At 41.0% G+C, this 54,968-nt stretch carries 66 protein-coding genes, 1 pseudogene and 1 other annotated feature (1 of these 68 running past the window's edge); of the genes and pseudogenes, 50 read left to right on the top strand and 17 right to left on the bottom strand.

Going from position 1 to position 54,968, the window contains the following annotated elements; all coding sequences use genetic code 11:
- The 8 genes in view from ACTWQL_RS20435 to ACTWQL_RS20400 are tightly spaced (at most 46 nt apart) and all read left to right on the top strand, a layout consistent with a single transcriptional unit that may run on beyond the window.
- On the top strand, positions 1-157 hold the 3' end of the coding sequence (locus ACTWQL_RS20435) for an ABC transporter permease (protein ID WP_443144252.1). 716 nt of this gene lie to the left of the window's left edge; 157 of the gene's 873 nt are visible here — the last part of the coding sequence; the start codon falls outside the window, past its left edge; the stop codon is at positions 155-157.
- Between the two features lie 3 nt (positions 158-160).
- Positions 161-1,123, top strand: a complete 963-nt coding sequence (locus ACTWQL_RS20430; protein ID WP_443144251.1) for an ABC transporter ATP-binding protein — start codon at positions 161-163, stop codon at positions 1,121-1,123.
- Positions 1,120-2,130, top strand: coding sequence for an ABC transporter ATP-binding protein (locus tag ACTWQL_RS20425; protein ID WP_443144250.1), 1,011 nt, complete (start codon positions 1,120-1,122; stop codon positions 2,128-2,130). Before ACTWQL_RS20430 ends, ACTWQL_RS20425 begins: the two co-directional genes overlap by 4 nt.
- Positions 2,131-3,306, top strand: a complete 1,176-nt coding sequence (locus ACTWQL_RS20420; RefSeq protein ID WP_443144249.1) for a M20 family metallopeptidase — start codon at positions 2,131-2,133, stop codon at positions 3,304-3,306.
- A 46-nt stretch (positions 3,307-3,352) separates the two neighbouring features.
- Positions 3,353-4,180: a creatininase family protein gene (locus ACTWQL_RS20415; RefSeq protein WP_443144248.1), complete on the top strand. Its 828-nt coding sequence runs from the start codon at positions 3,353-3,355 to the stop codon at positions 4,178-4,180.
- Between the two features lie 17 nt (positions 4,181-4,197).
- Positions 4,198-5,145: a heme-dependent oxidative N-demethylase family protein gene (locus tag ACTWQL_RS20410; protein ID WP_443144247.1), complete on the top strand. Its 948-nt coding sequence runs from the start codon at positions 4,198-4,200 to the stop codon at positions 5,143-5,145.
- A complete protein-coding gene (locus ACTWQL_RS20405; protein ID WP_443144246.1) occupies positions 5,142-5,570 on the top strand; it encodes a hypothetical protein in 429 nt (142 codons plus the stop codon). Before ACTWQL_RS20410 ends, ACTWQL_RS20405 begins: the two co-directional genes overlap by 4 nt.
- 20 nt (positions 5,571-5,590) lie before the next feature.
- Positions 5,591-6,532 carry a PDR/VanB family oxidoreductase gene (locus ACTWQL_RS20400; RefSeq protein ID WP_443144245.1) on the top strand — a complete coding sequence of 314 codons (942 nt, stop codon included), beginning with the start codon at positions 5,591-5,593 and terminating at the stop codon, positions 6,530-6,532.
- A gap of 21 nt (positions 6,533-6,553) precedes the next feature.
- Here the strand turns inward: ACTWQL_RS20400 and ligD (ACTWQL_RS20395) are convergent, their stop codons facing one another.
- The 4 genes from ligD (ACTWQL_RS20395) to ACTWQL_RS20380 form a co-directional block, all read right to left on the bottom strand.
- Entirely contained in the window at positions 6,554-7,477 is a 924-nt protein-coding gene (gene ligD / locus ACTWQL_RS20395) for a non-homologous end-joining DNA ligase (RefSeq protein ID WP_443144244.1), read from the bottom strand.
- Positions 7,444-8,403 (bottom strand): non-homologous end-joining DNA ligase, encoded by a 960-nt coding sequence (ligD, locus tag ACTWQL_RS20390; protein WP_443144243.1) that lies wholly within the window; start codon positions 8,401-8,403, stop codon positions 7,444-7,446. Before ligD (ACTWQL_RS20390) ends, ligD (ACTWQL_RS20395) begins: the two co-directional genes overlap by 34 nt.
- A complete protein-coding gene (gene ku / locus ACTWQL_RS20385; protein WP_443144242.1) occupies positions 8,403-9,218 on the bottom strand; it encodes a non-homologous end joining protein Ku in 816 nt (271 codons plus the stop codon). Before ku ends, ligD (ACTWQL_RS20390) begins: the two co-directional genes overlap by 1 nt.
- Before the next feature lie 106 nt (positions 9,219-9,324).
- On the bottom strand, positions 9,325-10,212 hold the full coding sequence (locus ACTWQL_RS20380) for an SDR family oxidoreductase (protein ID WP_443144241.1): 888 nt from the start codon (positions 10,210-10,212) through the stop codon (positions 9,325-9,327).
- A 203-nt stretch (positions 10,213-10,415) separates the two neighbouring features.
- Here ACTWQL_RS20380 and ACTWQL_RS20375 point away from each other — a divergent pair, with 203 nt between their 5' ends.
- From ACTWQL_RS20375 to ACTWQL_RS20360, 4 genes are all read left to right on the top strand, one after another.
- The gene (locus ACTWQL_RS20375; RefSeq protein WP_443144240.1) at positions 10,416-11,603 is read left to right on the top strand and encodes a histidine kinase N-terminal domain-containing protein; all 1,188 of its coding nucleotides are present in this window, start codon (positions 10,416-10,418) and stop codon (positions 11,601-11,603) included.
- Positions 11,566-12,834 (top strand): carboxylate--amine ligase, encoded by a 1,269-nt coding sequence (locus ACTWQL_RS20370; RefSeq protein ID WP_443144239.1) that lies wholly within the window; start codon positions 11,566-11,568, stop codon positions 12,832-12,834. The genes ACTWQL_RS20375 and ACTWQL_RS20370 overlap by 38 nt, the downstream gene beginning before the upstream one ends.
- 361 nt (positions 12,835-13,195) lie before the next feature.
- Positions 13,196-13,411 (top strand): hypothetical protein, encoded by a 216-nt coding sequence (locus tag ACTWQL_RS20365; RefSeq protein ID WP_443144238.1) that lies wholly within the window; start codon positions 13,196-13,198, stop codon positions 13,409-13,411.
- Positions 13,412-13,591: 180 nt separating this feature from the next.
- Positions 13,592-14,080: a sigma-70 family RNA polymerase sigma factor gene (locus ACTWQL_RS20360; protein ID WP_443144237.1), complete on the top strand. Its 489-nt coding sequence runs from the start codon at positions 13,592-13,594 to the stop codon at positions 14,078-14,080.
- A 48-nt stretch (positions 14,081-14,128) separates the two neighbouring features.
- On the opposite strand, the gene ACTWQL_RS20355 is transcribed toward ACTWQL_RS20360, so the two are convergent.
- Together ACTWQL_RS20355 and ACTWQL_RS20350 are read right to left on the bottom strand one after the other, a co-directional pair.
- Positions 14,129-14,260, bottom strand: coding sequence for a DUF3941 domain-containing protein (locus ACTWQL_RS20355; RefSeq protein WP_443144236.1), 132 nt, complete (start codon positions 14,258-14,260; stop codon positions 14,129-14,131).
- Positions 14,261-14,320: 60 nt separating this feature from the next.
- Entirely contained in the window at positions 14,321-15,190 is an 870-nt protein-coding gene (locus ACTWQL_RS20350) for a DegV family protein (protein WP_443144235.1), read from the bottom strand.
- Between the two features lie 368 nt (positions 15,191-15,558).
- On the opposite strand from ACTWQL_RS20350, the gene ACTWQL_RS20345 reads away from it, so the two are divergent.
- Positions 15,559-16,401, top strand: coding sequence for a YitT family protein (locus ACTWQL_RS20345; RefSeq protein WP_443144234.1), 843 nt, complete (start codon positions 15,559-15,561; stop codon positions 16,399-16,401).
- A 44-nt stretch (positions 16,402-16,445) separates the two neighbouring features.
- On the opposite strand, the gene ACTWQL_RS20340 is transcribed toward ACTWQL_RS20345, so the two are convergent.
- Positions 16,446-16,706, bottom strand: a complete 261-nt coding sequence (locus ACTWQL_RS20340) for a NifU N-terminal domain-containing protein (RefSeq protein WP_443144233.1) — start codon at positions 16,704-16,706, stop codon at positions 16,446-16,448.
- A gap of 52 nt (positions 16,707-16,758) precedes the next feature.
- A complete protein-coding gene (locus ACTWQL_RS20335) occupies positions 16,759-17,211 on the bottom strand; it encodes a GNAT family N-acetyltransferase (RefSeq protein WP_443144232.1) in 453 nt (150 codons plus the stop codon).
- Between the two features lie 221 nt (positions 17,212-17,432).
- Here ACTWQL_RS20335 and ACTWQL_RS20330 point away from each other — a divergent pair, with 221 nt between their 5' ends.
- The 3 genes from ACTWQL_RS20330 (at position 17,433) to ACTWQL_RS20320 (ending at position 19,278) form a co-directional block, all read left to right on the top strand.
- Positions 17,433-18,107 (top strand): hypothetical protein, encoded by a 675-nt coding sequence (locus ACTWQL_RS20330; protein ID WP_443144231.1) that lies wholly within the window; start codon positions 17,433-17,435, stop codon positions 18,105-18,107.
- A 20-nt stretch (positions 18,108-18,127) separates the two neighbouring features.
- Positions 18,128-18,697, top strand: a complete 570-nt coding sequence (locus ACTWQL_RS20325) for an SGNH/GDSL hydrolase family protein (RefSeq protein WP_443144230.1) — start codon at positions 18,128-18,130, stop codon at positions 18,695-18,697.
- A gap of 344 nt (positions 18,698-19,041) precedes the next feature.
- Positions 19,042-19,278, top strand: coding sequence for a hypothetical protein (locus ACTWQL_RS20320; RefSeq protein WP_443144229.1), 237 nt, complete (start codon positions 19,042-19,044; stop codon positions 19,276-19,278).
- Positions 19,279-19,434: 156 nt separating this feature from the next.
- Here the strand turns inward: ACTWQL_RS20320 and ACTWQL_RS20315 are convergent, their stop codons facing one another.
- Complete coding sequence (locus tag ACTWQL_RS20315; protein ID WP_443144228.1) at positions 19,435-19,587, bottom strand: hypothetical protein; 153 nt, start codon at positions 19,585-19,587, stop codon at positions 19,435-19,437.
- A 45-nt stretch (positions 19,588-19,632) separates the two neighbouring features.
- Positions 19,633-20,454 carry a Cof-type HAD-IIB family hydrolase gene (locus ACTWQL_RS20310; RefSeq protein WP_443144227.1) on the bottom strand — a complete coding sequence of 274 codons (822 nt, stop codon included), beginning with the start codon at positions 20,452-20,454 and terminating at the stop codon, positions 19,633-19,635.
- Positions 20,455-20,639: 185 nt separating this feature from the next.
- Here ACTWQL_RS20310 and ACTWQL_RS20305 point away from each other — a divergent pair, with 185 nt between their 5' ends.
- From ACTWQL_RS20305 to moaD, 11 genes are all read left to right on the top strand, one after another.
- Positions 20,640-22,127, top strand: coding sequence for a Na+/H+ antiporter NhaC family protein (locus ACTWQL_RS20305; protein ID WP_443144226.1), 1,488 nt, complete (start codon positions 20,640-20,642; stop codon positions 22,125-22,127).
- Positions 22,128-22,455: 328 nt separating this feature from the next.
- Positions 22,456-22,728 (top strand): hypothetical protein, encoded by a 273-nt coding sequence (locus ACTWQL_RS20300; RefSeq protein ID WP_443144225.1) that lies wholly within the window; start codon positions 22,456-22,458, stop codon positions 22,726-22,728.
- Between the two features lie 218 nt (positions 22,729-22,946).
- The gene (locus tag ACTWQL_RS20295) at positions 22,947-23,714 is read left to right on the top strand and encodes an alpha/beta fold hydrolase (protein ID WP_443144224.1); all 768 of its coding nucleotides are present in this window, start codon (positions 22,947-22,949) and stop codon (positions 23,712-23,714) included.
- A gap of 236 nt (positions 23,715-23,950) precedes the next feature.
- A complete protein-coding gene (locus tag ACTWQL_RS20290) occupies positions 23,951-24,169 on the top strand; it encodes a DUF1659 domain-containing protein (protein ID WP_443144223.1) in 219 nt (72 codons plus the stop codon).
- Between the two features lie 34 nt (positions 24,170-24,203).
- Positions 24,204-24,422 carry a DUF2922 domain-containing protein gene (locus tag ACTWQL_RS20285; protein WP_443144222.1) on the top strand — a complete coding sequence of 73 codons (219 nt, stop codon included), beginning with the start codon at positions 24,204-24,206 and terminating at the stop codon, positions 24,420-24,422.
- Positions 24,423-24,590: 168 nt separating this feature from the next.
- The gene (locus tag ACTWQL_RS20280) at positions 24,591-24,728 is read left to right on the top strand and encodes a YvrJ family protein (RefSeq protein ID WP_261132526.1); all 138 of its coding nucleotides are present in this window, start codon (positions 24,591-24,593) and stop codon (positions 24,726-24,728) included.
- A 72-nt stretch (positions 24,729-24,800) separates the two neighbouring features.
- Positions 24,801-25,112 (top strand): metal-sulfur cluster assembly factor, encoded by a 312-nt coding sequence (locus ACTWQL_RS20275; RefSeq protein WP_443144221.1) that lies wholly within the window; start codon positions 24,801-24,803, stop codon positions 25,110-25,112.
- Positions 25,113-25,674: 562 nt separating this feature from the next.
- Complete coding sequence (locus ACTWQL_RS20270) at positions 25,675-26,943, top strand: molybdopterin molybdotransferase MoeA (protein ID WP_443144220.1); 1,269 nt, start codon at positions 25,675-25,677, stop codon at positions 26,941-26,943.
- A complete protein-coding gene (mobB, locus tag ACTWQL_RS20265; protein WP_443144219.1) occupies positions 26,931-27,464 on the top strand; it encodes a molybdopterin-guanine dinucleotide biosynthesis protein B in 534 nt (177 codons plus the stop codon). The genes ACTWQL_RS20270 and mobB overlap by 13 nt, the downstream gene beginning before the upstream one ends.
- A gap of 4 nt (positions 27,465-27,468) precedes the next feature.
- Positions 27,469-27,939: a molybdenum cofactor biosynthesis protein MoaE gene (locus ACTWQL_RS20260; protein ID WP_443144218.1), complete on the top strand. Its 471-nt coding sequence runs from the start codon at positions 27,469-27,471 to the stop codon at positions 27,937-27,939.
- Positions 27,932-28,168, top strand: a complete 237-nt coding sequence (gene moaD / locus ACTWQL_RS20255) for a molybdopterin converting factor subunit 1 (protein WP_443144217.1) — start codon at positions 27,932-27,934, stop codon at positions 28,166-28,168. The genes ACTWQL_RS20260 and moaD overlap by 8 nt, the downstream gene beginning before the upstream one ends.
- Positions 28,169-28,229: 61 nt before the next feature.
- On the opposite strand, the gene ACTWQL_RS20250 is transcribed toward moaD, so the two are convergent.
- Entirely contained in the window at positions 28,230-28,388 is a 159-nt protein-coding gene (locus ACTWQL_RS20250) for a hypothetical protein (RefSeq protein WP_443144216.1), read from the bottom strand.
- A 51-nt stretch (positions 28,389-28,439) separates the two neighbouring features.
- On the opposite strand from ACTWQL_RS20250, the gene ACTWQL_RS20245 reads away from it, so the two are divergent.
- Positions 28,440-29,561, top strand: coding sequence for an SLAC1 family transporter (locus ACTWQL_RS20245; protein ID WP_443144215.1), 1,122 nt, complete (start codon positions 28,440-28,442; stop codon positions 29,559-29,561).
- 21 nt (positions 29,562-29,582) lie between these two features.
- Here the strand turns inward: ACTWQL_RS20245 and ACTWQL_RS20240 are convergent, their stop codons facing one another.
- Entirely contained in the window at positions 29,583-30,395 is an 813-nt protein-coding gene (locus ACTWQL_RS20240; RefSeq protein WP_443144214.1) for an undecaprenyl-diphosphate phosphatase, read from the bottom strand.
- Positions 30,396-30,565: 170 nt separating this feature from the next.
- On the opposite strand from ACTWQL_RS20240, the gene ACTWQL_RS20235 reads away from it, so the two are divergent.
- From ACTWQL_RS20235 to ACTWQL_RS20215, 5 genes and pseudogenes are all read left to right on the top strand, one after another.
- Positions 30,566-30,865 (top strand): hypothetical protein, encoded by a 300-nt coding sequence (locus tag ACTWQL_RS20235; protein WP_261132539.1) that lies wholly within the window; start codon positions 30,566-30,568, stop codon positions 30,863-30,865.
- A gap of 285 nt (positions 30,866-31,150) precedes the next feature.
- The gene (locus ACTWQL_RS20230; protein ID WP_221563806.1) at positions 31,151-31,330 is read left to right on the top strand and encodes a YjzC family protein; all 180 of its coding nucleotides are present in this window, start codon (positions 31,151-31,153) and stop codon (positions 31,328-31,330) included.
- A gap of 156 nt (positions 31,331-31,486) precedes the next feature.
- Positions 31,487-32,299: pseudogene (locus ACTWQL_RS20225) on the top strand (basic amino acid ABC transporter substrate-binding protein).
- 182 nt (positions 32,300-32,481) lie between these two features.
- Positions 32,482-33,138, top strand: a complete 657-nt coding sequence (locus ACTWQL_RS20220) for an amino acid ABC transporter permease (protein WP_443144213.1) — start codon at positions 32,482-32,484, stop codon at positions 33,136-33,138.
- Positions 33,135-33,857, top strand: coding sequence for an amino acid ABC transporter ATP-binding protein (locus ACTWQL_RS20215; protein WP_443144212.1), 723 nt, complete (start codon positions 33,135-33,137; stop codon positions 33,855-33,857). Before ACTWQL_RS20220 ends, ACTWQL_RS20215 begins: the two co-directional genes overlap by 4 nt.
- Positions 33,858-34,131: 274 nt before the next feature.
- On the opposite strand, the gene ACTWQL_RS20210 is transcribed toward ACTWQL_RS20215, so the two are convergent.
- Entirely contained in the window at positions 34,132-34,311 is a 180-nt protein-coding gene (locus tag ACTWQL_RS20210; RefSeq protein ID WP_261132547.1) for a YjzD family protein, read from the bottom strand.
- Positions 34,312-34,593: 282 nt separating this feature from the next.
- Between ACTWQL_RS20210 and ACTWQL_RS20205 the strand changes: the two genes are divergently transcribed.
- The 9 genes from ACTWQL_RS20205 to ACTWQL_RS20165 all read left to right on the top strand — a co-directional run bounded on the left by ACTWQL_RS20205 (position 34,594) and on the right by ACTWQL_RS20165 (position 42,363).
- Entirely contained in the window at positions 34,594-35,337 is a 744-nt protein-coding gene (locus tag ACTWQL_RS20205) for a hypothetical protein (protein WP_443144211.1), read from the top strand.
- Positions 35,338-35,644: 307 nt separating this feature from the next.
- Positions 35,645-36,343 carry an NAD-dependent epimerase/dehydratase family protein gene (locus tag ACTWQL_RS20200; protein ID WP_443144210.1) on the top strand — a complete coding sequence of 233 codons (699 nt, stop codon included), beginning with the start codon at positions 35,645-35,647 and terminating at the stop codon, positions 36,341-36,343.
- Positions 36,344-36,477: 134 nt separating this feature from the next.
- Positions 36,478-37,431 (top strand): BMP family ABC transporter substrate-binding protein, encoded by a 954-nt coding sequence (locus ACTWQL_RS20195; protein WP_443144209.1) that lies wholly within the window; start codon positions 36,478-36,480, stop codon positions 37,429-37,431.
- Between the two features lie 21 nt (positions 37,432-37,452).
- Positions 37,453-37,644, top strand: a complete 192-nt coding sequence (locus ACTWQL_RS20190) for a ComZ family protein (protein ID WP_443144208.1) — start codon at positions 37,453-37,455, stop codon at positions 37,642-37,644.
- A 396-nt stretch (positions 37,645-38,040) separates the two neighbouring features.
- A complete protein-coding gene (locus ACTWQL_RS20185; protein WP_261132554.1) occupies positions 38,041-38,976 on the top strand; it encodes a beta-ketoacyl-ACP synthase III in 936 nt (311 codons plus the stop codon).
- Between the two features lie 24 nt (positions 38,977-39,000).
- On the top strand, positions 39,001-40,239 hold the full coding sequence (fabF, locus tag ACTWQL_RS20180; protein WP_443144207.1) for a beta-ketoacyl-ACP synthase II: 1,239 nt from the start codon (positions 39,001-39,003) through the stop codon (positions 40,237-40,239).
- Between the two features lie 279 nt (positions 40,240-40,518).
- Positions 40,519-40,743 carry a hypothetical protein gene (locus ACTWQL_RS20175; protein ID WP_314728285.1) on the top strand — a complete coding sequence of 75 codons (225 nt, stop codon included), beginning with the start codon at positions 40,519-40,521 and terminating at the stop codon, positions 40,741-40,743.
- A 111-nt stretch (positions 40,744-40,854) separates the two neighbouring features.
- Entirely contained in the window at positions 40,855-41,616 is a 762-nt protein-coding gene (locus ACTWQL_RS20170) for a YjbA family protein (RefSeq protein ID WP_443144206.1), read from the top strand.
- An 81-nt stretch (positions 41,617-41,697) separates the two neighbouring features.
- Positions 41,698-42,363, top strand: coding sequence for a type 1 glutamine amidotransferase domain-containing protein (locus ACTWQL_RS20165; protein WP_443144205.1), 666 nt, complete (start codon positions 41,698-41,700; stop codon positions 42,361-42,363).
- A 567-nt stretch (positions 42,364-42,930) separates the two neighbouring features.
- Here ACTWQL_RS20165 and trpS read toward each other — a convergent pair.
- Entirely contained in the window at positions 42,931-43,926 is a 996-nt protein-coding gene (gene trpS, locus ACTWQL_RS20160; protein ID WP_443144204.1) for a tryptophan--tRNA ligase, read from the bottom strand.
- Between the two features lie 56 nt (positions 43,927-43,982).
- Positions 43,983-44,233, bottom strand: a binding site (T-box leader).
- Positions 44,234-44,280: 47 nt separating this feature from the next.
- Positions 44,281-44,643, bottom strand: coding sequence for a DUF3899 domain-containing protein (locus ACTWQL_RS20155; RefSeq protein WP_443144203.1), 363 nt, complete (start codon positions 44,641-44,643; stop codon positions 44,281-44,283).
- Between the two features lie 422 nt (positions 44,644-45,065).
- Between ACTWQL_RS20155 and ACTWQL_RS20150 the strand changes: the two genes are divergently transcribed.
- From ACTWQL_RS20150 to ACTWQL_RS20120, 7 genes are all read left to right on the top strand, one after another.
- On the top strand, positions 45,066-46,736 hold the full coding sequence (locus tag ACTWQL_RS20150; protein ID WP_443144202.1) for a peptide ABC transporter substrate-binding protein: 1,671 nt from the start codon (positions 45,066-45,068) through the stop codon (positions 46,734-46,736).
- A gap of 160 nt (positions 46,737-46,896) precedes the next feature.
- Positions 46,897-47,826 carry an oligopeptide ABC transporter permease gene (opp3b, locus tag ACTWQL_RS20145; RefSeq protein WP_443144201.1) on the top strand — a complete coding sequence of 310 codons (930 nt, stop codon included), beginning with the start codon at positions 46,897-46,899 and terminating at the stop codon, positions 47,824-47,826.
- Positions 47,826-48,842 carry an oligopeptide ABC transporter permease gene (opp3C, locus tag ACTWQL_RS20140; RefSeq protein ID WP_443144200.1) on the top strand — a complete coding sequence of 339 codons (1,017 nt, stop codon included), beginning with the start codon at positions 47,826-47,828 and terminating at the stop codon, positions 48,840-48,842. The genes opp3b and opp3C overlap by 1 nt, the downstream gene beginning before the upstream one ends.
- Before the next feature lie 19 nt (positions 48,843-48,861).
- On the top strand, positions 48,862-49,881 hold the full coding sequence (locus tag ACTWQL_RS20135; RefSeq protein ID WP_443144199.1) for an ABC transporter ATP-binding protein: 1,020 nt from the start codon (positions 48,862-48,864) through the stop codon (positions 49,879-49,881).
- Complete coding sequence (locus tag ACTWQL_RS20130; protein ID WP_443144198.1) at positions 49,881-50,867, top strand: ABC transporter ATP-binding protein; 987 nt, start codon at positions 49,881-49,883, stop codon at positions 50,865-50,867. The genes ACTWQL_RS20135 and ACTWQL_RS20130 overlap by 1 nt, the downstream gene beginning before the upstream one ends.
- 285 nt (positions 50,868-51,152) lie before the next feature.
- Entirely contained in the window at positions 51,153-52,007 is an 855-nt protein-coding gene (locus ACTWQL_RS20125) for a DegV family protein (RefSeq protein WP_443144197.1), read from the top strand.
- A gap of 112 nt (positions 52,008-52,119) precedes the next feature.
- Positions 52,120-52,545: a hypothetical protein gene (locus tag ACTWQL_RS20120; RefSeq protein ID WP_443144196.1), complete on the top strand. Its 426-nt coding sequence runs from the start codon at positions 52,120-52,122 to the stop codon at positions 52,543-52,545.
- 4 nt (positions 52,546-52,549) lie between these two features.
- Here the strand turns inward: ACTWQL_RS20120 and ACTWQL_RS20115 are convergent, their stop codons facing one another.
- Positions 52,550-53,086, bottom strand: coding sequence for an HD domain-containing protein (locus tag ACTWQL_RS20115; protein ID WP_443144195.1), 537 nt, complete (start codon positions 53,084-53,086; stop codon positions 52,550-52,552).
- Between the two features lie 305 nt (positions 53,087-53,391).
- Here ACTWQL_RS20115 and ACTWQL_RS20110 point away from each other — a divergent pair, with 305 nt between their 5' ends.
- The gene (locus ACTWQL_RS20110) at positions 53,392-54,582 is read left to right on the top strand and encodes a putative glycoside hydrolase (protein ID WP_443144194.1); all 1,191 of its coding nucleotides are present in this window, start codon (positions 53,392-53,394) and stop codon (positions 54,580-54,582) included.
- A 146-nt stretch (positions 54,583-54,728) separates the two neighbouring features.
- Here ACTWQL_RS20110 and ACTWQL_RS20105 read toward each other — a convergent pair whose 3' ends face one another.
- Positions 54,729-54,932 carry a hypothetical protein gene (locus ACTWQL_RS20105; protein WP_443144193.1) on the bottom strand — a complete coding sequence of 68 codons (204 nt, stop codon included), beginning with the start codon at positions 54,930-54,932 and terminating at the stop codon, positions 54,729-54,731.
- Positions 54,933-54,968 lie beyond the last annotated feature (36 nt).

The following is a 54,968-nucleotide window of genomic DNA, read 5'->3' as shown; positions in this document are numbered from 1 at the left end:
GATGCTCCACTATGCTTTCGAATCCGGAGCTGCAAGTCTAGGTGCGTACTGGTACCTTATTCCGCCTGGTCTATGCGTAGTCTTGACCGTCCTTGGATTTACATTCATTGGATATGCCTTTGATGAAATATTCAACCCTAAACTACAGAGGAGATAAAAGATGTGTCTATTAAAAGTAAGAGACCTCACAACACAATTCAATACTAGTAAAGGTGTAGTCAAAGCTGTTGACGGTATAAGTTTCGAATTGGAGGAAGGAGAGGCAATCGGTCTGGTCGGAGAATCAGGGTGTGGCAAAACGACGACTGCTCTTTCCATTACCCGATTATTACCTGAAAGTGGTAGGGTCACTCATGGGTCTGTCACGTTAAATGGAAAGAATCTATTGGACCTGAATGAAAAACAAATAAGAAGACATCGATGGAACGATATTGCAATTGCTTTCCAAGGTGCGATGAATGCCCTGAATCCAGTGATGAAGATCGGTGATCAAATAATTGAATCTATCATCTATCATCATGGGAAGTCATATGCTAATGCGAGAAAAAGAGCAATGGAATTATTTGAATTGGTGGAGATCGACCCAAAGAGAATCGATCAATATCCTCATGAATTCAGCGGTGGCATGAAACAAAGGGCAATGATCGCAATGTCCCTTGCATGTGATCCGAAAGTTCTTATTGGAGATGAGCCTACAACAGCCTTAGATGTAATGGTTCAAGCGCAGATACTCGATTTATTGGAACGATTGAGAGAGGAATTTAAAATGTCTATGATTTTGATTACACATGATTTATCAGTAATGGCTGATACATGTGATAAAGCGGCCGTCATGTATGCAGGCAAAATCGTTGAGATTGGAAGCGTTGAACAAATCATCTCGAAAAGTACACATCCTTACACCAAAAAACTTGTCAGTTCTTTCCCTAACATCAACGGAAAAAGGGAACTGCCTGAATCGATTCCAGGAGCACCGCCAGATCTTATCGACCCTCCGACTGGATGTTATTTCCATGAACGATGTGAGTTTGCTACCGACCAATGTAAAACCGACCCTCCTCTATTGGAAGAGGTGGGGGCAGGACACTTTGCAGCCTGTCATAGAAAGGAAGAATTAGCATGAATGAGGTTCTGCAGGTGAAAGATCTCAAAGTAAAATTCGATGTCCATAGAAGCTGGTTCAAAGAATTGATGAGTAAGGAACCCAATTATGTAAAAGCTGTGGATGGGGTGGATTTAGACATCCACAATGGTGAAATACTATCGCTGGTTGGTGAAAGCGGCAGTGGCAAAACCACTACCGGGAAAGCGATACTTCAACTCCTGGATAATGTAGAGGGTGAGATCGAATTTGATGGCATCTCATTGCCTACGAAAGATAAATCAATATTGAAGAAATTCCGTCAAAATGCTCAGATGATTTATCAGGATCCGTATCAATCCTTAAATCCTAAAGATCGTGTGATTGATATTGTAGCAGAGCCTTTGATCGTCAATAAGATGCTGAAATCTGAAAAAGAGAAGAAAGAAAAAGTGGTAAACGCCCTTAACTGGGCAGGATTAAAACCACCAGAAAATTTTTTGCTGAAATATCCACATGAGCTGAGCGGTGGTCAAAGACAGCGAGTAGCTATTGCTGCAACTTTGATTTTAAACCCAAAACTGATCATTGCTGATGAACCTGTTTCCATGTTGGATGTGTCCGTCCGTTCTGACATTTTGAAACTATTGATTCGTTTAAGGGACCAAAGAGATATCTCCTATCTATTCATCACACACGATTTATCACTCGCGTGGTTGATTTCTGACAGGATCGCAATCATGTATCTTGGTAAAATCGTAGAGATTGGAAGTGTAGATAAAATAATTCGATCGAGTTTACATCCTTATACTAAAGCGTTGATCAATGTAATGCCCCGGTTGGAAGTGAAAACGAAAAGGGAGAAAAGACTTACTCTAAAGGGGGAAACACCAGACCCTGCCAATGTACCGACAGGTTGCCGGTTCCATCCTCGATGCCCCTTTGCTCAAGATAAATGCAAGAAATCAGAACCTGAAATCAGAGACTTTGGAGAAGGACATTCAGCTGCATGTCATTTTGTTGAGGAATTACAAGAGGAGGTGAGTTAGATGATCACTATTGAAGACATTCAAAGTGTCATCAAAAATGAAAGGGAACAATTGATAAACTTAAGTAAATCAATTCAACGGAATCCTGAGTTGGGTGGAAATGAATACTTTGCCTCTAAGCTGTTATGTGATTATTTAGAAATACATGATTTTGAGGTACAACGAGGTGTCGGTGAATTTGATACTGCTTTCATAGCTACGTATAAAAAAGGCAATGGCGGTTTTCATGCTGCATTTTGTGCAGAATACGATGCTTTACCGGATATAGGGCACGCGTGTGGACACAATTTGATCGGGGTGGCAAGTGTCGCTGCAGGAATCGCCTTGTCGAAAATAGATGCCGATTTTCCATTTACAGTGTCAGTCATAGGAACACATGATGAAGAAGGAATTGGGGGAAAGGTAGACCTAATCAATGAAGGAGTTTTCGAGAATGTTGATATGGCAATGATGTTCCACCCTGGCTATGACACCATCATTGACGTAAAGTCTTTAGCTTTCAAGAGTTTTGATTTTATTTTTAATGGAAAGAATGCACATGCTGCTTCTGAACCATGGCAAGGACGAAATGCTTTAGATGGAGTCCTCTTGACATTCAATGCGGTCAATTGTTTAAGACAGCATGTAAAACCGGATGTACGAATACACGGAATCATCAAAGAAGGTGGAAAGGTCACAAATGTAATACCTGACAGAGCTGTAGCTGAATTCTGCATTCGTTCTGAAGACAACATATACTTGAGTGAATTGATTGAAAGAGTGATAGATTGTGCCAAAGGTGCGGCTATAAGCAGTGGAACTGAATTGGAAATAAAAGAGGTTGGTCATCCTTACGATGCGATGGTGAGTAATCAAGTTTTGGTGGAATTATATAAGGAGTCCTTACAAGAAGCGGATTTTATCAATCGTTCTAAACATAAAGAAGGAATGGGGTCCATAGATATGGGAAACGTGAGCAGAGTAGTCCCTGCCATTCATCCTGTTCTGTCACTGACTGATCAGCTTATACCAGGTCATACGAAAGAATTTGCAGATTTGTGTAATAGTGAAGTTGCTTATGACACGATGTTATTAGCTGGAGAGACTATGGCTTATACGACATTACGAGTACTCCAGGATCCATCTTTACAGAAAAAAGTAATTGCTGAATTTGAACATTCTCTTATTAAAGGATAATCGTAAAAAAGAGGGAAACCAAACATACATATGGAAGGTTGATATAATGAACACGAACAAATATCGATTTGGTGAAATGACTTGGCCAGAAATAAAAGAAGTTGTCAAAGAAGAACGAATTGCTGTTGTACCTGTAGCAATGATTGAAGAGCATGGGCATCATCTGCCTGTGGATACAGATCTTTTGCTAGCAAACGAAATTTGTGAACGGGCAGGAAGGAAAATCCCTGAGGATATGGTCGTGGTACCTGCAATCAACCACGGTTATGCACCTCATCAAATGGATTTCCCAGGAGTTATCTCCATAAGCGGCGACACATTCATCCGGTATGTGGTTGATGTATGTAATAGCCTTGCCCACCAAGGCTTCAAGAAAATACTTTTATTCAATGGACACGGGAGCAACGTTTCGTTATTAAAGGTTGCAGCACGACAGACGATCTTGGATTATCCTGAAGTCCAATGCGCATCGATCTCACACTGGGACCTTGATCCTGTCGTTAAGACAGCAGAAGAAATACGTGATTCTGAAAGCCCAGGTGGAATCAATCATGCCTGTGAACTCGAAACTTCTATGTACCTTTCTATACATGAGGACTTGGTCCAGATGGATAAGGCTGTCAGAGATATTGATAAATATAAAATGTCGAAATACTTTTGGTTGGATCTTGTAGGCAAAGGCGAAGGCCGTCCAGTCGTGATGGTCCCATACTGGAGTTCCATTTCTGAGACCGGGACTTTAGGTGATCCGACCGTTTCTACAAAAGAAAAAGGCGATAAATTGATGGATGCGGCTGTTGAAGGACTTATTGAATTCATTAAACTATTTAGAGAACGCGAAGATACTCCACCGCGAGTGAATCATCATTATTAAAATGTAGGTGAAGACAGGTGGCACAATTAAAAGATTTCCCATTTCCGTTCACCAATGACCAATATGCATACTCGAATAATTCTGTACAGTTGGACCCGGCGAAAACCGTGACCATCACGGATGATTATAAAAAAGAAATCGGGCTGAAAAGGAAGCTATTGCATGAAAACAATGAGCGATGCTTTCGCTCACTTCCGATTTCACTAGAATCACAATGGGAGGTGATGGTGCTCATTTTCAGTGAGCTTGCCTCTTATTCGCCCGATCAGTTCACCTTTAAAAAAAGAGGGAATGACTGCTTGTTCCAAAATCACCTTTTGGAAGAAGAAGAATCATTCATTTTCCGTGACTCGTCATCGATTGATTTTGAACCGCTGGACGTAGCAGGAAGACATGTCCAAGAAGACTTGATTATCATGGGCGATCGACATGATGGACTCTTTTTGGAAGCAGGTCAATTGTGTTTTCCGTCGAATTGGTCACTCACATTTGTCCATGGAATGGAGTTCAAATCAATTCACACGCCAGTACCTGGAATCCAAAAGGACGGATTCATCAATAAGGTGGAAAGGTTCATTTCGAAGATCGCTCCCGGGGCGGCCTGGGAAAGAAAGAACTGGTCGATCACAGTCACAAACAAGCTTGATACGCCTTTAGAGACATATTCAGAGTGGGGAAAGCACCGGAAGGAAGTAACAGCTGAGAATGCTGGTGAGTTGATTCACCTGCGAGTTGAAGTCCAGAGACTGCTCAGGCTGCCTATGAATCATGATGTGCTTTTTACGATCCATACGTACTTGTTGCCCCTCGAAAAATTGATCCAAAACGAAGATTGGCTCAAAATCTTTTACAGCAACATCAAGACACTTCCTGAAGATATCGCGGAATACAAAGGTATTTTGAATTATCGTGAAGAGTTGCTCCGTTTTCTTGAGGCCCATTTAGGAAAAGAGCGAATGCCATGATGAAGCAGATTTTGATTTTAACCGAAAAACAATACATCCGAGAGGCGGAAGCCAAACAACAGGAATACCAGGAGGGCCACAACAACACTGAAATAAAGGTTCTAAACGAGATAGATGATGACGAGACAATTGGACAGATGCTTGAAAATTGCCCGCTCGGTACTTTTTTGGTCATCTTAACAGATGAAGAAACTGCGGACCTGGTCCGTCAAGCTGCCTATTCAGAAGGATTCTCTCAATCGGATGTGTTGATTGAACCATTGAATCAAGACAAAGTCAGGGTTTTCTGTTCCAAGTGTCATGAAATCAACATGGTGAACAATCTTGAAGATTCCTTTGAATGTAAAAAGTGTGGTCAGTTCCTTCAACCTTCAGATCACTATTCAACGTACCATCGTTCTTATCTAGGTTATCCGGTACTGTAACATGAAAAAGGATGGAAAAGATGAAGCAAACAATGCCATTGACTGTAGAAAAAATTGAAAAGGAAACAGACACCATTACGACGTTCACTTTAACATCGGAGGAGCTCTTGCTGCCCCAATTCGGAGCAGGTTCGCATATTACAGTTCACTTGCCAATGGGAAGGCGACAATACTCGCTTGTAAACAACCCACTGGAGATGAAGAATGAATATGTAATCGCTGTAAAAAAAATCAGTGATCAACATGGGGGCTCTGGCTATTTGCATGAATGTATAAGAGAGGGAGACAAATTGACCGTTTCCACCCCGGATAACTTCTTTCCGCTACAGACAGAAGCAAAGCACCATGTCTTCTTTGCTGGCGGGATAGGTATCACCCCGTTCATGTCAATGATGGCGTACCTGAAGGAAATTGGGCACACCTTTGAGCTTCATTATGCTGCACGGAGTGAAAGGGAATGTGCATTCTATCGTCATATCCAACTTCATTATCAAGATGAAGTATCCTGTTACTTCATGGATCGAGAAGAGAAAACAAAAAGACTGCAACAGGTAATGCAAAACAGAACTATGGGAACGCATATGTACATATGCGGACCACAACCTTTCATGAACATGCTGGTCGATTATGCCCAAGAACTTGGCTATCCAGATAAATTCATCCATGAAGAGCGGTTCCAACCTGCCTCTGTGATTGAAAACCCGCAGCCTTTTTCTGTAACCGTCACCAAGTCGGAAAAGACCTTTCAGGTAAAGAGCGGTCAAACCTTATTGGATGCTCTCCATGAACATAGAATCGACGTCCCTTTTAATTGCCGGATGGGTGTTTGTGGTACGTGTGAAGTGGGAGTGGAAGCAGGGGAAATCCTCCATTGTGAATCGTTTCTGACTGAAGAAGAAAAGAAAGATAAAATGCTTACCTGTGTTTCGAGGGGAATCGACCATATCAAACTCGACCTCTAAGAAAGAAGGTTCAACTGTTATTCATCCGTTTTTCTGCTTCAATAGCCCCTTTAAAATTCGTTCAAACGGTTGTTTTTTCCGTACGGCATCCATTTTCATGAACGGGCATTCCTGATTCTCAAGCCGTTCGAGAACAGCGTCCATTGTAAATTTAAGTGGCGTCAATTGTTGATCGACTTCATTCCATTCGAGAGGGGTCGCTACCAGACCTTCATCATTTCCTCTTAATGAGTAGGGGGCAATAATCGTCTTGCCTTCAGCGTGCTGCAGAAAATCGATATAACACCTGGAGCCACGTTTATTTTTCATCCGTTCGATCGTAAATGAATCCGGAGATTGATCGACCAGATATTCAGCGACGAATTGGGTGAATATTCTTGTATCCTTGTATGTAAACTGGTTTTCTTGCAACGGAATGTATATTTGCAAACCTTTGTTTCCTGACGTTTTCACAAATGAATGCAGTTCAAGTCGATCAAGAATGGTTTTGATTTGCAAGGCAGCTTCGATTGCCAAAGAAAAATGATCCCTTGAAGGCGGATCAAGGTCGAATACGATTTCTGTGGGGCAGACGGAAGTCACTTTATTGAATGGAATGTGGAATTCAAGTGCAAGTTGATTTCCCAACCAGATCAGCGTTGAAAGGTCATTGCAGACGATATACCGGATATCGTCCTGTTGGAACGTCTCTATAAATGATGGTGCATAATCCGGACAGTTCTTTTGATAAAAAAAATCATCGAACATACCATGGGGGTAGCGTTTGACTGTCAGACAGCGATTCTTCAGAAATGGAAGCATCACGCTTTTGATTTCAATCAAATACTGAAGATAAGTTTGTTTGTTGATCTCCATTGTTGGATAAAGGATCTTATCGAGGCTGGTGACTTGGATCGTGTTTCCTTCAATGTTCAATTGTCCATCTGATTTTGAAGAGCTTGCCATGTGCAATCCTCCCAGTGGATGTCGAGTCTGAATTGTATGAATCGAGGCTGTCTCAATTGATTTTCGTGTATCTCAAGGAATGCCAGCTCCACACAAATACGAGGTGCTATTTCAATAAGGGATCCTGTTTTTTTGATTTGGTTGTTTTTGACGATCTGGATCAGTGCTTCTCTTTCTTTTCCTTCTAGCCCATGTGAGAAGACGCCGCATGGTATCAATTCGGAACCGTCAAGGACAGCAACGTGGGCATATCCATTTTTCTCGTCAAACCCGCTGATGATGAAAAACCCCCGAAACAGACGTTTAACCTTCAACCACTCTTTCGTGCGTTTGCCTGGAAGCCATAGACTTTTAAGCCGTTTTGCAACGACACCTTCTCCATGATGTTTTTGCACGTCCTCGAATAAAGCTTCGCCGTCCAGCGTATGAGATATCCATTGGATACTGCTCGCACATTCTTTCGATACTTTAGGATAGTCGTGCGACTCCATCCATTGTTGAAGAAGTTCTTTACGTTGTTTGTAGGAAGAACCCATAAGAGAGCTTCCGCTTTGGATCAGTAAATCGAATACTAATAGAGTGGCAGGGAGTTGAAATTGTTGCTGCTGGATTTTCAGCTCATTTTTCAGTCTTCCTCGCTTTTGGATTGATGAAAAGGAAGCTTTTATATCAGATTCTAATATACAGAGCTCTCCGTCAAGCAGCAGAGGGAGTTCATCGTTGGAGGTTTCCCGGATTCGCTCCGCTTCTGATATGATTTCTGGAAAATTCTCTTTCAATGATTTCAAGTTCCGGCTGTAAAAATCGATATGTGTGTGATCGATATAGAGAAGACTTCGAAAGCCGTCATATTTGATTTCATAAAACCAATCCTCTCCTTCAGGAAGTCGAGAGGAGAGGGTTGGCAGCATAGGTCTGTGACGCATCATTCACTGCTCGCTTTTTTCTTGCGAGTCGTTTTCTTTTTCTTCTTCGGTTTTGTATCATCAATACTTGCTTGCAAGGCATCCATAAGATCAACGACATTCGCTTTCGGTCTTTCTTTCGACACTTTGATTTGCTCACCCTTGATTTTACTTTCAATGGCACCCATCAATTCTTCACGGTAATCATCATGGTATTTTTCTGGATCGAATTCGGCTGTCAATTGATCGATCAATTGGATCGCCATGTCTAATTCTTTCTGGTTCAAATCAACGTCTTCTGGAATTTCAGGTACTAAATCGATGCTGCGGACTTCATCTGGATAGTGGATCGTTTCAAGCACCAAACCTTTATCATAAACCCGCACAACAGCTAAGTGTTGTTTGGAGCGGATCATCACTTTGGCTATGGCAATCTTTCCGGAGTCATCCATTGCTTTTTTCAGCAGGCTATAAGGCTTTGAGCCATTTTCCCCGGGCCCGATGAAGTAAGAGCGGTCGAAATAAATCGGATCCACTTCTGAAAGATGTACGAAGTCTACGATTTCAATCGATTTTGTCTGTTCTTTCGTAAGAGCTTCCAACTCTTCTTTTTCAAGCTCAACGAATTTATTTGGTTCATATTCATAGGCTTTGATGATTTCATTTTGTTCTAGTGACTTCTCACAGACTGGACATGTTTTATCATACTTGATTGGATTATGGCACTCTTTATGGAGCTGCCTCATCTTTATATCCTTGTTTTCTGTAGCAGCAAATAGTTTGATTGGGATTGTGACAAGTCCGAAACTGATGGAGCCTTTCCACATTGTGTGCATATTGAGAAATTCCTTTCGTCCTTTTATACATAATGTGGACGAAGAGTGCCACATCCATAAATGCCACTTTTTGACAATCTAAACTTGCGGACTGTTTCGATTTGGATCAACCGTTCAGTACGACGCCTCCGTTGACATGGATCATTTGGCCTGAAATATAGGAAGAGTCCTCACTTGCCAGGAAGACGAAGCTCGGTGCGACTTCATCTGGTTGTCCAGGTCTTCCCATCGGTGTGTTTTTCCCGAATTCACCGACATGTTCAGCGTCAAAGGTCGAAGGGATCAACGGTGTCCAAATCGGACCTGGAGCAACACCATTGACACGTATACCTTTGGAAACAAGGGATTCTGATAAAGACCGGGTGAATGCGACGATTGCTCCCTTGGTAGCAGAATAATCAATCAAATGGTCATTCCCTTTATACGCAACTACAGATGCAGTATTGATGATGGAGCTACCTTCTTTCAAATGGGGGAGAGCTGCCTTTACCATATAAAAGCAGGAGAAGATGTTCGTTCTGAATGTGCGTTCAAGTTGTTCCTGAGAGATTTCTTCTATGCCATTTCTAGGATGTTGTTCAGCTGCATTATTGACCAATACATCCAAAGAGCCCAATTCAGAGATCACTTGAGAAACAACATTCTGGCAGAAAGATTCCTCACCAATGTCTCCAGGGATCAGAAGACACTTTTGTCCTTCTTCTTCTACTTCCTTCTTCGTATCATTGGCATCTTCATGTTCATTCAGGTAAACGATCGCTACATCCGCGCCTTCTTTTGCGAATAAAATCGCTGTGGATTTTCCGATTCCGCTGTCTCCGCCTGTAATGATCGCCGTCTTTCCTTTTAGTTTACCGCTGCCTTTATAATACGTATCTTCCGTTTGAGGAGTGGGGACCATTTCTTTCTCTGTACCAGGCTGTTTGTTCTGGTGCTGTGGTGGCTGTCCTGTCGGTTTTTCTTGGTGGGGTGAATGATAGATACCGTTATACATGATACAAAACTCCCTTCATAGATCGAATTCCTATTAAAGCCTTTTTCTACTATTACCTCATTGAAAAAAAGTTAATCGTGTTTATCCGATTGCTAAGAAAAAATCGTTATTTGGAAGCATATACCTTTAGGACTTTACGTTAGTAGAGAAGGAAAAGTCTGTTATAATGGCATTAATAGTGCAATTGAGGGAGATTAGAAAAAATGAAATTGAAGCATGAGCTGAATGAGAATGAAAAACAAGAAATAATTGAATTATTCCATTCGTATCATGAAACGATTCTGTCTGAATGGCTGAAGGCTGCCTCGATTTCAGAGGACGACCCATTCCGCCATGAAATCACGATCAATGGCGGGCACACGATCCGTTTGGTGGTGGCTTATATTGAAGACCCGGAGACTCCACTGGTTCAAGAATTGACCAAAAAGATTGCAAATGAACGGGTGAAAGCGAAAGTCGGTATTGGAGAATTCATCTCGAATATCAATCTCGGACGTTCGATCATCTATCGCGTTCTAAAAATGACCAATGTATCTAAGGAAGCACAATTGAAATATCTATTAGTAGTGAATGACTTCTTCGACTTATATATGTATCATGCCTTAACAGAGTATACCAGGGTGAAAGATTCGATCATCCAAAATAAAAGCCGCTTCATACAAGAAATGCATAGCGACCGTTTATCGATTTTAGGACAGGTTGCTGCAAGCTTTGCCCATGAATTCCGTAATCCTTTGACGTCGATAAAGGGTTTCATTCAAATGATCGAAAATCTATCTGATCACCCAGAGACTTCAACCTATTTCGATATCATCAATCACGAAATGGAAAGCTTGCAGGAGAAAATCACCCAATTTCTTTATCTTTCTAAAATGAAGGGACTTGATGATCAATCAGATCTGTTTTCTATGGATCGTGTCGTAAAAGGGATGCTCGAATTCCTCTATCCTCGATTCCTGGATGAGAATATCAATGTGCATCACGAGCTTTTGCATGATGTCAATGTCTATGGAGTAGAGGGGCAGATCAAACAGGTCCTCCTCAATATTCTTAATAATGCAGTTGAGGAATTGTCGGAAGTAGATGGGGACAGAAATATACATGTAAGGTTGAGTGAAGAAGATGAAAATATCCATCTTACCATCTCCAATAATGGGACTATGATTCCCGAACATTTATTAGAAGATATATTCGAGCCATTCATATCCACAAAGCAACTTGGCACAGGATTAGGATTATCTGTTTGTAAACAAATAGTGGAGAAGCATAAAGGAACGATCAATGTCATTTCGACAGAAACAGAGACCTCGTTTTTCCTTAGCTTCCCAAAAGCATTTGAGAAAGGAGCTGCGTATGACGATCAACAAGACGATACATTACAACGCAACTGAATTGAAACAGGCAATCGAATCGGATGAAATGATACAACGAAAACGTCCTGTTTTGATCTGTAATGCCCATATAACAGGTTTGGCTGTTGCAAGAGGTTTAGGCCGAGAAGGCATTCCAGTGATAGCCCTAGATCGGGAAAATCAGGGTCTTGCTTTCGCGTCGAAATATGTAACCTTACGTGGGGTCTGTCCGAACCCGGTAATTGCGGAAAAAGCGTTCATCCAGTACTTGCTGGATATTGGACCCGCATTCACTGAAAAGTGTGTATTGATCCCTTCGATGGATGAATGGGCCTTATCATTAGCGAAGTATGCTGAAGAGTTAGCGGAGTATTACATATGGCCTTTTTCAAACTATGCTACCATCGAACAAATTCTCGATAAATCACGGCTGTATGAACGCGCAGCAGAATTGGATGTGCCGGTACCAGGCTATGAATTGATCACTGATGAGAATCATCGTAAAGTACCGGATCGTCTTTCTTTCCCGATGGTCTTGAAACCGATTAATAAACGAGCGTTTTATGATGAATTTCAAGAAGGGTTATTTGTAATCGAAAACCTAAGTGACTATGATGCAAAAATGAAAGCCGCCAAAGAAGCCGGTCTTGACTTGATTGCACAGGAGTTTGTCGATGTCGGAAGGGACGGTTATGTGACGGTTGTAGTATATATGGATGGGGATCAGACAGTCAGAGGGGCTCTGGCTGGACAACGGTTGGAAATCTATCCACCGAAAGCTGGCACCACATGTCTCGTTGAATCGATCGAAGCCCCTGAATTGACAGCTCGTGCGGTAGCGGTTTTAGAAGCATTTTCGTATGAAGGAATTGCCGAATGTGAATTTATTTATGATCAGAATGATGGCGAATTCAAGCTTTTGGATATCAACACGAGGCCTTGGAAATGGATCGGTTTACCGATCAATGCTGGAATTAATTTACCGTACCTCCTTTATTCATATGTGAATGGACATCCGCAGTCCAATATTGAAGCAGAGATCGGGAAGAAATGGGTCTATCTTAAAGACTATCAGAAATTGAAAGAGGACAATCAAGGGCTAATCGAAGGAGATGTCCTGACAAAAGAAGAGTGGATGGACATCATCCTTCAACGCTTTGATGAAAGTAAATTGATCACTACTGCAGTAGAATCACTTGATGATCCTGAACCGACTTATCAACAATTACAAAATTCTTTTGCTAAACGGTCCTATTACTGCCCGTGTTAAACAGAAAAGCGGAAAACTTCAGTTCATAAGACTAATTTGAAGCCAGTCAAGCGACTGGCTTTTTTCAATTGATCAAAAGAAAAGGCTGTATTCGCAAACTTAGTTGCTCTTGCACTTAAAGAAAGTATAAAATACTTTCTTCAGTATAAGGGCAACTAAGGCTCGACCTACAAAATGGCTTGGTCTTGCCAAGTTTTCTTTAAAAGTCGTTGATTTCCGCTCCAGGATGCTCGCTTTCCGCGGGGCGTGCGGTAAGCCCAATCGTCGCCTTGCGACCTCAGAAGTCTCCTTATCAAGGAAGCATTTGTGCTCTTGCGTCTACAAGAAAGTCCTGTCGAAGCGAGCTTCCTCGTCGCATGCCTTGCGAGGAGATTATTCAGGTAGTAGGCACGCTGATCCCGCAGGCAAGGAAAGCTTCGGCAGCGTTACATCGCACGAAGAAAATGCGATTTTCATTTTCGAGGAGTCTCGCACCTTGCTCTCCAATCAACCTGCACAAGGTGATTTTTTAAAAATGACTCAAAAGCAACAATCTTTTAGAAAAGAGCCAAAGAAAAAGAAAGTAAACCTTTATTAGGAATATCCCATCAAAGCCTACGTAGTAAGTACCATAATACTCCTCATTATTCAGTATTAGACTCCTAATCCTGCTGAGAAATGCACAATTCTCGTAAATGCTTAAGATCTTCCGCTTTTGTAAGATCGAAATGACCGCGGAAAACTAGAAGAAAGCATGCTTTCAAGAATGGAGTTCGTCTTGAAAAAACCATTTGAAAAACTGCTTGCAAATTTTGACCCTTTAATCAAAACAATGATCAGAAGGTATTCCTATAGCCTGGAATTCGATGAATCCTATCAGATCGGCAGGATTGCGCTTTGGGAGGCATATGAACGTTTTGATCCAGACAAGGGGGCGTTCCCTGCTTATGCTCAACGTTACATTTCTGGCAGATTCCTGCAAATTATTAATAAGAAATGTGTGATCATGACCCATGCAGAAGATCACATTTTAGAAGAAAATAATTCGTTTGTTGTTCCTTTTCTAGATGACCTTATCGTAAATGACTATTTACAAAATCTATCTGAGCGGGAACGACTTTATGTCAACGAAATTATTTTGAAACAGGGAAGTATGAAAGAATTAGCGTGTTTAGAAGGAGTGTCTTATGAGACTGTCCGCTCTTGGCGGAAGAATGCTTTGGATAAATTAAGGATAAAAGGAATAGCCATGAACAAAGATAAGTAAAACATATAAAGGCTGCCCTTTTGGAGGCAGCCTCTTAAATACTTTTAATTATAAATGATCCGTTTTCTTTGAATATTGTCGTGTACCTTTGTTGATATTCGATTGTTCCATTTTATTTTTCAGTTCTTGCTGTGCTTGGTTATCGCGCTTTTTCTTATCGTTGTCTCTCGTGTTGGACATGGCTGGATCCTCCTCCTTATGGACGTCGTTATCCCTTAGGCTTGACGTTTAATAGAGGAATTATTCGAAATCAGGTGCACCATTCAAGAAGAACACAGCCAACGTGCCAGGTCCAGCATGCGCTCCAACCGCACAACCGATTGTATTCACCATGACGTTTTTTGGGTTGAAAGTGGATTCGATCAATTCTTTCAATTCATTTGCGCGGGACAGATCGTCAGCATGCGATATTGCAACTGTCTGATTTTCCATTTCATTACTGCGTTCGCCAATCAACTCAATCAGACGTGAAAGAACTTTCTTGCTTCCTCTTACTTTTTCGAGTGGAAACAGCTTTCCATCTTCCATGTGCAAAATCGGTTTGATTTTGAGAAGGCCTCCTACAAATCCTGCTGTTTTGGAAACACGTCCCCCTCGAACCAAATATTCTAAATCATCCACAGTAAAAATGTGTTCGATTTTGTCGATTAGGGTATGTGTGTAAGTAACAAGGGCGTCTAAATCATCAGAGCCTTGTTGGATAGCTTGAGCTACATAAAAGGCAATCAATCCATATCCAAGCGAAGCACTCTTTGAATCGATGATCGTTATGTTGGTCTTCACGCCGTCATCATGTAATTGATCTCGAACGAGACAGGCGGTTTGATATGTACCGGATAACTCAGAGGACAATGTAATATAAATAGCAGGTTGTCCACTTTCAGCAAGCTTTTCAAATAATGATTTCATACGGTCAGGCGGTACTTGAGAGGTCTTTGGAGCAGCTCCGTCTCTCATGAGTGAATAAAGTCTTGAAGGCTGGATGGATTCCTTGTCGTAGTATTCTTCCTCATTAACATGGACCACTAAGGGAAGAACATGGATCTTTTGCTCATCAAGCACATGTTGTGGCAGATCACAACCCGTATCAACAATCAATTGTATAGTCATTTTTACACCTCGCATAATCGTTGCGTTTAGGACTTTTATCTAAGTGTAGCCTTGACAAAGGTAAAAAGCAATGGAATATTGCTTTTTATAAAAATGTCATTCTTTAAGGCTTTTTTCTAAAAGATTGTTGCTTTTGATCCTTTTAAATAAATCACCTTGTGCAAGTTGATTGGAGAGCAAGGTGCGAGACTCCTACGGGCTCACCGCACGCCCCGCGGAAAGTGAGCATCCTGGAGCGGAAATCAACGACTTTCAAGAGCGACAAAGTTTTGCGCGAAAACAGCTTTCTTTAAAAAATCCGTTGACAATTTGAACAGTGATCTGATAAAAATAGAACGTTCTACTAGGAAATGAAGGAAGGGATTCATATGTCGTTGGTAACCGAAATCAAAAAAATCTTAATCATTTTATTAGGTGCTGTTCTCGGCGCAGTTTCACTTAACTATTTCTTAATACCAGCTAACGTCTATGCAAGCGGGTTCACAGGAATTGCCCAGTTGCTCGCAAGTGTATTACAGCAAACACCTATACCAGCCTCAACCGGTATCATCTTATTCATACTGAATATTCCTGTCGCAATCTTAGGTTGGTTGAAAGTCGGAAAATCATTCACGATCTATAGTATCATCAGTGTGGCAGCAACTACATTTTTTCTTGAAATCATTCCTATAAAAGTTATCTCCGAAGATATATTATTGAATGCTGTCTTCGGTGGTGTGCTTGCTGCAATCGGTATCGGTTTTACGTTGAAATGGGGTGCTTCCACCGGTGGGATGGATATCGTAGCGATGGTTCTTTCACGTATGAAAGACCGGCCAATCGGGATCTATTTCTTCACCCTTAATTCAGCGATCATCTTCACAGCAGGCCTATTATACGGCTGGGAAAAAGCATTATATACATTGGTGACACTATATGTAACTTCACGAGTTATTGATGTCATCCATACACGACATGAAAAGTTGACAGCAATGATCATCACGAAAAAAGGGAAAGAAATCCAGCAGGCGATCCATCAAAAAATGGTACGAGGAATTACCAAAATTCCTGCAAAAGGTGGGTTTACCGATGAAGACAAAGAGCTCCTGATCATCGTCGTAACCCGTTATGAATTATATGATCTCGAACATGCGATCAAGGAAGTCGATCCGCAAGCATTCACGAACATCGTTAATACTACTGGAATCTTCGGGTTCTTTAGACAAGACTAAATAGCAAAGGGGATGATCGCCATTCGATCATCCCCGAATTTGTTTTAATATGATGTTTGGAATACTTCCTGTACTTTAGGTACGATCAGATCCCAGTCCCCATCAGGCGTCTTGTTCACTGTAATGAAGTCCTGAAATCCGAAAATGGATTCTACACCTTCAATATCGAGTAGTGCTGATGCGACTTCATCCTCAGGGGCATCTCCTTTACGATAGGAAAGTCTTCCGTCAAATAAAGGTTGATTTGCTGAAAATTTAAGTGCGTTCGGATTTGGTGTTGGATCGATTGTAAATTCAACTGCCATTGTAAATTGCTCCCTTCATTAGTTAATTCGATTGTATCAAAATTATTCCGTCCTAAAAAGAAAACCCATACCGTTTCGATACAACTTCATAAAAACCGAGAGAATGATAAATATGTTTTGTTACGGCATTATTGATGCCTGTTTCAAGTTCAATCGACTTGATGCCGTTTCTTTCAGCCCAATAGACGACATGAAGCAGTAATTTCCGGGCAATTCCTTTATTCCGTTGATCTTCATGAACATAAAGTTCATTGAGCCACATGTAATGTCCGCCCTTCGCAAGGCTTACGCCAATGTTGAAAAAGGCGACACCGACAATTTCATCCTCAACCTCTGCAACTACGATATAAGCAGTGTCCTTGCTTTCGAGTGCAAGATGGATGCCTGTCAAAATTTGATCATACGTTCCTGAATTTTCGTGATTGATCCGTTGTTTCGTTAATAGGTGTGCAATACTTTGTCTTGTACTATGAGAAACTTCTCGATCTACTTCGTAAATTTTCATGATGCAACCCTCCTATGACCCACTTTCCTAATTCAAGGTCAAAGACTTAATTCCTGCTTAATAAGCGCAATAAACCTAACTTTTAATTTTTACCTAAAAAAGGAAACCTTTTCCCGGGTTCATGCGTCTATATAGAAGGGTACAATATTCTGGCATGTACGGAAAGAGAAATATTCGTTCGAATATATATATAAAACACAGAGGCGTAGAGGAGAGAGGCAATGGGTAACCGATCTGTCCTTTTCTGGAGTGGGGGTAAAGATTGTTTGATGGCTCTGGAACAGGTGCTTGAATCTGAAACATCCAGCGTTGCATACCTTCTTACGACATATGATGAAATGACAAATAGAGTCCCTTTTCATGGCATTCATATAGATTTAATAAAAGCGCAGGCAAGTTCCCTTCGAATTCCGCTAGTCACAGTGCCTTTACCGCATAAACCTTCAAATATTGAATATCAAAATATTTTACATAGTCATTTAGATTCTTTACTACAACAAGGAGTAGACTCTGTTATTTTTGGAGACATATTTCTCGAAGATCTACGAACATATCGAGAATCTCTTATACAAGAGAACAAGCTGAATGCTGTATTTCCATTATGGGGAAAATCCACAAATATCTTATCATCTCATCTCGTTTCAAAAGGTTACAAGGCTGTCATTTGCGGAATAGATACTGAATTGGTGAGTGAGAAGTCACTTGGTCAGGATTATGATGAAAATTTCCTCAACCAACTTTCCGATCATGTCGATCCTTGCGGTGAGAATGGAGAGTTCCATACTTTCATTTATGATGGCCGGTTATTTGAAAAAAAGATCGATTATGTTGCCAGACCAAAAACAAATAGCCTGTATGGAAAGTACAAGTCTATTGAATTGGACACCACTACATGATACAAAAGGAGGTTAGGAACATGCCGACATTGGTTTGCTTTGGAGACAGCCATACTGCTAAGGAGGAAAGCTTGGAAGGGTATGAGCGTTTGACACCACGTTTGAGAAACAATCTTACGAACTGGACAATCGTCAATTCAGGAATTTCAGGGGAGACAACTAGAGCAGCTCTTGCACGGTTGCAAGATGATGTATTACGTCATTCTCCTGATATTGTGACAATCTTATTTGGTTCGAACGATGCAAGTGAACATCGACGGATCAACCTCCCAGAGTACGAACGGAATTTAGAAATTATGATTGATCGGATTACGGCAGAGAAAACAATCATTATAAGCCCGCCGCCGATCATCGAGTTCTATCAAAAGAAGCGCAGCAATGAGGAACTGCAGAAGTATGCAGAAGCAGCAAAGAAAATCGCTGCGAAACGCGGATGTCACTTCATCGATTTATGGTCGTACTTTTCAAAAAATAAGTTGTATGAAAAGATGCTCGAGAAAGATGGATTGCATTTCAATGAAAGGGCATATCTCTTTCTTTCTGAACTAGTATTGGATGAGGTGAAGAACATTTATGCGAAAGCGGTTTGAAAGGGTGAAAAGGACTGAGTGGACCATCAGGAGATGTTTCTGGTGATTCTAAGCAGTTCTTTTTTAACGCTGTTTTCGCAAACTTTGTTGCTCTTGCACTTAAAGAAAGTATAAAATACTTTCTTCAGTATAAGGGCAACTAAGGCTCGACCTACAAAAGGCTTGGTCTCGCCAAGTTTTCTTTAAAAGTCGTTGATTTCCGCTCCAGGATGCTCGCTTTCCGCGGGGCGTGCGGTGAGCCCACTCGGCGCCTAGCGACCTCAGGAGTATCCTTTTCAAGGAAGCATTTGTTCTCCTGCGTCTACAAGAAACTCCTGTCGAAGCGAGCTTCCTCGTCGCATGCCTTGCGGGAGATTATTCAGGTAGTAGGCACGCTGATCCCGCAGGACAAGGAAAGCTTCGGAAGCGTTACATCGCACGAAGAAAATGCGATTTTCATTTTCGAGGAGTCTCGCACCTTGCTCTCCAATCAACTTGCACAAGGTGAGTTTTTTAAAATGACTCAAAAGCAACAATCTTTTGGAAAAGAGCCTTTTTTAAGGCTGTTTTTGCATAGATTTTTGAACCGTTTAGTCACGTAGGTCACAGGATAGGAGGGAGCTGATAAAAGGTGATAGATGTACACATCTTCTTTTTTCTTTAATAGTCGACCTTGAAATTATCCTCCTGACTCCTTTGGATTAAAAAATGACCGCAAAAGGCATTGATTCAAGAAGCCCTTTGGGTCATTAGCAGCGTTACTCTCCGCCAGTTGATAAATTTTCGGATCGTTTCTTTTGTTTTGTACGATCTTCGTCAGACATGGTTGTATTGATTTCGTGTGCATCGTTGCCCTGAACTCTTTCAGCGCCTTGTTCAATCGCACGTTTCGAACGGTTTTTCTTGCTCATGATTAAGAACCCCCTTTACCATCTAGTATCCCGCAAATGGACGTTCTATACACGTTCCTTCAATGAAAGTAAATCCTCCAAGAAATAGGCGATCCCGTCTTCTTCATTCGTTTTGGTAACTCCGTTAGCAATATTTTTCAGTTCCGGAATCGCATTTCCCATCGCAATCCCATGTCCTGCATATTCAATCATTTCTAAATCATTATCTTCGTCACCAAATGCGATGACCCTTTCTTGGGGAACGTTCATCGATTCAGCCACCTGTTTCAATCCAACTGCTTTATTCAAGCCGGCTTTGACAACCTCTATGATGTTCCAGGGTGCTCCCCACACTCTGTGATCGATGACTTCTGCATGTTTTGCCTTCAATAGTTCTCTCAATTCCTTAACATGGTGGTCTTGCGGACGGACCAATAAGGAAGTTGGGTTATGCGGCAGCGCGTGAATCAAGTGTCCGACGTTCAAGTTTGCTTTTTCAATTAAAAATGAATTAATGATGAATTCGTCTTCCCGGTGCAAATAAACATCATCAAGCACCTCTGCAATCACATTTTTTACATCAAACTCCAGGCAAGTTTCAACGATCTCCTTGGCAACATCTATCTCCATCGGTGAATGGAACCGTCCCCATTCTGGGCTTTTCGGATGGTGGATAAACGCGCCATTGAAGTTAATAATAGGAGTGGATAATCCAAGTTCATGGTAATATTGTTCACTTCCACGGAACGGTCTTCCGGTTGATATGACGACATGATTTCCGTTATCCATAGCTTGCTGTAAGATGCTCTTCGTATGTACTGATACAGTTTTATCATCTTTCAATAAAGTTCCGTCTAGATCGACGGCAATCAAATAGGGTTGTGACATCCCTATGCCCCCTTTATTTATATCATGGCTAGTTTCATCCCAGCCACTTGGATACGTAACGTACGTCCCATTTTACCGAGTCATGTGGAAAAAGTCCAATAATTGTAAGTCTTTGTATGCCTGTCGAACAAAGACGAAATATGATATGATAATTCAGCACGTTTTTATGAAATGGAGGAAAGTCTATGGGAAATGAACATCATTCAAGCGAAGTGAAAGAGGCGATTGGGAAGAAAGATATCGGACGCCTTCATTTTCGTGGGGGAGTCTTTGCAGCAACTATTCCTCTCGTGTTTTTCATTGTTTGGGCCATTACATTAAGTGTTCTAGAATTAGTTACCGAAGAGGCACTTGTCCTTGGAATGGTTTTAGGGATTTTGATCGGCTTATTTTTTTGTAAATCAAAATGGTCCGATTATGCACAATCCCTTTTTGCAGGTATGGCTCAACCGATAGGAGTCATTGCTGTCATAGCCTGGTTTTGGGCAGGAATGTTCGCGAAACTGCTTTCTGCAGGAGGATTAGTGGATGGATTGATCTGGTTTGGTTTTCAGACTGGACTTGAAGGCGGATTTTTTGTCGGCCTGACCTTCCTGTTAGCGGCTTTATTCTCTACTGCGGTTGGAACAGGTTATGGAACAGTCGCGACTTTTGGGATATTGATGTACCCTGCAGGTCTTGTCCTAGGAGCAGACCCAGTCGTATTATTAGCGGCCATATTAAGTGGGGCTGTTTTTGGGGATAATTTAGCACCGGTTTCTGATACGACGATCGTTTCAGCTACGACACAGGAGGCAGATGTACCTGGAGTGGTTCGATCACGTTTCAAATACTCTATTGCGGCGGCGATTCCATCATTGATATTATTTGTTATTTTCGGGGGCGGCGGAAGTATCAACAATCAAAACGCTCTCACCCAACTTGAACAACAGGTGACGCCAGCTGGATTATGGCTGATTTTGCCTTTCGTTCTTGTCCTATACTTAGCTTTGAGCGGACATCATTTATTGACCTCCTTAACATGGGGAATCGTATCATCAGTTGTTGTCATTTTTCTGACAGGCACTCCTTTGTCCGAAGTCATTTCAATCCATAAGGAAAATGGAACCCCTGTAGTCGAGGGAGCGTTGATGAGTGGTATCGGCGGATACTTCAATATGGCAATCTTGATCTTATTCATTCTCTCAGCAGCACATTTACTTGAAGTAGCAGGTACGATGGAAGCAATACGGAATTTCTTCCTGAAACTCATCAAGAGCGTCGTCCGCAGAGCGGAGCTATCCATTTTTGCAATTGTTGCGTCTTTGAATGTATTCATCACAATCAATACAGCAGCAGAAATTGCAGCAGCACCCTTTGTAAGAAAGCTTGGTAAAGAGTTCAATATCCACCCTTATCGACGTGCGAATTTCCTTGATACGATCTCGTCCTCATTAGGTTATATTTTCCCTTGGAGCGGCGGTGTGCTTCTCGCCTGGGCAACGATAAAGGGAGCGGCAAAAGACTATGATTTCTTGACGGTCGTAGAGCCGACAGACGTTTTCCCGTATGTCTTCCAGGGCTGGGGATTATTGATCGTCATGTTAATTGCAGCATTTACCGGTTGGGGTCTACGCTATACAGGTAAAAATGGTGAAGAAATTCATCCGAAGAATTATAAACATGAGTCTTAAATGTGTAAAAGGACTGTCAGTAGGGCAGTCCTTTTTTATTTGGCTCTTTTCTAAAAGATTGTTGCTTTTGAGTTAACGACTTTTAAAGAAAACTTGGCGAGACCAAGCCTTTTGTAGGTCGAGCCTTAGTTGCCCTTATACTGAAGAAAGTATTTTATACTTTCTTTAAGTGCAAGAGCAACAAAGTTTGGAAAACAGCCTTTTATTTAAAGAAAGCTTACTTTCTTCAATAGTGTACGATGACGATTCGATAGGAAGATGTTGGGTGTTTAATGTTATAGAGAAAGGGTAATTATGATATTAAACTACTTGAGGAGGTTGACTTGAAATGAAATTCACACCGAAAAAAGCAATCGTGTCAGGTGTCGCAGCAAGTGTAGCAGGTGCAGCTACCTATTATCTAAGAGATCGCTCAAACCGAATCAAGGTAAAAGAGACTCTTACTGACTTCACGACTAAGATTAAAGATCGTGCAGGGAAGTTCAACAATTCTAATGTACCTGTTGAGAAAGCTGGAGAGCCAAGCGACGTTGAAGACAGCAAGATGGTTGCTGAAGGCGCTCAAACAAGTGTTGATTATTATAACAAAACCCAACAATAAAATAGTTCAAAAAAAGCATTCGCTGCTTGCGAGTGCTTTTTTTCCTTGAGAAAGCAAAAATACTTTCTTCAGTATAAGCGCAACTATAGCTCAATCTTCTAAAGCTTGGCTATACCAAGTTTTCTTTATGCTCACACAGATGGTTGAGGTCCTTTCGTTCCACTCAAAGCTTATACTTTGTTAAAATAATGACAATCAATCTTTGGAATAGGTGACTAATGATAAAAATCAGTACAGAATACATACAAAACATACCAATACTGAATGTAGCTGAAGAAGATACTTTTTCAGATCCACTGCCTACCCTTGTTTTTTTCCATGGTTTTACGAGTTCGAAGGAACAGAATCTGTCCTATGCCTATCTGCTAGCCAAAAATGGGATTCGTGTCCTTTTACCAGATCTTCCGTTGCACGGTGAACGCTCTGACCCGATTTCAGTAGAAGGACGGCAATGGAGATTTTGGGATATTGTCGTGCAAGGGATTGCTGAATTAAAGGTAGTTGCAGACCATTATGTGACAAACGGCCAGACTGACTCTGGTCGGATTGGAGTCGCAGGCACCTCCATGGGAAGCATTACGATGTTCGGTGCACTTACGCAATATGACTGGATTAGAACCGCTGTTTCTTTAATGGGGACCCCTAGTTATGAGCAATTCGCCAAACTGATGATCCATTCGATCCAAAAAGAGGGCAGGCAGTTACCGTTATCTACATCTGAACTAGAATCGAAAGTACAGAGCTTAAAGCCTTATGATTTATCCTTGAATCCTCGTTTGTTAGGGGATAGATCTCTGTTGATCTGGCATGGGGAAGCAGATAATGTTGTCCCGTATCAACTGACGAAACAATTTTATGAAAGCCTAGTGGAAGCAGGACTATTTCGAGAAAACCAGGTTGAGATGGTGACTGATCCAATTGCTGGCCACAAAGTAACGCGTGATGCCTGTCATAAAGCTGTGGAGTGGGTAATAGAAACGTTATAGACCATGAAGGGGGTCCTAATCAGGGCTTCTTTTTTTGTTGAAATTGATAAGATGCTCGTTTTTCCCATGAAGATGCACGATTCCAACCTGAAGTTGCTCAATTATCCCCTAATGATGTCTGATCACCCACAAAATTCCACTCAACCTCCTTATCTTAAGCCCTCGAAAAAAATTTAATTCCGTCTCCCCCTTTTTGCGATGAACTTTGTATTTATAGGGTGAAAGGGGGTGAGGGAATGGCAACAGCAATCCTGAATGACACAAGATTGACGATCACGTTTGATGCTGGGATCGATCTTGAAGGGAAGCCGGTTTACAAACGTAAAAGTTTCAATAACGTAAAGAGCAGTGCAACACATGACCAGCTCTTTGCCATTGTTGAGGCACTGGCACCACTGCAACAGTATCCAATCAACGATGTCGAACGTACAAACTCATTTGACCTTAGTGCTTAAAGCGTCTAACTAAATTAGGAAAGGAGGAATCTTGATGGCAAAGCAAATTGAATTGTTATTTGAAAATCAGGAAGGTAAAACAGTTCGTCTATCTCTTGATGAACCAGTTGAACCAGTGGATACAATCGCGTTGGAAGCAGCTATGGATCAGATTTTGGCAGAAAATGCATTCGTATCTTCTGGTGGGGATCTTGTCGCTAAGAAAGGTGCACGTATTGTAGAACGTAACGTGACAGATATTCCATTATCATAAGTAGGATTTTAAGGATCGGCTTCGTGCAAGTCGGTCCTTTTTTACACTTAAAAAAAGAAAAGCACTTTCTTCAGTAATAAGAGCAACTTAAGCTCAGTTACTATTTTGTGAAGAGCAACACTTTTGATAAACTAAGCCAGGTTTTTAGAAAAGAAAGGATGTGACGAGATGGAACAATGGGTTACGGTGATGAGTGATTTTGGATTCCCTGTTGTTGTGACACTCTACTTGCTGCACAGGATCGAATCGAAACTCGAATCATTGAACCAATCCATCAACAATCTTCCTAATCAATTAAGAAGCTGATGCGGAACATTTTATGTCCTGCTTCCAATAGGTTATACTATAATCAGAAACTCGAAATGGAAGGGGTTCATTATGGCTAACGAAGAAATTAATGAAAAGTTGATGGAAGCACTTGAAGAAGTAGAAGATCCTGAATTGGGTGTAGATATCGTTAATTTAGGGCTTGTATATGATGTCGAGCTAGATGAAGAAGGCATGGCAAAAGTGACCATGACTTTGACTGCTATGGGTTGTCCATTGGCAGGAACGATTGCTAACGATGTACGCAATGCATTGATCGATTTTCCTGAGGTTAAGGAAGTTGACGTTAATATTGTGTGGAATCCACCATGGACAAAAGACAAAATGTCAAGATACGCAAAAATCGCTCTCGGCATCCAATAAAAGACTCACCATAATCAAAACGATGGATTGATTCGAAATGAAGTAGCTTTCAAAGCAACAGTACATGCCTTATGTTGTAATAAGCTGCTTCTCGGGTCGATCCTTTTTTAGATTTAAGGCTGTTTTCGCAAACTTTGTTGCTCTTGAGCTCCAGGATGCTCGCTTTCCGCGGGTCGTGCGGTGAGCCCACTCATTGCCTTGCGACCTCAGGAGTTTCCTTTTCAAGGAAGCATTTGTGCTCCTGGGTCTACAAGAAAGTCCTGTCGAAGCGAGCTTCCTCGTCGCATGCCTTGCGAGGAGATTATTCAGGTAGTAGGCACGCTGATCCCGCATGAGTCTCGCACCGCTCTCCAATCCACTTGCACAAGGTGAGTTTTTAAAAATGAAAAATCTTTTAGAAAAGAGCCATATTTAAAGATCATTTTTAATCCTCTTCAAAACAAGCGCAAATAACGCTAAAGCTACACCAAAAGCTTGGGTTTTGCCAGGCTTACTAAATTGAGTGAAACTGTCAGGAGTCTTTGCTAAAATGAAAGTGGAATGTTAAAAGGCGGTGACGAGTATGGTAGTTGAACGCAGGAAACCGATTCAGATTGGAGAAGGGGTTAAACGGGTCCTTGAGTATCCGCTTCGATTACAATCTGAAGTATTGAATATAGAAAATGCGGCAGATCGAGTTTTAGCAGAACCGATTATCGCAGATCATGATGTTCCCCCATTCAATCGTTCTCCATATGATGGTTTTGCATTAATAGCGGAGGATACAGAACAAGCTTCGACTGAAACGCCTGTCCATCTTGAGGTCATTGAAGAAATCGGTGCGGGTCAGGTTGCAGAGTCCCACCTACAATCTGGACAAGCGATCCGCATCATGACCGGGGCAGCGATTCCAGAGGGTGCAGATGCTGTTGCCATGTTCGAAGTTGTCAAAGAAATTCAAAAAGCTAGGAAGACAATGATTGAGGTCGGCAGAAGATTTTCGCCTGGACAAAATATTGCGAGACAAGGCGAAGATACGGAAAAAGGGACGGTACTCATAAAAAGGGGGACAACGATCACACCAGGCGTGACTGCTTTGTTAGCTACTTTCGGGTACAAAACCGTCGATGTCTTCCGGAAACCGAAAATCGGCATTTATGCAACCGGTACAGAGCTTTTGGACATTGATGAACCGTTACAACCAGGGAAGATCCGTAATTCCAATGCCTACATGATTGCTTCCCAAATCCGAAAAATGGGCGGGGAACCGCTATATCTAGGGAAATTAGATGATGATTTTGATGCGTGCTTTGATGCGGTTTCATCTGCATTGCATGATGTTGACGCTCTCGTCACAACAGGTGGTGTCTCAGTCGGAGATTATGACTATTTACCGGCGATATACGAAAAACTTGGCGCAACTACGCTTTTTAATAAAATAGCTATGCGGCCCGGAAGTGTAACCACTGTGGCCGAATATGAAGGGAAGCTGCTTTTCGGTTTATCAGGGAATCCTTCTGCATGTTTTGTCGGTGGTGAGCTTTTTGTAAGACCGTTCATAAAGCAAGCTGCCGAGAGTACACCATTCCTAGCAAAAATGGGAGCACTTCTGGCAAAGGATTTTCCAAAGCCGAATCCTTTCACAAGATTGGTCAGGGGAAAAATTGATTATGCACCAGAAGGGATCCGCGTCGCCCCCACAGGTCTTGATAAATCGAGCTCGGTTACATCGATTGCTGAAGCGGATGTTTTCATTGTGCTCCCGGGTGGAACGAGAGGCTTTCAAACAGGGGATGAAGTGGATGTCCTGTTATTCAACCATGAAAGTGACCTGAATCCATGGAAAGTGTAAATAACCCGATTCCTGTTATTCAAATAACGGGTTATAAAAAAAGTGGGAAAACGAGCTTCATCAAAAAAATCGTCAGGGAGTTATCAGAAGAGGGTTACCGTATAGGCGTCATCAAACATCATGGACATGGGGGAGCGCCTGACACAACCGAACCTGAACACACAGATACAGCCCAATTTCAGAATGAAGGCGCCTACATGACCACAGTAGAAGGGGAAGGGGTCCTCCATCTGAAGGTGAATGAAAGAGGAGGCACCATCCCACTCGAAAAAATTGTATCGATGTATCAGCAAATGCCCTTGGATCTTATCCTGGTAGAAGGATACAAAAAGGCTCCTTATAAAAAATTCCTCATATCAAGAAATGAACAAGAGCTGGAGTCATTACTCGAGGTTTGTGAAAATGTCATTGGAGTTGTTGGCTGTAAACCGAAGGAAAGCTCTAGGCTCTTCAGCTTGGATTTCAATCAAGCTGAAGAATTCACGAAGTATTTAAGAGAAGAGTTTTTAAAATGGAGGTGAATTCATGTCTAAACACTTTTACCTTACAAAAGAACCGGTCGACGTAAATGAAGTCGTTGAAAAGGTGGTCCACCCTCATGCCGGGGCGATCAATACGTTTATCGGCACTGTACGGGAGTTGACGAATGAGAAGCGGACACTTTTCCTTGAATACGATGCTTATATTCCGATGGCTGAAAAGAAATTAGAGCAAATCGGTTCAGAAATCAATTCTCGTTGGAATGAAGCGCGTGTAGCAATTGTCCATCGGATCGGCCGGTTGGATATTTCAGATATTGCTGTCGTCATTGCGGTTTCGACTCCGCATCGGGCAGATTCCTATGAAGCGAGCCGCTATGCGATTGAACGAATCAAAGAGATCGTCCCGATTTGGAAAAAAGAACATTGGGAAGATGGCGAAAAGTGGATCGGTGATCAGCTGGAAAAGACGGAATACCCTTCAGGAAAACCAGGAAAGGAGCATCTTAATGATTAATGTATTATTGTTTGCCGGACTACAGGAAAAAGTCGGAAAAAGCGAGCTTTCTGTTGAGAAACAGGAAGTGACGGTCGATCAACTAATAGCCCATATTCGTGAAACGGAGCCTAAACTGGACCTTTCGAATGTGATGGTTGCAGTCAATGAAGAATTTGTAAACAATCCCGGCCAAGTCATCCGTGAAGGTGATACAGTCGCGTTATTACCGCCAGTTAGCGGTGGTTAAGTAGATTTCTTTTTCGACACTTGAAGAAAGTATTATAATACTTTCTTCAGTATAAGTGTAACTATTGACTCGGCCTGCGCCTAAGGCTTGGCTTTGCCAAGTTTTCTTTATCACATTCAAAACAGCATACGCCTGTTTCTGTTTTGATTCCATTGAAAAAGCCATCCATACAGTAAATCGGCTTGTTGCAAATCTCGCACTTTCCGATATATTCTTTCATATCCATCCTCCTTAAAAAAAACACATAAATAGTCTTGAGGTTTAGTTGACAATGTTTATACAAACAATGCCAGTCATTCTATCATTCTTAGTTTATATTTTCTTTTATCTTGATACAAACCCGAATTTGGTTTATCTATTTATCATCACAAGCTATTTTACAGGGGCTTTACTTGTTTCTTCATTTATACGGAAAGAAGATCCCAGTAAAGGAGCTCTGATCATGGGCTTAGGTATCGTATCATTAGGGCCGGTTCATACCGTCAATCTGATTCAAGAACCTGAAGTCGTTCCATTTTTATTGATTGGTTTATGGCTTCAAATCTCGATTAGTTATATCAAGAACTTCAACAAATGGAGCTTTCAAGATGCCAATCATGCTTTCTTGCATGGAACATGGGTAGCCGCTACATCAGTAGTAGGGGTTTCTGTACTCTTTTATTATCCGCATGAGCCCTTTGTGTCCAAATTGATCGCTGTCTTGGCTGCTTTTCTCTGGGTAGGATATGCAGTACTATCAATTTACACATTCCGAAAGATCATTTTTTCTAAAATGGATTTAGAAAAGGTACATGGTGGCATTTTGTTAACAGTTGTAGCAACACAATCCGTCGTGATCGTGATGGAATGGACATTTGATCTATTGAAGACGGTAGAGCTAATCTTGATAAGTATAGGTATCCTATTTTATTTGGGCAGCATTGGGGTCCTGATTATTCGATATGCTAGGAAGACATGGACAATTGTTGATGATTGGAAAAATACGAATTGTATAGTGCATGGGGCTTTATCAATCACAGGAGTAGCCTGGCTGAATAGTGGTGCTTCCGGTAGCTCTATAGGATTCTATTGGCTTTTTGTTTTCATTGTTTTTCTTATTGTTGAGTGGATGGAATTGTACCGGGCAAGTGAGCGGATAAAACTCTTAGGTATCCGTCAAGGTATTTATGTGTATCATCCATCTCAATGGGCAAGAATTTTCACATTCGGTATGTTTTATTACTTTACAACAATATGTAAGCCTCTGATCCATATCAATGATGGGTATTTAAGTGTTGTTGATGCCAGTCTCCTCATACTGGGACCTGTTATCATCTTCTTGACGATCATCCAACTATTGATCATGGGATATCCAATACTAATGAAGGCAACAGAAAAAGCGCCGGGCAATTAAGCTCAGCGCTTTTTTATTCAACTACATGAATAAAATCACCAATGGTCCGACGATGAAACAATAGATGGCAAAGTATTTCAGATTCCCTCTAGCCATGATCCCTATCAACCACTTCAATGAAATGTATGAGGCGATAAATGAAATCAGAAAGGCTACAAGGTACGGTATCAATAATTGATCAAGCAGCGGGTCGTTCTTTATATCACCAAAACTTAAGATCATTGTTCCGACACTTACCGGGATGTATAGCAGAAATGAATACCGCAGTGCTGTTTCTTGTTTCATGCCACGTCCCATTGCGGCCACAATCGTTGCCCCAGAACGGCTGATTCCCGGAATTAGTGCTACCGCCTGGGCAAGGCCGACAATCAGTGCGTCCTTAATCGATAGGTCTTGATCATATTTACGCCCACGAAGGTTTCGGATCAACCATAGCGCAATACCGGTGACGATTAAGGATGCTCCGACAACCTTAATGTCCTTCAAATTCGCAGAAATGAAATCCTCCGCTACTATACCAATGACTGCAGCAGGAATCGTTCCGATGATCAGATAGACAATGAACATGAAGTCTGCTCGATATTTTCGATCTCTCGTCATCGTAAAATTCAAGCCGTTCGTCGTAAGCCTAACAAGATCCTCTCGATAGATCACTAGAACAGCAAGTAACGATGCGAAATTCATGAAGACTTCAAAACTGAATCCCTCGATATGTATATCCAGGATTTTTTCAGCAAAGACAAGATGTCCACTGGATGATATGGGGATGGGTTCAGTAATTCCTTGTACAAATCCAAAAAAAGCATATTTCAAAAGTAGAAAAAATTGATCCATTTAACGTTCCTCCGAATAATATATCTCTGTTTCTTTTCAAAAGCACATGTAGTCATTAAACAATAAATGAGTTAACTAGTAAAGAGATAATTCGTGACATTTATCATTAACCTGTCCTTACACATTTTTAACTCTGTGTGAATATCATAAAAATGTGAGGGGGGAAGATCGTGCCTTATCGTAAATATATGAAAGCTTTAAACAAGCATAACCAAATGATGCAAAAACAATGTAAGAAGCATATAAATCAGTATGTACAGTGTCATATGATGGATGGGAAAGTGTATGAGGGGTATGTCGAAAAGGTTGATAAACAGAATATATACTTAATCATAGAAGTCAAATACAAGAAAAAACCTGGTATGAGTCAACCTAGACAATATTTAGGATTTCCTGAGCCGGGGTTAGGGTTTGAACGGATCATCTTGCCTCTGCATTTCCTGACGGCTGTGTCTTTGGTTCCATATTAAGAGTTGAAAGTCACCACGACAAGGTGGCTTTTTTTGTGTTCTGTAAAAAGTGTAAGTGTGGATTGACAAGGGAAATTCACGACATTCCTGCGGGAATAGCAAGCCAAGCGAGACCCCCAGCGAATTAAGGAATTTCGACTAAAGCCATCACGTGTTGTAATTAACGCCTATGCGAGCAGAGGGAATGCTTCTAAGAATTCTCATCGGAAAGTGCATTACGAGAAATTCATCTCGATTAATTTTTAATGAGGAGGTTATCCTACTGATAAAAAGGAGGGATTTAGAATGGGACAGAATCATCAGTTCAATCCTGGGCAGAAAGCACCAAACAATGGCGTTTACGTTGAGATAGGAGAGACGGGGAGCATGGTGAATAACCCGAAAGAAATCAAACTGCATGCAGGCGACGCATTTCCGGAAACAAGTAATCATAACCGGAAGTGGACATATAAACGAAAGCCGTGATCTAATCAAGTTATCAAATATGAATACTTGTTCAATTTTTTTGTTGAAATTAACGGACTTTAATACTAGAATTAAATTATTAAAAATTTAGAAAATTATAAAAAGGAGAGAGTAGAAAGTCGGTCGTAATTATTTAAACATTTGGGGGAGGCAACAATGAAGATTATTAAAGGTCCGTTTCTATTTATGCTTATCGGTTTACTTACCATATTGGCTGCATGTGGAGGCAGTGGGGAAAGTTCAGGTGACAAAAATAAGGAATTAGAAGTTGTCACAGACGCAGCTTATGCACCTTTTGAATATATGAAAGGTGATAAGATTGTTGGTTTTGATATTGATTTCATGGATGCCGTGATGGAAGAAACAGGCTATACGCCGAAATATAAAAATATCGGCTGGGATCCGCTATTTGTAGAGATTCAGGGAGAAAAGGCTGATATTGCAATTTCCGCCATCACTATCAATGATGATCGTAAATAGACCTATGATTTTTCAACACCGTATTTTGAATCAAGAAATATGATTTTAATACCTGAAGATAGCGATATCCAAGGTGCTGAAGATTTGAAAGGGAAAAAAGTAGCTGTTCAAAATGGTACGACTGGACAAGCTGCTGTGGAAAAAATTCTTGGTTCAAATCACAAAGATATCAAAAAGTTCGATAATAATACACTTGCGATCATGGAGTTGGTTCAGGGAGGAGTCGACGCGGTAGTAGCGGATAACAGTGTCGTACTAGAATATGCGAAAAACAATCCTGATAAAAAGCTGAAGACAATCAGTGATGAAGACAATTTCGAATCAGAATTTTATGGACTCATGTTCCCGAAAGGAAGCGACTTGAAAGCGGATTTCGATAAAGCTGTTAAAGAAGTCATCGAGAATGGAACATATGCAGAAATCTATAAAGAGTGGTTCGGTGATGAACCAGATCTTGAAGCATTGAAACAGCAGATGGAAAACGAATAAATCAAGTAAAGGGGCTGACCAGGTGTTGGAGTGATCTGACACATTGCTTGTCAGCCCTTTCTTTACATTTAAAGAAAGTATAAATACTTTCTTCAATATAAAGGTAACTAAGGCTCAGCCTGCGCTATGCTTAGCTTTGCAAAGTTTTCTTTAATAAACAGGACATCCAAGGGGAGAGGTTTATGGAATTCAGATATGATTTGATAATTGACTATGCACCATATTTCTTAAGGGGAACACTTTATACGATTGGTTTTTCATTTGTCGGCATCTTGATTGGTACGGTCTTAGGCTTATTGATAGGATTGGGGAAACTTTCGCCGTATCGCGTTCTCAGGTATCCACTTGATTGGTACATCACGTTTTTCAGGGGAACCCCTTTTTTTGTACAGATCCTACTGATATACTTTGGGTTTGTACCGCTTCTGATTGGCGATTCAAATGCGATATTGGCAGGAGTCTTAGGGCTCTCTTTAAACGCAGGGGCATATATTGCAGAAATTTTCAGAGCTGGAATTCAATCGATTGATAAAGGGCAGATGGAGGCATCACGTTCATTAGGGATGAATTATTACGAATCGATGCGATATGTTATTTTGCCACAGGCTGTTAAACGTATGATTCCTCCGTTAGGGAATGAATTCATTGTTCTGATAAAAGAATCATCAATCCTGGCAATCATAGCGGCACCTGAATTGATGTACTGGGGGAGAGCGATGCAAGGGCAATATTACCGGGCATGGGAGCCTTATCTTACTGTTGCACTGATTTATCTTCTCTTGACACTAACAGTCAGTACAATTTTAAACTACATCGAGAGGAGATTATCTACGGAATGATAAAAGTTCAAAATTTAAAGAAATCATTTGGTTCACTAGAGGTGTTAAAAGACATAAGTGCTGAGATAAAGCAGCAAGAAGTTGTATGTGTGATCGGGCCGTCTGGATCGGGGAAATCCACTTTCTTAAGATGTCTAAATCTGCTCGAATCCATAACCGATGGCAAAGTATATATAAAAGGCATTGATATTACTGCAAAATCAACGGATATCAATAAACTGCGAACGGATGTCGGAATGGTGTTCCAACAGTTCAACCTTTTCCCACATAGAACGGTGTTGGAAAATATCATCTTATCACCTATGAAAGTAAGGAAATGGGATAGGAAAAGAGCTGAGGAGAAAGCACGTGAGCTACTTGCAAAAGTAGGATTATCCGAAAAAGCGGAGGTATATCCAAATTCACTTTCGGGTGGCCAGAAGCAACGGGTCGCCATTGCAAGAGCACTGGCGATGGAACCTGAAATCATGCTTTTTGATGAACCGACTTCTGCACTGGACCCGGAAATGGTCGGTGAGGTTTTAGAGGTTATGAAGCAGCTGGCCAAAGAAGGAATGACAATGATTGTGGTCACGCACGAAATGGGCTTTGCTAGAGAAGTCGGAGATCGCGTTCTCTTCATGGACGAAGGATATATAGTAGAAGAAAACGAGCCGAAGAAGCTGTTTTCAGATCCACAGCATGAACGGACCCAATCATTTTTAAGTAAAATACTATGAAAGAAGGCGGGACTGGTTAAAATCAGTCTCGTTTTATTTGTACTTAAAGAAAGTATATACATACCGCTTGGGGCTTTGATGATTTAAACGAAATTCACGACCCTCCTGCGGAAAAGCGGGCCAAGCGAAACCCCACACTCTTTTAAAGGATCTTCGACTAAAAGCCACCACGTCCTGTGCAAGTGCAACTATTATACATAATGAGAAAAGATAGCTAAAACCAAAAATGACCCAAAAGCTGTTACGCTTTTGAGCCACTTTCACTACACAAACATTATTCTGTTGTTTCGTCCTTAATTCCTGCATCTCCGAGTACAAATACGAATACAGAAAAAATAAGTCCGATTACTGATGCTAGGCCGAAGCTATAATGGCCGCCTTGCATTGAGCTTAGTACATAGAAAGCCATATTGCTCAACAATAGTGCCCAGATTATTGTCCAAATGTAACGCATATGATCACCTCAAGAATAATATGTAGCAATTTACACTTAAAAAGTGCAACTAAGGCTCAGCCTTTGTCAAGGCTTGGCAAAGGCCGAGTTTTTTATCCAATTCATATTGTAGCACAACTTGCCTTCTATCAAAACGTTTTCACGAAACTTCCAAAAAAAGTTCATCTTTTATTGTTAGTAGCCTATACTGAGCAAAGCATAAGAAAATTGGGTGAAAAACCTGTTCTCTTTTCTTTTTCTCGCATACATTAACTTAGAATGTAAGAATAAGGTGTGATGAATTTGAGTATAACCACTCACCGATTTATAAAAACGAATGATCAGCATGCCATTATTCATCTTCCAGAACAGCCTAATGGTTTTGCAATCCTTATAATAGGAGATACGAATCATTATGTGACAAACCAAACAAGCTCGTGGTTGCAGCATCCAGAGCGGAGGAAATTTATCGAGGAACTGTGCCGTTATGGATATACCGTTTATTATTCTAATTTATATGGTCGGCATTGGGGGAATGATTGTAGTGTCGAGCTGTTGCATCGAATGTATCATACAATCCTGAAGCAAGAAATCATCAATTCCAGAATCCATGTGTTTGCTGAAGGAATGGGAGCATTATCTGCAGTTAAATGGATGTATCATCATGAAGATCTCACGCGGTCTGTAGCCTTCATGAATCCATGTTTCAGCTTGAAAGTCCATGCTGAGGCCGTAATGGAGCAAAAACTCTTTTATAAGCAGTTTCATAGGGAAGTCAGAAAAGCATATGACATGTCCGAAGATGAAGCAACGTTGTTTTTGGTGAAGGATAAAGGAATGTACGACTACCCTTCCAAAGCACCGGTGAAAATTTGGCACAATATGCAGGGAACGCCGTATTCATTTATAAAACATAGCCGTGCTTATGAAAAATTCAGGGAAGATCTAGGAGCCCCGATCGCACTGACGCTGCAGTTGCCTGGGGGGAAATACGATCTCGCAAACAAAGTGAAGAATTTCTATCAAAAAAATGAGCTTGAACTATAGTGATCAACCAGTGTATAGAGAAGTCATTCCGAATGGAATTCAACGGGAACGGATTCTACTGTTAATCTGGTTGATCTTATTCATGTTTATATCAATACATAAAGCTTCCGAAGGTCAGGTATAAGGACTCTGTAATCCATGAAGAAACGGGGATTTTTAAAACGGTGCGATCTCGCCTGGCTCGTTTTTCACGCAGGAGTGTCGCAAATTTCGATTCAATTAAACCTGAAAGAAATCAACAGTATTATTTAACAAAACCTAAAAATAAGCTAGTAATAGACTGTATGAAAATGGAGGGCGCGTTATTATGAAGAATATCTTGATTACTGGAGTGGCTGGTGAGCTTGGAATGCTTCTTTGTAACGAATTTTTAAATGATGAGATTGATGTATATGGGATTGATCATCTAGATAGGGAAGGACATGTCGGCCTCGATCTAATCGGGAGGAATGCCTTATTCCATTTCTATAACTTGCCGATCCAAGAGGTTGATTGGGATGATATTGAACAGCCAAAGACTATCTTCCACCTCGCTCAAACTTCGCCAAAGACGAACCAGTTATCGGAGTTGAAAAAAATCCTGCAAAACCAACAAAAAAATATGAGAAAGGTCATTCAATATGCAGCAGAGCAAAATAGTAAAATCATCCTTATTTCTACAACCGATGTATATGGAAATTGCAGACCTCCATATCCAGCCGATCGAACACCACAGCCAAACAGCTTGTATGGCACATTGATGTGGACGGAGGAAACGTACTTTACTGAAACAGCTAAAGCCTTTGATGTCAATTATCATATTATGAGGATTCCCAGGGTATCTGGCTGCAGAAATTCCATTGAAGAAAGGTGTTTTACGGTGGATAAACTGGAAAAAGCAGGAGTTTCGGACCAGAATAGAGAAATCAGTAGTGCCTTTACAATAACGAAAGAGAAGTTTATCATTTCTTGTAATCAACTTATGAAGGGAGAACAATCCGATAAAATTATTACCCTATACGAATAAAGATGACAACGTTTTTTTCATGCCGGACCGTTTGTAGAGTGATTTAGTACTCTTGTAATATTTCGAAATCATATGTATCGTTTATACTAGTAATAGTAATAATGTCTTGGCAGTAAAGAGGAGAGGAAAAAAGAATGGCAAAAATCATCCCTTTCCTGATTGCAATTTCCCTTCTATCTCTTTCAGGGTGTCAGCAAGCACTGAATACCGGAGAGTTAGAGAGCGTTGGACTTTTGATTGAAGATACCATTACCGATAAAGGGTGGGGTACGAAAGGTTATAAGGGCTTACTTCAAATTCAAGAAAAACTCGGTAAGGAAGTATATTATCGTGAAGAAGTTAAATCAAAAGCACAAGTTCTATCAGCAGTCAGAGAATTTCAGAAAAATGATGTGAATCTTGTATTTGGCCATGGAAAGTTATATGCACCTTTATTCATGGAAATTAAATCGGAATTTCCCGATATGCATTTCGTTAGCTTTAATGGAAAAGTAAGCGGTGAGGGAATAACGAGTATACATTTCGATTCGTATGCCATGGGTTATTTTGCAGGGGTGATCTCTGGTGCGATGACTGAATCCGGTCAAATCGGTATGATCGCAGCTTTTCCCTGGCAGCCTGAAGTAACAGGATTCCACGAAGGTGCCAGCGTTTATAATGAAAACGTAGAAACACATATTGAATTTGTCGAAGACTGGGAGGATACGAATAGAGCTTTCAACATTTTAAGGGAAATGACAGGACAAGGTGTCGACGTCTTTTATCCTGCAGGTGATGGATATACCGTACCAGTGATCGAACGGATCAAGGAGCAAGGTAATTATGCAATCGGTTTTATCTCTGATATGGCCGATCTAGGTGAACAAACCGTTTTGACAAGTACAGTCCAACATGTCGATCGTCTCTATGTCAGGATTGCTAAGAAGTATGACGAGGGAGAGCTCCGGAATGGAAATATCCATTATGATTTCCAGGAGGATGTGATATCACTCGCGCCTTTCAGTGATGAAGTGCCGAATGGCCTTCAAGATAAGATAAACACATTAGTTAAGGAATATAAAGAAACTGGCAAACTCCCACAACCATAATTTCATTGGAGGATAAACCTTATGAATCAAGAGAGAAATATGAAGTTCATGCAAATTGCGATGACGCATTTACCTGAAGCGAAACAGATGATGGAAGATAAAGGTATACAATTATCAATGGAAGACATCCAACCTTTACTTAACATGCTGATGAATGTGATGAATGACGCATATGAGCTAGGAAGAACAGAAGCCGCATCTGAAGAAGAGTAAGAATCGTTCAGCCATACTTAATACATAGGAAACAAAATACATAACCTGTGGGACCTTCAGCATGAAAATTGCAGAAGGTCTTTTATAATGTATATTTATTTTAGGAATTTCTTGTAGGGTCCGAAGACGGTGCACCTTCAGACAGGAACACCGGAAATGAGCGCGAAGGTGTCCGAAGATGGTGCAACTTCAGACAGGAACACAATAAAAACCATCGTGCTGTCACCTTCACTAAATGTTTCCGGATTTATCAAAGTGCGAATTTTTCCATCATTAACACATCCATCGTATAAAAACCAATGATAATAACTAGACAATATAGAAATATTGGATTAAAATTAGTACCAAGTCATAATATAAGATACTAAGAAAAGTCATACAAAAAGGGGTAATAAAATGAATGCAGGCGTAATCGGAATTGGCAGATATGTCCCGGAACGTGTGATGACCAATGCAGACCTTGAAAAGATCGTCGATACATCTGATGAATGGATCCGTACAAGAACTGGAATCGAAGAAAGAAGAATAGCAGATAATGATATGGATACATCCCATATGGCAGAAAGAGCTGGAAAGGAAGCGTTGGCAGATGCTGGTCTGGACGCAGCGGATATTGATTTGATTCTAGTCGCTACAGTAACTGGTGATTATGGATTCCCTTCTGTAGCTTGTCTAATCCAAGAAAGGCTTGGAGCACATAATGCAGTAGCTATGGATATCAGTGCAGCATGTGCCGGGTTCATTTATGGTATGATAACGGCAAAGCAATATATTGATACTGATACTTATAAAAACGTACTTGTCATCGGTGTTGAAAAGTTATCAAAAATAACGGATTGGGAAGATCGGAATACCGCTGTCTTATTTGGGGATGGGGCAGGGGCAGCAGTCATTGCACCCGTATCTGATGAGAAGGGTATTTTATCGTTCGATATGGGCTCAGATGGTTCTGGAGCAAAACATTTATTTCAAAACGGCGATCACCTCTATATGAATGGACGTGAGGTATTCAAGTTCGCTGTCAGACAAATGCCTGAATCCTCCATGAAAGTCGTTCAAAAAGCTGGACTACAAAAAGAGGACGTAGACTTTTTAATCCCACATCAAGCGAATATCCGCATTATGGAAGCTGCACGGGAACGACTTGGTTTACCTCAAGAAAAAATGGCCTCCACTGTCGCAAAGTTTGGAAACACATCATCCTCTTCAATTCCGATTGCCTTGGTCGAAGCTAGGGAAACAGGTAAGATAAAAGATGGAGATGTACTTGTACTCGTAGGTTTTGGCGGAGGATTGACCTGGGGTGCAGTAGCGTTAAGATGGGGAAAATAGTTTTTTAAGGAGCTGAATTAGACTATGAATAAACGAGTTGTCATTACAGGACTGGGTACAGTCTCTCCACTCGGAAATGATACTGAGACGACTTGGACGAATATTATCAATGGAAAGTCAGGAATTGGTGAACTGACAAGAAGAGACAAGGATCAATTCCCTGCAAAAGTAGCTGGGGAAGCGACTGAGTTCGACCCTGCACAATACATGGATAAAAAAGATGCACGGAAGATGGACCGCTTTACTCAATTTGCTATTGCAGCTACGCAGATGGCTGTAAAAGATGCTGATTTAACCATCACAGATGATAATGCAGATCGAGTAGGCGTGTGGATCGGTTCTGGAATCGGCGGGATGGAAACCTATGAACAGCAATTCCAGGTTTTCATGGAAAAAGGGCAACGCCGTGTCAGTCCTTTCTTCGTGCCGATGATGATCCCGGATATGGCTTCAGGTCAGGTATCAATCATGCTCGGTGCAAAAGGAATCAATTCATGTACGGTTACGGCTTGTGCATCGGGAGCGAATTCCATCGGAGATGCGTTTAAAGCGATTCAACGTGGCGATGCCGATGTAATGATCACCGGCGGGACAGAAGCGCCTATCACAAGCATGGCCCTGGCTGGATTCTCATCTGCTAAAGCATTATCTTTCAATACGGATCCTTCCTCTGCTAGCCGTCCATTTGATGCAAACCGTGATGGTTTCGTAATGGGTGAAGGTGCTGGCATACTAGTACTTGAATCGTTGGAATCAGCTCAAAAACGCGGAGCTAGAATTTATGCAGAGATTGTAGGATATGGTGCAACGGGTGATGCCTACCATATTACTGCTCCTGCTCCAGGAGGAGAAGGAGGCGTACGTGCGATGAACATCGCTTTGCAGGATGCAGGGATGTCTCCTAGTGAAGTCGATTATTTGAACGCCCATGGTACAAGCACTGATTTTAATGATAAATATGAAACAATGGCGATCAAATCGGTATTCGGTGATTACGCGCAAAAGCTTGCGATCAGTTCAACGAAATCAATGACAGGGCATTTGTTAGGTGCTGCAGGCGGGCTTGAAGCGGTGCTATCAATCAAAGCGATTGAAAACAATATCATGCCACCGACCATCAATTACGAAACGCCTGATCCTGAATGTGATTTGGACTATATACCGAATGAAGCAAGAAAAGCTGAGGTCAATGCAGTCATGAGTAACTCCTTAGGTTTTGGAGGACATAACGTAGCGCTATTATTCAAACGATATACGGATTAATAAGTATATAATGCAAAGCTGATAGGATTCGCATCCTATCAGCTTTTTTACATTTAAAGAAAGTATAAATACTTTCTTCAATGTAAGAGCAACTAAGGCTCAGCCTGCGCCAAGGCTTGGCTTTGCCAAGTTTTCTTTAGAGCTTGAATTTATGTAAGGTTTTTGTGCACACATTATAATAGTAGAAACTTAGCAATGAATAGTTGTCATAACCTGACTACATGTCCCATATAGTGAATTAACATATGTATACAAGCACTCTAATGGGAGATGAGGGCTTTGATTTTTCGACTATTCTTACTGTTATTAGGATTCAGCTTTGCTGTTTCAGGCGGGGTAAGCTTGATCGCCTTTTTAAATTTGATCACAACCGGCCATGGATTTGTTAATTATTTGGCCTTCATCCTAACGAGAGTTGAGTCCATTTTATTCATAGTCGGTTTGCTGTTGGTGTGGGGTAGTATCTATTTACCTTCCTTTCATAATAAAAACGATGAAAATTGACGAAAATGTACAATTGTCGACTAAAAAAAGTGTGATAAAAGAATAAATTTGTAGCCCTCTGACTATACTGATTTTAACAAAACAGTAAATCCTGTAAAGTGAGGGGTATACATGTTGTACTTAAGAGACGTATGGGTAAACTGGTTCGAAGGCGAAGAGAACGGTTATAATGTTTGTGAATTCCATGAATGGCGGAAGGAAGACTTCATCGAGCTTCTCGATCAAGTTCCGATCATCAAGATGGAATCACCTCTGTTAAACTACATAGAAAATGACTTGAGTGAATTACCTGAGGAACTGTTACGTGAGGTGCAAAACAAGAGTTATATCCGCAAAAACAACCAGAGAGAACAAATCGAGTATTGCATGATTGCGACGGACGGAAAGAAATGTCTTGTTGTAGATACGATGGGATATAAAATTCCGATCCGTAAAAGCAGGATGATTCCGCGTCAAGAACAATTGGTATATGAAATGGCTGAAGATTTGGATCCAAAGAAATACACATTCGATTCTACAAATGAACAAAAAAAGGAATACCATATCCTATCCCCAGACCCTAATGACATGAAAGGTCTGACACGTCGCGAACGACAGTTGAAACAATTGTTATTCATGGCCCTTGACCAGATGTATACGAGCGGCAACACAGCTGAAGCCAGATATTGGTACACAGAATGGATACCGGAAAAGTATACAGACATCCAGATGATGAGTTTTGATGAAGCATGGAGAGCACTCTATAATGAAGTATGTCAGGGGTGGACATCAAAGCATCAGTCGATCTGTGAACGGCTGATAAAAGGACAACCTTACTTTGAAAAAATATGGGAATTAGAAAAAGGAACACATGTAAACCAACAGAGGAGCTGACACTGATCAGCTCTTTTTACGTTTAGCGGCGTTGGTTGAAGGGAACTGTCAGATGTACATTTAACTACAAGGAGGTATATCATGTCTAAAAGAATCCTTATGATTGTAACGAATGCAGATAAAATAAATGATGAAAAGGAAACCGGTTTATGGTTAGAGGAATTTGCTGTACCATATAACCTTTTTAAAAATCAAGGGTATGACATAACGGTCAAGAGTCCAAAAGGTGGTCAGATTCCACTTGATCCAAATAGTATTCCTGAAGAAGAGAAGCAGGAATTCGCTGAGGCGAAGGACAAATTGACTCAAACCGATAAGCTATCTGAAAGTGACCTGAATGAAGATTATCACGGCGTGTTTTTACCAGGTGGACATGGTACGATGTTCGACTTTCCAGATAATGAATTAATGCAAAAAATTATCGGCCAAATGGCTGATGAAAGTAAAGTGATTGGAGCGGTTTGCCACGGACCATCAGGGTTAGTCAATGTTACTTACCAGGATGGTACCCCATTGGTAAAAGGGAAGAAGGTCAACGGTTTTACCGATGAAGAAGAAAAAGAAATGCAACTGGTTGAAGAAATGCCCTTTTTACTTGAAACAACACTTAGAGAAAAGGGTGGAGAGTTCGTCCGCGGAGATAAATGGAATGATTTTTCAGTCAGAGATGGCAACCTCGTAACTGGGCAAAACCCAATGTCAAGTGAAAGTACAGCTCAAAAAATGATTGAAGCATTGAATGAATAAAGAAAAGGCTTGGCAAAGTGGGTAGTTATAGTTCTTTTCTATGAATGTTTTCGCAAACTTTGTTGCTCTTGCACTTAAAGAAAGTATAAAATACTTTCTTCAGTATAAGGGCAACTAAGGCTCGACCTACAAAAGGCTTGGTCTCGCCAAGTTTTCTTTAAAAGTCGTTGACTTCCGCTCCAGGATGCTCGCTTTCCACGGGGTGTGCGGTAAGACCACTCGTCGCCTTGCGACCTCAGGAGTCTCCTTTTCAAGGAAGCCTTTGTGCTCCTGCGTCTACAAGAAAGTCCTGTCGAAGCGAGCTTCCTCGTCGCATGCCTTGCGAGGAGATTATTCAGGTAGTAGGCACGCTGATCCCGTAGGACAAGGACAAGGTAAGATTCGGCAGCGTTTCATCGCACGAAGAAAATGCGATTTTCATTTTCGAGGAGTCTCGCACCTTGCTCTCCAATCAACTAGCACAAGGTGAGTTTTTAAAAATGACTCACAAGCAACAATCTTTTAGAAAAGAGCCTTTTCTATAAATCAAATAAAGCAAAGGGATGATCGCAACGATCATCCCTTTTATCACTTCTTTTTCCTTTTACGTTCTAAGCCCATTGCCCTTTCAGCTTTCGCGAGCATTTTGTTGGCTACGAATGCAGCTTTCTCTGCACCTTTGTCAAGGATGTCATCGAGTTCATCGGAATCAAGTAATTGATAGTAACGGTCCTGGATAGGCTTGAGTTGGCCGATTACTGCTTCCGCAACACCTTCTTTAAAGTCTCCATAGCCTTTTCCTTCATACTCTGCCTCTACTTGTTCTATTGATTTTCCAGAACAGAGTGAATAGATTGTGAGCAAGTTTGCGACACCAGGTTTATTTTCCTTGTCATATTTTACAGTTGCATCTGAATCCGTTGTCGCTCGCATGATTTTTTTGCGGATTATCTTTTCATCATCAAGCATAGAAATGAAACCACTCGAATTCTCATCAGATTTGCTCATTTTTTTCGTTGGATCTCCGAGATCCATGATTCTTGCGCCAACTTTAGGGATATGCACCTCTGGTATGGTGAAGATGTCATTATATTGTTTATTGAATCGTTCAGCTAAATCCCTGGTTAATTCAAGGTGCTGTTTCTGATCGTCTCCGACAGGTACGATGTCCGTCCCATACAACAGGATATCCGCCGCCATCAAAGGAGGATAGGTAAGGAGTCCTGAAGAAACACCAACCCGATTCTGCGATTTGTCCTTGAATTGCGTCATCCTTTCAAGTTCTCCAATATAGGAGATACATTGCATGATCCATCCCATTTTCGTGTGGGCAGGGACCTCGGATTGGATGAATAAAGTTGATTTGTCCGAATCAATTCCACTAGCGAGATATAACGCAGCTAATTTCCTGGAGTTATCTCTAAGTTCCAGTTTATCTTGGGGGACTGTGATAGCGTGTTGATTCACCACGCAAAAATAACAATCATGCTCCTCTTGATAGGTTACAAAATGTTTCAATGCGCCGAGATAGTTCCCAAGTGTCGGGATTCCTGTCGGCTTTACACCAGAAAAGATTGTTGCCATGAATAATCACTCCTTAATATTTGTGAAAAAAATAAAAAACGCGACACAACCGTCCATTATGGGACGATTGCACCGCGTTGCCACCCAGAATTATTCATAAAGAATCACTCAGATCTCTGCGTATAGACATTAGCCTATAGTACAGAGTGCCCTGGATAACGTCAGGACATTACGTCAAAGCCTACTCCAAAATGTTTCGGTTTGATAGCTCAGAAGCCCATTCCACTGATGACCTTGTCTGTTCACACCAACCACAGACTCTCTTAAAAGGGGAATTCAGTGTACTCTTCTTCTTCATCGCAAGAACAAATTTTATTATCGATAGTATATACAATCGGAATTCGATTTGCAATATCATATGGCAAAAGAAATCAATACAGTTGTCAAAAATCCGAGCAATCCCGTAAGCAGCAATGGTTCTGAAAAGGTGTATTCAAACGCTTCTGATGGTAATTGCATATTTTCGACGTCATCCATGATTTCTCCCATTTTCGTACCTTTCTTCATGAACTTTCTGAAACTCATCGTGAATGCATCGAAGAATCCGCCCCTTGTAACGAACATAAGTCCACCTAGCATGATGTAGAGCATCGAAATCAGGAAAACAGAGTTTATGAATGTTACAACTGTAATGTTGTCGTAGTAAAAATACATAAAACCAGTACCTATTACGAGTAAAATTGCTAATAAATATGTTGATCGTCTAATCAATTGCATTATGTCACCTCGTATTGATGATACACGATAGGTGTTTATCGTAGCAATACCTTTACATCGTTAAACCCCGTGTAATATGTCAGAACATTTGATAATAAATGACAATTGCATATTCCATTCATTTCAGTTAACGAAAAATACCATTACATCAGCTCTTTGGTGTATTTTCTATGCAAAAACTTCTATTTTCAAGCACTCCCTACCCAAAAATACCGAATTTTAAAGTAGGTATAAAGTCCTAATTATTGTTATCAAACCGTAATGAACATAGGGTTTTTGTAAAATATATTAAAAAAGTGCATGCAAAATTTTGTGAAAACTTGTATAATACAAAATGTGAACGGAATTCCTTAAAAAATCTGACATTTTCTGAGGACAACGTTCGCATAATTTCACCAATATTTAGGGGAGGTCATTAAGACATGAGAAAGTCAAAATGGTCATTGCTTTTAACACTAACATTAGTGTTGAGCATGTTCCTTGCTGCATGTAGCGGCGGCGGCGGAAATAACGCTGACGGCGAAAAAGACAGCAAGGATGGAAAAGATAGCGGTAACAAAGATGTACCTCAAGTATTGAACATACTTGAATCTGCAGAGATCCCGACTATGGACTCTGTAATGGGAACTGACGCTGTAGCGTTCCAAGTTATGGCAGAGACAATGGAAGGTCTTATGCGTCTTGGAGAAAACGGTGAGCCTGTAGAAGGTATGGCTGAGAGCCACGAAATGAGTGAGGATGGTAAGACTTATACTTTCAAACTTCGTGACGCTCAATGGTCTAATGGCACGCCTGTAACTGCTAACGACTTCGTTTACTCTTGGAGAAAAGCTGTAAATCCTGATACAGGATCTCAGTACAACTTCATTCTAGGCGACGTTAAAAACGCTAACGCTATCATGGCTGGCGAAATGAAGCCAGAAGAGCTTGGTGTAGAAGCAGTTGACGAGAAAACATTGAAAGTTGAGCTTGAGCAAGCTGTTCCTTACTTCCTAAGCTTGACTACATTCGCAACATTCTTGCCACAAAACGAAGAATTCGTTGAAGAGCAAGGCGATCAATATGCGCTTGAAGATGACAATCTTATCTATAATGGCCCATTCACACTTACTGAATGGAAACATGAAGAAGGTTGGGTACTTAAGAAAAATCCTGATTACTGGGATGCTGAAACTGTAAAGTTAGAACAAATCAACGTTAAAGTTGTTAAAGATACTGCTACTGGAGTCAACCTTTACGAAACTGGTAAAGTCGATCGTGTAGGTCTTTCTTCAGAATATGTAAACAAGTACAAAGAGCATGACCATTATAAGACATTCCAAGAGCCGGTAATGTTCTATCTTAAGATGAACCAAGAACGTGAAGATCTTGCAAATGTTGATATCCGTAAAGCGATCCAAATGGCGATCAACAAGGAAGACCTTGTAAACGTCATCTTGAACAACGGATCACTTGCTGCAAATTACTTCGTTCCAAAAGGATTCGTGTCTCACCCAGAATCTGGTGAAGACTTCCGTGAAATGAACGGGGACCTAGTAACTCATGATGTTGAAAAAGCACAAGAACATTGGGAAAAAGGTTTAGAAGCACTTGGCAAGGAAGAGATCACTTTAGAAATCCTTGGTGGAGACTCTGAAGTTGCTAAGAAAATGGATGAATACATGAAGAACCAACTTGAAACGAACCTACCTGGTTTGAAGATCGAGTTGAAAGGTGTACCATTCCAACAACGTCTAGAACTTGATGAGAAAATGGAATACGACCTGCAAAACGGTGGTTGGGGTCCTGACTATCAAGACGCTATGACATTCATCGACATGTGGGTGACTGATGGCGGTCATAACAAGACTGGATTCTCTAATGAAGAGTATGACAAGCTTGTCAAAGACGCTAAGACTACATTGACTACTGAACCTGCGAAGCGTTTTGAAGCAATGTTAGAAGCTGAAAAGATCTTGATTGAAGAAGAAGCAGTACTTGCACCACTTTATCAACGTGCACGTGCGCAACTTTGGCAGCCATACGTGAAGAACGTATACACAAACTCATTTGGGCCTGACTACAGCTATAAGTGGGCTTACATCGAAAAGTAAGATCAACTTTAAACTTTAGTCAGTAAAGGGAGAGTATCAGGAGAGTATATGTCGCCTGAATGACGTATACTCTCTTTTTCCCTGTTATCGGATAGTTTTCAGAAAATAACGAAATAAACTTCTTCAACAGACAAATAGGCATACATGGAGGTGGAAGAGGATGAAAGGGTATATTATTAAGCGTGTGATCTTTATGTTTATCACCCTGTTCCTCATTGCTTCAGCCACTTTCTTCTTAATGAAGATCATGCCGGGTACACCTTTAAGTAACGCGGCAAAGCTAACGGCTGAGCAAGAAGCGATTGTTCTTGAAAAGTACGGACTTAATGACCCCGTCCCTGTTCAATATGTTAAATATATGGCAAATGTAGTAACTGGAGATTTAGGGATCTCATTTCAATATGAAGGCAGAGATGTAATGGGTTTGATCATGAATCGTATTGGTCCATCCGCCCAGCTTGGGCTTCAATCAATCATATTCGGGGCAATATTCGGTATCTTACTTGGTATCATTTCTGCAATCCGCTATAACACGATTTGGGATTATGGTGCGACATTCATCGCTGTAATCGGTAAGTCGATTCCTAGTTTTGTATTCGCAGCGCTACTACAATATTATGTCGGTGTAAAACTACAATGGTTCCCTGTTGCATTCTGGGAAGGATGGGAATATTCAATAATGCCAACGTTTGCATTATCGGTGTTCGTAATCGCAGTTGCAGCACGATTTACACGAACCGAAATGCTTGAGGTCATGAATCAGGACTTTATCACGACTGCAAGAGCAAAGGGTGTAAGTGGTTTTGCTGTTGTATTCAAGCATGGTATCCGTAATGCGATGATTCCATTGATCACAATTTTAGGACCACTTGCAGTTGGATTGATGACTGGTACATTGGTCGTTGAACAAATCTTTGCAGTACCTGGACTAGGAGAGCAGTTTGTCCGTTCTATCCAAACAAATGATTATCCTGTCATTATGGGAACCACATTGTTCTTCTCATTCTTTTTGATCCTTGTAATACTGATTGTTGATATCCTTTATGGAGTCATTGATCCACGGATCCGTTTAGCAGGGGGGAAAGATTGATGAGCAAACGTGAAAATTATGTAAATGACGAGCTTTTCCAACCTGCTAATATCAGCAGTGAAAAAAGCGAAAAAATAGCTGGTCCAAGTTTGAGCTTCTGGCAAGATGCCTGGATGAGACTGAAGAAAAATAAATCTGCCATTGTAGGTTGTATCATTCTACTTGCTCTGTCTATCCTTGCAATTTTCGGACCTATGATGAATGATTTTGGATTTGATGATCAGAAACTGACTCGTGCAAACCTTCCTGCTAAAGTTCCTGGGCTTGAAAATCTGGGAATTATGGATGGAACAGATGACATGGGCAATGATATGTATGAAATGAAGGGCATAGAAGAAGGAACGTATTTCTGGTTCGGTACAGATGGACTTGGACGCGACCTGTGGACACGTGTATGGCAAGGTACTCGTATATCCTTATATATCGCTTTATTGGCGGCTGCGATCGATATGGTGATCGGGGTTATCTATGGCGGAATCTCAGCATATTACGGAGGTCGTGTCGATAACGTCCTGCAACGTATAGTAGAAATCCTGGTCGGCATTCCAAACCTTGTTGTCGTTATCTTGATGATACTTGTACTCGATCCGGGAATCATTTCGATAACAGTGGCCTTGACGATAACCGGTTGGATTGGAATGTCCAGAATCGTTCGTGGTCAGATGCTGAAGCTGAAAGGTCAAGAATTCGTCTTAGCTTCTAGAACGTTGGGATCATCGGATAACAAAATCATTTCTAAGCATTTGATCCCGAACGTGATGGGTGTCATCATCATCAATACGATGTTTACGATTCCAGCTGCTATCTTCTTCGAAGCATTCTTAAGCTTTATCGGTCTAGGTTTGCAACCACCACTGGCTTCATTAGGAACGTTGATTGAAGAAGGGTATCGTAACATGCAGATTTTCCCTCATATGATGATTTATCCATCAATCATCATCAGTTTGATCATGATTGCATTCAACGTTGTTGCTGATGGTTTACGAGATGCGCTCGATCCGAAAATGAGAGAATAATAGAAGGTGGGTGAAGAGGATGGAACACATTTTAGAAGTGAAGAATTTACATGTATCATTCGACACGTTTGCCGGTGAAGTACAAGCCGTCCGTGGTGTCGATATCAAATTGCAAAAAGGAGAAACCCTGGCGATTGTTGGTGAATCTGGATCAGGTAAATCCGTTACGTCCAAAAGTATTATGCGATTGATCCCTAACCCGCCTGGTAGAATTAAAGAAGGACAAATTCTCTTCCAGGGGAAAGATCTGGCACAATACTCTGAACGTCAAATGCAGAAGATCAGAGGCTCTGAAATTTCTATGATCTTTCAGGATCCAATGACTTCATTGAATCCGACGATGACAGTTGGTAAACAAATCATGGAAGGACTTCGGATCCATCAGCAGATGTCGAAGTCACAAGCGACAGCACGTGCACTTGAACTATTGAAATTAGTTGGAATTCCGAATGCAGAAGCTCGCTTGAAGCAATATCCTCACCAATTTTCTGGTGGGATGAGACAGCGTGTGGTCATCGCGATTGCGCTGGCATGTAATCCGAAAATTTTGATTGCGGATGAACCGACTACTGCACTCGATGTAACAATCCAGGCGCAAATCCTTGACTTAATGAAGGACTTACAAGATAAAACTGGAACTGCAATCATTTTGATCACACATGACCTTGGTGTTGTAGCGAATGCGGCTCAAAGAGTTGCCGTCATGTACGGTGGACAAATTGTTGAGACAGGTACAGTTGATGAAATTTTCTATAAACCAAAGCATCCTTATACTTGGGGACTGTTAGCTTCAATGCCTAAGCTAGGTGCTGCTGGAAGCGAACTTATCGCCATTCCAGGTTCACCTCCTGACTTGAGTGATCCTCCGAAAGGATGTCCTTTTGCGGCGCGTTGTCCGCATGCGATGAAGGTTTGTTTAGAACATATGCCTGATGCTACAGAAGTTTCCGGCACGCATAAGGCTGCTTGCTGGTTATTGGATGAAAGAGCACCTAAAGTTGAAAAGCCTGTAGAGGCATCTGTTGGAGGTGCAAGATAATGGCAACTAGAGAAAAATTGGTAGAAGTAAAGAACCTTAAGAAATATTTCAACATGGGTAAAGGACAAATGTTGAAGGCAGTAGACGATGTTTCATTTGACATTTATAAAGGTGAAACGTTAGGTCTAGTTGGTGAATCCGGTTGTGGTAAATCGACAACTGGAAGAACGATCATCCGTTTGTACGGAGCGACTGATGGTACAGTCACTTTCAACGGTGAAGATGTCCATGGTAAGAAAAATAAAGCGAAGTTGAAAGAGTTCAATAGAAAGATGCAGATGATCTTCCAGGATCCATATGCATCATTGAATCCAAGGATGACTGTAAAAGACATCATTGCTGAAGGTATTGATATCCATGGTCTTGCGAAGACGAAAGAAGAAAGATTGAATCGTGTTCATGAACTTCTTGAAACTGTAGGTCTGAATAAAGAACATGCGAACCGTTATCCCCACGAATTCAGTGGTGGACAACGTCAACGGATCGGGATTGCACGTGCGTTGGCAGTAGATCCGGATTTCATCATTGCGGACGAACCTATCTCAGCTTTGGACGTATCGATTCAAGCGCAGGTAGTCAACTTGATGCAAAAGCTGCAGCGTGAGCGTGGTCTGACATACTTGTTCATTGCGCATGACCTGTCAATGGTTAAGCATATCAGCGACCGTGTCGGAGTTATGTATCTTGGTAACCTTGTAGAGCTTACTGAAAGTGATACGCTGTACAATGAGCCTTTGCATCCATATACGCAAGCTCTATTATCTGCGATTCCTGTTCCAGATCCTGAACTTGAGCGAAGCCGTGAGCGTATCATCCTTGAAGGTGATGTACCATCTCCAGTATCGCCACCTAGCGGATGCCGTTTCCGTACAAGATGTCCTCATGCTATGGACGTCTGTGCGAAAGTGGTTCCAAAGTGGCAGGAAGCACGAGAAGGTCACTATGTAGCTTGTCACCTTTATGATGAAGAATTGAAAGAAAATTAATTTGTTATAAAAACGATCTCCGTAAAGGGAGGTCGTTTTTTATCGCATTTAAAGAAAGTATAAAAATACTATCTTCAATATAAGCGCACAAGCTGGCGGCTTCAGAAGCAATACACCGCACGAAGGAAAAGCACCAATTGCTTTTTCGAGGAACTAATGGCTCAGCCTGCGCCAAAGGCTTGGCTTTACCAGTTTTCTTTATCTAAAATAGTTGTAATTTATATGAAAACACACTACGATAGTATGAGAAACTATGCACAGTATGGCAGGAAATGAGGACGTAGTATGAAAATTGCTTTAGTAGTCGATAGTGCGAGTGATTATTTAGGACAAGAAGAAAACATAGAAATCGTCACCCCTTTGAAAGTCGTTCCGCTAAACGTTAATTTTAAAGGGGAAGACACTTATTTAGATGGTACTACTATTACCCATGAAGAATTTTATAAAAAAATGAGAGATTCAAAAGAGCTGCCTAAAACAAGCCAGCCTGCACCTCAAAAATTCTACGATACGTTCAAAGAATTGCTTTCGGAAGGCAATTCCGTCATTTATCTCGGCATTGCGAGTAATTTAAGTGGTACCTTTCAGAGTGCTAATTTGGCAAAAGAGATGTTTAGTGAAGAAGAGCAAAATAGGCTCCATTTGGTTGATTCAGAAACAGTTTCCGCTGGAGTCATTTATTTGTTGGAATTTGCAGATCAACTTATCCAAAAAGGTCTTGCAATAGAGGAAGTCTATCAAAGAATAGAAGAACGTAAGAAAGATGTGACAGGCATCATTTTACTCGAAACATTGGAAAACTTGAGAAAAGGCGGCCGTATCTCAGCATTACAAGGCAAAGTGGGCAACTTTTTGAATATCAAACCGTTGCTAAAAATAAAAGAAGGAACAGTTGAAACGTTGGAAAACTTCCGGGGAAAGAAAAAAGGGATTAAAAAACTGGCTGAAATGATCCATGAATGGAGGGAGGACCACGAAGAATTATTGATCGTACACAGTTATCCGTCCAAGCAGGTTGTCATTGAGACCTTTAAAGAGCAATTTTCCTTGGATGCCTTCAAAAGGATCCGTTGTATAAAACTAGGGAGTGTTATCGGGACCTACGGGAGTGAAAATTCGATCGGGATCATAATGTATTGAAACAGTTCTGGCAACAGGACTGTTTTTTTATGTGTCCTAAGTTGAAGGAAATCCGGAGTGCTGCGTATAATACATAAGGAAAGTTCGTATATATGAACGAGGAGGATACGCGTTGATTTATTATCAATTTGATCCTGAAACTGATTTGGAACTCCTTAAATCAATTGATCAAAAAGGAAAACTGCCTGATACAATTTCCTCTTCATTGCTCGAGAAACAATTTGATATGAAGGACAACGAGGAAGCGTTTGTATTTTCAAATGATGAAGAGGATACAGGATTTTTATGGCTGAATATTTCTAAAAAACAGATGCTTGAAATCACCTGTCTATTTATGAATGACCATTTTGCCTCTGAAAAGTTTCAAAATAAGTTGATCGACTTTGCGGTAAAAAGAGCGAACTATTTACAGTTGCGCCGAGTGGCTTTTAATAATGAAGTACTGAATGGAAGAACAGAACTTTCCCAGATGAAGGAGGAGCTGGGGTGCATTCGGATGGAATGGAAAAACCCATGGATCGAATGCATTCTTGAATAACGGATCAGCTTGTTTGTTGAAGTGATGTTGGATTTCTGTTTTCATTTAACTTCGAGTTAAGCTTTTTGATCAGCTCGATTGCTTTCTCATATGAAATTTCACGATAATGGTGGAGCCCACCAGGTTCTTCATCTGCTTCGTCAGCCAACCTGACGACTTTCTGTAATGGATTCAATTCTAACGACCCTCCAGGTAGATATGAATCTGTGTGCAAAAGAATGGCTAATGAGATAGCTTTCGCATTTTCACGATCTTCCCCAAGCTCAATCAATAATTTATGTGCTCTTTCAGCACCTTTGATGGCGTGTATATCATTTGCTTTATACTGCTCATAATCCCACTTACCATCCCTGTACCAAGTATAATGACCAATATCATGAAGAAGTGCTGCTTTACAAGCAAGAATAGGATCGACACCATATTGGCCGGACAGCTTATACGCATGGAAACTGGAGGCAATGGCATGCACAACTCCAGATCGTTGTAAATATTTTTGTGTTTTAGGGTGTTCGAATATTTCAAGCAATGTAGGTTGCCGCATGGCTATTCCTCCTTTGTATAAATGCATGGAAATACTGTTTAGCTCAAATGCCCATCACAGTTAGCTAAGGCACCTTTGCTTTTCTAAGTGTATTGTTCAACAATATAGCACGTCTACAACTCCGATTCAAGTGAAAAATTTCAACCATAAGTCATGTATTATATATTTATCGTTAAATTGTCTTAGTAAACATATAATTTTTTTGGGAAAATGATGAAATTTATGTCGAAAGTTACTTTTCATGAAATGATTGGTTTTCTATAATAGTATTTGTAAAGTGATACAACAGGGGGAGGAACAGAAATATGGGGATGATGAAAGTAATCATGTCGATGTTTCTTTTGACGTTTCCGTCTTGGGAAATGGCAGATGAAACACAAGACTATGAAGTAGCATTTCACAAAGGTATTGAGTCACATGTAATGAAAAGGGAACTTCCGGAGCAGCTCCCGAGGTTTGCATATGATTCAGGATTAACATTTCAATATCCAGATGCAGTAAGAGGAATTTATGTAACTGGGCACTCTGCAGGGGGCAGCAGATTTGAGAAGCTCGTATCATTGCTTGATAATACTGAGTTGAATGCAATGGTGGTTGATATCAAGGATGATCATGGGTATATCACGTACATACCAGATGAAGAATCCCCATTACATTCTGCTGGTCAACCGTATATCAAAGACCCGAGAAAAATGTTAGAGTCATTAGAGAAACATGAAATTTATCCAATTGCACGGGTTGTCGTTTTTAAGGATTCCGTTCTTGCAAAACAAAAGCCTGAACTCTCCTTTAAAAATGGTGGAGCGGTTTGGAAGAATGGCCGTGGAGAAGCATTCGTAAATCCATTCATGAAAGAAGTATGGGATTACAACGTACAAGTGGCGATCGAAGCAGCGAAATTGGGATTCCAGGAAATACAGTTTGATTACGTCCGTTTCCCTGAAGGTTTTGAAAAACGGGATAAAACGTTATCGTATAATCAGGGAGAGTATGCAGATCTTGATCTCGATGGCGTTCAAAAGCGAGTGACGGCCGTAACAGAATTTGTGGAATATGCCAAGAAACAACTTGAACCTTATGGCGTTAAAGTGTCTGTAGACATCTTCGGATATACTGCAACTTTACCTGAAGCACCAGGTATCGGTCAAAATTTCTCAAAAATATCGAGTCATGTCGATGTCATTTCATCTATGATTTATCCTAGTCACTGGACCTCGTATTTTGGGATTGCAAAACCAGACTTGGAACCATATCGTCTTGTTACGGAATATGCAAAAATGGAAAATAAGAAGCTGGGAGAACTTGAAAACCCACCGATCTCAAGACCGTGGATACAGGATTTTACGGCTTCATATCTAGGAAGCGGCAATTACATGAATTATGGTAAAGCAGAAGTAGAAGCACAAATCCGGGCACTCAATGAAAATGGTATTAAAGAATTCCTACTATGGGATGCTGGAAACACATACACACCTAATGTAGACTATACACCGTAAAATAGGGAACACATAAAGAAAACTAGACAAAGCATAGTCTTAGAGAAGGCTGAGCTATTGTTACACTGATAGTGAGCAAGTATTTAATACTTCTATAAGTACAAAAAAGACCCAGATGGATCAGTATCCTACTGGGTCTTTTCAGTTTAAAACTTAGGCTCTTTTCTAAAAGATTGTTGCTTTTGAGTTATTTTTAAAAACTTATTTTGTGAAAGTTGATTGGAGAGCAAGGTGCGAGACTCCTCGAAAATGAAACTCACATTTTCTTCGTGCGATGTAACGCTGCCGAAGCTTTCCTTGTCCTGCGGAATCAGCGTGCCTACTACCTGAATAATCTCCTCGCAAGGCATGCGACGAGGAAGCTCGCTTCGACAGGACTTTCTTGT

It is taken from the genome of Pseudalkalibacillus sp. R45 (assembly GCF_052246725.1).
Lineage (GTDB): Bacteria > Bacillota > Bacilli > Bacillales > Fictibacillaceae > Pseudalkalibacillus.
This window is presented reverse-complemented; position numbering and strand designations above follow the sequence as displayed.

What these genes read in the sequence shown, in the direction of transcription:
- ACTWQL_RS20240 (WP_443144214.1), bottom strand. Translation starts at nt 30,395, where the DNA reads ATGGATCAATTTTTTCTACTTTTGAAATATGCTTTTTTTGGATTTGTA.
- ligD (WP_443144244.1), bottom strand. Translation starts at nt 7,477, where the DNA reads ATGGCAAGCTCTTCAAAATCAGATGGACAATTGAACATTGAAGGAAAC.
- ACTWQL_RS20370 (WP_443144239.1), top strand. Translation starts at nt 11,566, where the DNA reads ATGACGATCAACAAGACGATACATTACAACGCAACTGAATTGAAACAG.
- ACTWQL_RS20210 (WP_261132547.1), bottom strand. Translation starts at nt 34,311, where the DNA reads ATGCGTTACATTTGGACAATAATCTGGGCACTATTGTTGAGCAATATG.
- opp3b (WP_443144201.1), top strand. Translation starts at nt 46,897, where the DNA reads ATGAAAGGGTATATTATTAAGCGTGTGATCTTTATGTTTATCACCCTG.
- ACTWQL_RS20215 (WP_443144212.1), top strand. Translation starts at nt 33,135, where the DNA reads ATGATAAAAGTTCAAAATTTAAAGAAATCATTTGGTTCACTAGAGGTG.
- ACTWQL_RS20150 (WP_443144202.1), top strand. Translation starts at nt 45,066, where the DNA reads ATGAGAAAGTCAAAATGGTCATTGCTTTTAACACTAACATTAGTGTTG.
- ACTWQL_RS20115 (WP_443144195.1), bottom strand. Translation starts at nt 53,086, where the DNA reads ATGCGGCAACCTACATTGCTTGAAATATTCGAACACCCTAAAACACAA.
- ACTWQL_RS20330 (WP_443144231.1), top strand. Translation starts at nt 17,433, where the DNA reads ATGGGTAACCGATCTGTCCTTTTCTGGAGTGGGGGTAAAGATTGTTTG.
- ACTWQL_RS20285 (WP_443144222.1), top strand. Translation starts at nt 24,204, where the DNA reads ATGGCAAAGCAAATTGAATTGTTATTTGAAAATCAGGAAGGTAAAACA.
- ACTWQL_RS20300 (WP_443144225.1), top strand. Translation starts at nt 22,456, where the DNA reads ATGAAATTCACACCGAAAAAAGCAATCGTGTCAGGTGTCGCAGCAAGT.
- ku (WP_443144242.1), bottom strand. Translation starts at nt 9,218, where the DNA reads ATGCACACAATGTGGAAAGGCTCCATCAGTTTCGGACTTGTCACAATC.
- ACTWQL_RS20420 (WP_443144249.1), top strand. Translation starts at nt 2,131, where the DNA reads ATGATCACTATTGAAGACATTCAAAGTGTCATCAAAAATGAAAGGGAA.
- ACTWQL_RS20110 (WP_443144194.1), top strand. Translation starts at nt 53,392, where the DNA reads ATGGGGATGATGAAAGTAATCATGTCGATGTTTCTTTTGACGTTTCCG.
- ACTWQL_RS20325 (WP_443144230.1), top strand. Translation starts at nt 18,128, where the DNA reads ATGCCGACATTGGTTTGCTTTGGAGACAGCCATACTGCTAAGGAGGAA.
- ACTWQL_RS20195 (WP_443144209.1), top strand. Translation starts at nt 36,478, where the DNA reads ATGGCAAAAATCATCCCTTTCCTGATTGCAATTTCCCTTCTATCTCTT.
- ACTWQL_RS20400 (WP_443144245.1), top strand. Translation starts at nt 5,591, where the DNA reads ATGAAGCAAACAATGCCATTGACTGTAGAAAAAATTGAAAAGGAAACA.
- ACTWQL_RS20405 (WP_443144246.1), top strand. Translation starts at nt 5,142, where the DNA reads ATGATGAAGCAGATTTTGATTTTAACCGAAAAACAATACATCCGAGAG.
- moaD (WP_443144217.1), top strand. Translation starts at nt 27,932, where the DNA reads ATGATTAATGTATTATTGTTTGCCGGACTACAGGAAAAAGTCGGAAAA.
- ACTWQL_RS20335 (WP_443144232.1), bottom strand. Translation starts at nt 17,211, where the DNA reads ATGAAAATTTACGAAGTAGATCGAGAAGTTTCTCATAGTACAAGACAA.
- opp3C (WP_443144200.1), top strand. Translation starts at nt 47,826, where the DNA reads ATGAGCAAACGTGAAAATTATGTAAATGACGAGCTTTTCCAACCTGCT.
- ACTWQL_RS20310 (WP_443144227.1), bottom strand. Translation starts at nt 20,454, where the DNA reads ATGTCACAACCCTATTTGATTGCCGTCGATCTAGACGGAACTTTATTG.
- ACTWQL_RS20340 (WP_443144233.1), bottom strand. Translation starts at nt 16,706, where the DNA reads ATGGCAGTTGAATTTACAATCGATCCAACACCAAATCCGAACGCACTT.
- ligD (WP_443144243.1), bottom strand. Translation starts at nt 8,403, where the DNA reads ATGCGTCACAGACCTATGCTGCCAACCCTCTCCTCTCGACTTCCTGAA.
- ACTWQL_RS20105 (WP_443144193.1), bottom strand. Translation starts at nt 54,932, where the DNA reads ATGCCTTGCGAGGAGATTATTCAGGTAGTAGGCACGCTGATTCCGCAG.
- ACTWQL_RS20185 (WP_261132554.1), top strand. Translation starts at nt 38,041, where the DNA reads ATGAATGCAGGCGTAATCGGAATTGGCAGATATGTCCCGGAACGTGTG.
- ACTWQL_RS20190 (WP_443144208.1), top strand. Translation starts at nt 37,453, where the DNA reads ATGAATCAAGAGAGAAATATGAAGTTCATGCAAATTGCGATGACGCAT.
- ACTWQL_RS20305 (WP_443144226.1), top strand. Translation starts at nt 20,640, where the DNA reads ATGGGAAATGAACATCATTCAAGCGAAGTGAAAGAGGCGATTGGGAAG.
- trpS (WP_443144204.1), bottom strand. Translation starts at nt 43,926, where the DNA reads ATGGCAACAATCTTTTCTGGTGTAAAGCCGACAGGAATCCCGACACTT.
- ACTWQL_RS20165 (WP_443144205.1), top strand. Translation starts at nt 41,698, where the DNA reads ATGTCTAAAAGAATCCTTATGATTGTAACGAATGCAGATAAAATAAAT.
- fabF (WP_443144207.1), top strand. Translation starts at nt 39,001, where the DNA reads ATGAATAAACGAGTTGTCATTACAGGACTGGGTACAGTCTCTCCACTC.
- ACTWQL_RS20415 (WP_443144248.1), top strand. Translation starts at nt 3,353, where the DNA reads ATGAACACGAACAAATATCGATTTGGTGAAATGACTTGGCCAGAAATA.
- ACTWQL_RS20350 (WP_443144235.1), bottom strand. Translation starts at nt 15,190, where the DNA reads ATGACTATACAATTGATTGTTGATACGGGTTGTGATCTGCCACAACAT.
- ACTWQL_RS20290 (WP_443144223.1), top strand. Translation starts at nt 23,951, where the DNA reads ATGGCAACAGCAATCCTGAATGACACAAGATTGACGATCACGTTTGAT.
- ACTWQL_RS20375 (WP_443144240.1), top strand. Translation starts at nt 10,416, where the DNA reads ATGAAATTGAAGCATGAGCTGAATGAGAATGAAAAACAAGAAATAATT.
- mobB (WP_443144219.1), top strand. Translation starts at nt 26,931, where the DNA reads ATGGAAAGTGTAAATAACCCGATTCCTGTTATTCAAATAACGGGTTAT.
- ACTWQL_RS20260 (WP_443144218.1), top strand. Translation starts at nt 27,469, where the DNA reads ATGTCTAAACACTTTTACCTTACAAAAGAACCGGTCGACGTAAATGAA.
- ACTWQL_RS20170 (WP_443144206.1), top strand. Translation starts at nt 40,855, where the DNA reads ATGTTGTACTTAAGAGACGTATGGGTAAACTGGTTCGAAGGCGAAGAG.
- ACTWQL_RS20295 (WP_443144224.1), top strand. Translation starts at nt 22,947, where the DNA reads ATGATAAAAATCAGTACAGAATACATACAAAACATACCAATACTGAAT.
- ACTWQL_RS20380 (WP_443144241.1), bottom strand. Translation starts at nt 10,212, where the DNA reads ATGTATAACGGTATCTATCATTCACCCCACCAAGAAAAACCGACAGGA.
- ACTWQL_RS20200 (WP_443144210.1), top strand. Translation starts at nt 35,645, where the DNA reads ATGAAGAATATCTTGATTACTGGAGTGGCTGGTGAGCTTGGAATGCTT.
- ACTWQL_RS20130 (WP_443144198.1), top strand. Translation starts at nt 49,881, where the DNA reads ATGGCAACTAGAGAAAAATTGGTAGAAGTAAAGAACCTTAAGAAATAT.
- ACTWQL_RS20430 (WP_443144251.1), top strand. Translation starts at nt 161, where the DNA reads ATGTGTCTATTAAAAGTAAGAGACCTCACAACACAATTCAATACTAGT.
- ACTWQL_RS20220 (WP_443144213.1), top strand. Translation starts at nt 32,482, where the DNA reads ATGGAATTCAGATATGATTTGATAATTGACTATGCACCATATTTCTTA.
- ACTWQL_RS20355 (WP_443144236.1), bottom strand. Translation starts at nt 14,260, where the DNA reads ATGTCCAACACGAGAGACAACGATAAGAAAAAGCGCGATAACCAAGCA.
- ACTWQL_RS20270 (WP_443144220.1), top strand. Translation starts at nt 25,675, where the DNA reads ATGGTAGTTGAACGCAGGAAACCGATTCAGATTGGAGAAGGGGTTAAA.
- ACTWQL_RS20230 (WP_221563806.1), top strand. Translation starts at nt 31,151, where the DNA reads ATGGGACAGAATCATCAGTTCAATCCTGGGCAGAAAGCACCAAACAAT.
- ACTWQL_RS20275 (WP_443144221.1), top strand. Translation starts at nt 24,801, where the DNA reads ATGGCTAACGAAGAAATTAATGAAAAGTTGATGGAAGCACTTGAAGAA.
- ACTWQL_RS20280 (WP_261132526.1), top strand. Translation starts at nt 24,591, where the DNA reads ATGGAACAATGGGTTACGGTGATGAGTGATTTTGGATTCCCTGTTGTT.
- ACTWQL_RS20345 (WP_443144234.1), top strand. Translation starts at nt 15,559, where the DNA reads ATGTCGTTGGTAACCGAAATCAAAAAAATCTTAATCATTTTATTAGGT.
- ACTWQL_RS20250 (WP_443144216.1), bottom strand. Translation starts at nt 28,388, where the DNA reads ATGAAAGAATATATCGGAAAGTGCGAGATTTGCAACAAGCCGATTTAC.
- ACTWQL_RS20245 (WP_443144215.1), top strand. Translation starts at nt 28,440, where the DNA reads ATGTTTATACAAACAATGCCAGTCATTCTATCATTCTTAGTTTATATT.
- ACTWQL_RS20155 (WP_443144203.1), bottom strand. Translation starts at nt 44,643, where the DNA reads ATGCAATTGATTAGACGATCAACATATTTATTAGCAATTTTACTCGTA.
- ACTWQL_RS20135 (WP_443144199.1), top strand. Translation starts at nt 48,862, where the DNA reads ATGGAACACATTTTAGAAGTGAAGAATTTACATGTATCATTCGACACG.
- ACTWQL_RS20425 (WP_443144250.1), top strand. Translation starts at nt 1,120, where the DNA reads ATGAATGAGGTTCTGCAGGTGAAAGATCTCAAAGTAAAATTCGATGTC.
- ACTWQL_RS20315 (WP_443144228.1), bottom strand. Translation starts at nt 19,587, where the DNA reads ATGAGCAAGAAAAACCGTTCGAAACGTGCGATTGAACAAGGCGCTGAA.
- ACTWQL_RS20125 (WP_443144197.1), top strand. Translation starts at nt 51,153, where the DNA reads ATGAAAATTGCTTTAGTAGTCGATAGTGCGAGTGATTATTTAGGACAA.